51 protein-coding genes and 3 pseudogenes are annotated in these 52,211 nt (G+C 62.2%); 22 read left to right on the top strand and 32 right to left on the bottom strand.

The genetic code is table 11. The annotated features are described in order from the left end of the window. The first annotated feature begins 238 nt into the window (after positions 1–238). Together ABH939_RS30520 and ABH939_RS30515 are read left to right on the top strand one after the other, a co-directional pair. The gene (locus tag ABH939_RS30520) at positions 239–715 is read left to right on the top strand and encodes a hypothetical protein (protein ID WP_151096967.1); all 477 of its coding nucleotides are present in this window, start codon (positions 239–241) and stop codon (positions 713–715) included. A gap of 115 nt (positions 716–830) precedes the next feature. Beyond that, positions 831–1,004: pseudogene (locus tag ABH939_RS30515) on the top strand (c-type cytochrome biogenesis protein CcsB); the annotation flags it as partial. Between the two features lie 734 nt (positions 1,005–1,738). On the opposite strand, the gene ABH939_RS30510 reads toward ABH939_RS30515, so the two are convergent. From ABH939_RS30510 to ABH939_RS30480, 7 genes and pseudogenes are all read right to left on the bottom strand, one after another. Next, positions 1,739–2,422 carry a DUF305 domain-containing protein gene (locus ABH939_RS30510; protein WP_151096965.1) on the bottom strand — a complete coding sequence of 228 codons (684 nt, stop codon included), beginning with the start codon at positions 2,420–2,422 and terminating at the stop codon, positions 1,739–1,741. A 37-nt stretch (positions 2,423–2,459) separates the two neighbouring features. Continuing rightward, the gene (locus ABH939_RS30505; protein WP_151096963.1) at positions 2,460–4,925 is read right to left on the bottom strand and encodes a cation-translocating P-type ATPase; all 2,466 of its coding nucleotides are present in this window, start codon (positions 4,923–4,925) and stop codon (positions 2,460–2,462) included. Positions 4,926–5,284: 359 nt separating this feature from the next. After that, a complete protein-coding gene (locus ABH939_RS30500; protein ID WP_371736603.1) occupies positions 5,285–7,303 on the bottom strand; it encodes a copper-translocating P-type ATPase in 2,019 nt (672 codons plus the stop codon). A 115-nt stretch (positions 7,304–7,418) separates the two neighbouring features. Then, positions 7,419–7,520 (bottom strand): annotated as a pseudogene (locus tag ABH939_RS30495) (cation transporter); the annotation flags it as partial. Between the two features lie 119 nt (positions 7,521–7,639). Then, a complete protein-coding gene (locus ABH939_RS30490) occupies positions 7,640–7,867 on the bottom strand; it encodes a heavy-metal-associated domain-containing protein (RefSeq protein ID WP_030537788.1) in 228 nt (75 codons plus the stop codon). Positions 7,868–8,381: 514 nt separating this feature from the next. Next, positions 8,382–9,965 carry a multicopper oxidase family protein gene (locus ABH939_RS30485; protein WP_151096961.1) on the bottom strand — a complete coding sequence of 528 codons (1,584 nt, stop codon included), beginning with the start codon at positions 9,963–9,965 and terminating at the stop codon, positions 8,382–8,384. 81 nt (positions 9,966–10,046) lie between these two features. Continuing rightward, on the bottom strand, positions 10,047–10,316 hold the full coding sequence (locus tag ABH939_RS30480; RefSeq protein WP_047270634.1) for an SHOCT domain-containing protein: 270 nt from the start codon (positions 10,314–10,316) through the stop codon (positions 10,047–10,049). Between the two features lie 140 nt (positions 10,317–10,456). On the opposite strand from ABH939_RS30480, the gene ABH939_RS30475 reads away from it, so the two are divergent. Both ABH939_RS30475 and ABH939_RS30470 read left to right on the top strand, forming a co-directional pair. Next, positions 10,457–11,215, top strand: a complete 759-nt coding sequence (locus ABH939_RS30475; RefSeq protein WP_151096959.1) for a response regulator transcription factor — start codon at positions 10,457–10,459, stop codon at positions 11,213–11,215. Next, on the top strand, positions 11,212–12,357 hold the full coding sequence (locus ABH939_RS30470; RefSeq protein WP_151096957.1) for a cell wall metabolism sensor histidine kinase WalK: 1,146 nt from the start codon (positions 11,212–11,214) through the stop codon (positions 12,355–12,357). Before ABH939_RS30475 ends, ABH939_RS30470 begins: the two co-directional genes overlap by 4 nt. Positions 12,358–12,501: 144 nt before the next feature. Here the strand turns inward: ABH939_RS30470 and ABH939_RS30465 are convergent, their stop codons facing one another. Then, complete coding sequence (locus ABH939_RS30465) at positions 12,502–13,266, bottom strand: acyl-[acyl-carrier-protein] thioesterase (protein WP_151096955.1); 765 nt, start codon at positions 13,264–13,266, stop codon at positions 12,502–12,504. 589 nt (positions 13,267–13,855) lie between these two features. Here ABH939_RS30465 and ABH939_RS30460 point away from each other — a divergent pair. Then, entirely contained in the window at positions 13,856–15,085 is a 1,230-nt protein-coding gene (locus tag ABH939_RS30460; RefSeq protein WP_051720982.1) for a prolipoprotein diacylglyceryl transferase family protein, read from the top strand. 239 nt (positions 15,086–15,324) lie between these two features. Here ABH939_RS30460 and ABH939_RS30455 read toward each other — a convergent pair whose 3' ends face one another. The 6 genes from ABH939_RS30455 to ABH939_RS30430 form a co-directional block, all read right to left on the bottom strand. Then, a complete protein-coding gene (locus ABH939_RS30455) occupies positions 15,325–16,272 on the bottom strand; it encodes a M56 family metallopeptidase (protein ID WP_019747376.1) in 948 nt (315 codons plus the stop codon). After that, complete coding sequence (locus tag ABH939_RS30450) at positions 16,269–16,628, bottom strand: BlaI/MecI/CopY family transcriptional regulator (protein WP_019747377.1); 360 nt, start codon at positions 16,626–16,628, stop codon at positions 16,269–16,271. The genes ABH939_RS30455 and ABH939_RS30450 overlap by 4 nt, the downstream gene beginning before the upstream one ends. 399 nt (positions 16,629–17,027) lie before the next feature. After that, positions 17,028–18,212: an Ig-like domain-containing protein gene (locus tag ABH939_RS30445; protein WP_019747378.1), complete on the bottom strand. Its 1,185-nt coding sequence runs from the start codon at positions 18,210–18,212 to the stop codon at positions 17,028–17,030. Positions 18,213–18,397: 185 nt separating this feature from the next. Further along, positions 18,398–19,069, bottom strand: coding sequence for a DUF305 domain-containing protein (locus ABH939_RS30440; RefSeq protein ID WP_223304577.1), 672 nt, complete (start codon positions 19,067–19,069; stop codon positions 18,398–18,400). A 519-nt stretch (positions 19,070–19,588) separates the two neighbouring features. Then, a complete protein-coding gene (locus tag ABH939_RS30435) occupies positions 19,589–21,514 on the bottom strand; it encodes a copper resistance protein CopC (RefSeq protein WP_030537779.1) in 1,926 nt (641 codons plus the stop codon). 7 nt (positions 21,515–21,521) lie between these two features. Then, positions 21,522–22,364, bottom strand: a complete 843-nt coding sequence (locus tag ABH939_RS30430; RefSeq protein ID WP_030537778.1) for a F510_1955 family glycosylhydrolase — start codon at positions 22,362–22,364, stop codon at positions 21,522–21,524. 521 nt (positions 22,365–22,885) lie between these two features. On the opposite strand from ABH939_RS30430, the gene ABH939_RS30425 reads away from it, so the two are divergent. Further along, entirely contained in the window at positions 22,886–23,212 is a 327-nt protein-coding gene (locus ABH939_RS30425) for a metal-sensitive transcriptional regulator (protein ID WP_051720984.1), read from the top strand. A gap of 294 nt (positions 23,213–23,506) precedes the next feature. Here the strand turns inward: ABH939_RS30425 and ABH939_RS30420 are convergent, their stop codons facing one another. The 6 genes from ABH939_RS30420 to ABH939_RS30395 all read right to left on the bottom strand — a co-directional run bounded on the left by ABH939_RS30420 (position 23,507) and on the right by ABH939_RS30395 (position 29,250). After that, positions 23,507–23,917 (bottom strand): PASTA domain-containing protein, encoded by a 411-nt coding sequence (locus tag ABH939_RS30420; protein ID WP_058228112.1) that lies wholly within the window; start codon positions 23,915–23,917, stop codon positions 23,507–23,509. 24 nt (positions 23,918–23,941) lie between these two features. Further along, positions 23,942–25,450 carry an apolipoprotein N-acyltransferase gene (gene lnt, locus ABH939_RS30415; RefSeq protein ID WP_231917504.1) on the bottom strand — a complete coding sequence of 503 codons (1,509 nt, stop codon included), beginning with the start codon at positions 25,448–25,450 and terminating at the stop codon, positions 23,942–23,944. 89 nt (positions 25,451–25,539) lie between these two features. Continuing rightward, positions 25,540–27,171: a cytochrome c biogenesis protein ResB gene (locus ABH939_RS30410; protein WP_058228113.1), complete on the bottom strand. Its 1,632-nt coding sequence runs from the start codon at positions 27,169–27,171 to the stop codon at positions 25,540–25,542. Continuing rightward, positions 27,168–27,974 carry a cytochrome c biogenesis CcdA family protein gene (locus tag ABH939_RS30405; RefSeq protein ID WP_003944619.1) on the bottom strand — a complete coding sequence of 269 codons (807 nt, stop codon included), beginning with the start codon at positions 27,972–27,974 and terminating at the stop codon, positions 27,168–27,170. The genes ABH939_RS30410 and ABH939_RS30405 overlap by 4 nt, the downstream gene beginning before the upstream one ends. Beyond that, positions 27,971–28,615 (bottom strand): TlpA disulfide reductase family protein, encoded by a 645-nt coding sequence (locus ABH939_RS30400; protein WP_003944594.1) that lies wholly within the window; start codon positions 28,613–28,615, stop codon positions 27,971–27,973. Before ABH939_RS30400 ends, ABH939_RS30405 begins: the two co-directional genes overlap by 4 nt. Continuing rightward, positions 28,612–29,250, bottom strand: coding sequence for a TlpA disulfide reductase family protein (locus ABH939_RS30395; RefSeq protein ID WP_003944602.1), 639 nt, complete (start codon positions 29,248–29,250; stop codon positions 28,612–28,614). The genes ABH939_RS30400 and ABH939_RS30395 overlap by 4 nt, the downstream gene beginning before the upstream one ends. 128 nt (positions 29,251–29,378) lie before the next feature. On the opposite strand from ABH939_RS30395, the gene ABH939_RS30390 reads away from it, so the two are divergent. Then, positions 29,379–29,744, top strand: coding sequence for a DUF4229 domain-containing protein (locus ABH939_RS30390; RefSeq protein ID WP_019747393.1), 366 nt, complete (start codon positions 29,379–29,381; stop codon positions 29,742–29,744). Between the two features lie 364 nt (positions 29,745–30,108). On the opposite strand, the gene ABH939_RS30385 is transcribed toward ABH939_RS30390, so the two are convergent. The 3 genes and pseudogenes from ABH939_RS30385 to ABH939_RS30375 form a co-directional block, all read right to left on the bottom strand. Next, complete coding sequence (locus ABH939_RS30385; RefSeq protein WP_003944633.1) at positions 30,109–30,447, bottom strand: hypothetical protein; 339 nt, start codon at positions 30,445–30,447, stop codon at positions 30,109–30,111. Further along, on the bottom strand, positions 30,434–30,859 hold the full coding sequence (locus ABH939_RS30380) for a DUF3703 domain-containing protein (RefSeq protein ID WP_087503898.1): 426 nt from the start codon (positions 30,857–30,859) through the stop codon (positions 30,434–30,436). The genes ABH939_RS30385 and ABH939_RS30380 overlap by 14 nt, the downstream gene beginning before the upstream one ends. Positions 30,860–30,915: 56 nt before the next feature. Then, positions 30,916–31,302 (bottom strand): annotated as a pseudogene (locus ABH939_RS30375) (HAD-IC family P-type ATPase); the annotation flags it as partial. 544 nt (positions 31,303–31,846) lie between these two features. On the opposite strand from ABH939_RS30375, the gene ABH939_RS30370 reads away from it, so the two are divergent. The 6 genes from ABH939_RS30370 (at position 31,847) to ABH939_RS30345 (ending at position 37,284) form a co-directional block, all read left to right on the top strand. Beyond that, on the top strand, positions 31,847–34,003 hold the full coding sequence (locus ABH939_RS30370; protein ID WP_030538075.1) for an MMPL family transporter: 2,157 nt from the start codon (positions 31,847–31,849) through the stop codon (positions 34,001–34,003). Between the two features lie 26 nt (positions 34,004–34,029). Then, positions 34,030–34,281: a YgaP-like transmembrane domain gene (locus ABH939_RS30365; protein ID WP_003944652.1), complete on the top strand. Its 252-nt coding sequence runs from the start codon at positions 34,030–34,032 to the stop codon at positions 34,279–34,281. Between the two features lie 44 nt (positions 34,282–34,325). Further along, positions 34,326–34,742 carry a DUF302 domain-containing protein gene (locus ABH939_RS30360; RefSeq protein ID WP_151096953.1) on the top strand — a complete coding sequence of 139 codons (417 nt, stop codon included), beginning with the start codon at positions 34,326–34,328 and terminating at the stop codon, positions 34,740–34,742. Then, positions 34,742–35,515, top strand: coding sequence for a sulfite exporter TauE/SafE family protein (locus ABH939_RS30355; RefSeq protein ID WP_003944622.1), 774 nt, complete (start codon positions 34,742–34,744; stop codon positions 35,513–35,515). The genes ABH939_RS30360 and ABH939_RS30355 overlap by 1 nt, the downstream gene beginning before the upstream one ends. 78 nt (positions 35,516–35,593) lie before the next feature. Beyond that, the gene (locus tag ABH939_RS30350) at positions 35,594–35,863 is read left to right on the top strand and encodes a metal-sensitive transcriptional regulator (RefSeq protein WP_003944639.1); all 270 of its coding nucleotides are present in this window, start codon (positions 35,594–35,596) and stop codon (positions 35,861–35,863) included. A gap of 53 nt (positions 35,864–35,916) precedes the next feature. Then, positions 35,917–37,284, top strand: a complete 1,368-nt coding sequence (locus tag ABH939_RS30345; RefSeq protein WP_151096951.1) for a rhodanese-like domain-containing protein — start codon at positions 35,917–35,919, stop codon at positions 37,282–37,284. A gap of 362 nt (positions 37,285–37,646) precedes the next feature. Here the strand turns inward: ABH939_RS30345 and ABH939_RS30340 are convergent, their stop codons facing one another. Genes ABH939_RS30340 through ABH939_RS30325 form a run of 4 tightly spaced genes read right to left on the bottom strand, consistent with a single transcriptional unit; the run spans position 37,647 to position 41,145 of the window. Beyond that, positions 37,647–38,249, bottom strand: coding sequence for a cadmium resistance transporter (locus tag ABH939_RS30340; RefSeq protein ID WP_003944587.1), 603 nt, complete (start codon positions 38,247–38,249; stop codon positions 37,647–37,649). A gap of 49 nt (positions 38,250–38,298) precedes the next feature. After that, complete coding sequence (lspA, locus tag ABH939_RS30335) at positions 38,299–38,823, bottom strand: signal peptidase II (protein WP_011133466.1); 525 nt, start codon at positions 38,821–38,823, stop codon at positions 38,299–38,301. Further along, entirely contained in the window at positions 38,820–40,772 is a 1,953-nt protein-coding gene (locus ABH939_RS30330; protein ID WP_073513734.1) for a cation-translocating P-type ATPase, read from the bottom strand. The genes lspA and ABH939_RS30330 overlap by 4 nt, the downstream gene beginning before the upstream one ends. After that, positions 40,765–41,145 carry a helix-turn-helix transcriptional regulator gene (locus ABH939_RS30325; RefSeq protein ID WP_011133468.1) on the bottom strand — a complete coding sequence of 127 codons (381 nt, stop codon included), beginning with the start codon at positions 41,143–41,145 and terminating at the stop codon, positions 40,765–40,767. The genes ABH939_RS30330 and ABH939_RS30325 overlap by 8 nt, the downstream gene beginning before the upstream one ends. 305 nt (positions 41,146–41,450) lie before the next feature. Here ABH939_RS30325 and ABH939_RS30320 point away from each other — a divergent pair, with 305 nt between their 5' ends. Next, positions 41,451–41,909: a heavy metal-responsive transcriptional regulator gene (locus tag ABH939_RS30320; protein ID WP_011133469.1), complete on the top strand. Its 459-nt coding sequence runs from the start codon at positions 41,451–41,453 to the stop codon at positions 41,907–41,909. 102 nt (positions 41,910–42,011) lie between these two features. Here the strand turns inward: ABH939_RS30320 and ABH939_RS30315 are convergent, their stop codons facing one another. Both ABH939_RS30315 and ABH939_RS30310 read right to left on the bottom strand, forming a co-directional pair. Next, positions 42,012–42,350, bottom strand: coding sequence for a hypothetical protein (locus tag ABH939_RS30315; RefSeq protein ID WP_019747399.1), 339 nt, complete (start codon positions 42,348–42,350; stop codon positions 42,012–42,014). Next, the gene (locus tag ABH939_RS30310) at positions 42,347–42,751 is read right to left on the bottom strand and encodes a MerR family transcriptional regulator (RefSeq protein WP_011133470.1); all 405 of its coding nucleotides are present in this window, start codon (positions 42,749–42,751) and stop codon (positions 42,347–42,349) included. The genes ABH939_RS30315 and ABH939_RS30310 overlap by 4 nt, the downstream gene beginning before the upstream one ends. 109 nt (positions 42,752–42,860) lie before the next feature. Here ABH939_RS30310 and ABH939_RS30305 point away from each other — a divergent pair, with 109 nt between their 5' ends. From ABH939_RS30305 to arsA, 8 genes are read left to right on the top strand one after another with little or no spacing between them, the layout of a single operon-like run. After that, the gene (locus tag ABH939_RS30305; protein ID WP_020971547.1) at positions 42,861–43,247 is read left to right on the top strand and encodes a helix-turn-helix transcriptional regulator; all 387 of its coding nucleotides are present in this window, start codon (positions 42,861–42,863) and stop codon (positions 43,245–43,247) included. Continuing rightward, a complete protein-coding gene (gene arsB, locus ABH939_RS30300; RefSeq protein ID WP_011133472.1) occupies positions 43,244–44,341 on the top strand; it encodes an ACR3 family arsenite efflux transporter in 1,098 nt (365 codons plus the stop codon). Before ABH939_RS30305 ends, arsB begins: the two co-directional genes overlap by 4 nt. 24 nt (positions 44,342–44,365) lie before the next feature. Beyond that, positions 44,366–45,022: an arsenate reductase ArsC gene (locus ABH939_RS30295; protein WP_370627677.1), complete on the top strand. Its 657-nt coding sequence runs from the start codon at positions 44,366–44,368 to the stop codon at positions 45,020–45,022. Positions 45,023–45,074: 52 nt separating this feature from the next. Next, positions 45,075–45,491 carry an arsenate reductase ArsC gene (locus ABH939_RS30290; protein WP_030538125.1) on the top strand — a complete coding sequence of 139 codons (417 nt, stop codon included), beginning with the start codon at positions 45,075–45,077 and terminating at the stop codon, positions 45,489–45,491. A 41-nt stretch (positions 45,492–45,532) separates the two neighbouring features. Continuing rightward, positions 45,533–46,519, top strand: coding sequence for a thioredoxin-disulfide reductase (trxB, locus tag ABH939_RS30285; protein ID WP_075836384.1), 987 nt, complete (start codon positions 45,533–45,535; stop codon positions 46,517–46,519). A 27-nt stretch (positions 46,520–46,546) separates the two neighbouring features. Continuing rightward, entirely contained in the window at positions 46,547–46,957 is a 411-nt protein-coding gene (locus tag ABH939_RS30280) for a low molecular weight phosphatase family protein (RefSeq protein ID WP_030538083.1), read from the top strand. 60 nt (positions 46,958–47,017) lie between these two features. Continuing rightward, a complete protein-coding gene (gene arsD / locus ABH939_RS30275; RefSeq protein WP_030538084.1) occupies positions 47,018–47,425 on the top strand; it encodes an arsenite efflux transporter metallochaperone ArsD in 408 nt (135 codons plus the stop codon). A gap of 16 nt (positions 47,426–47,441) precedes the next feature. Continuing rightward, positions 47,442–49,199, top strand: coding sequence for an arsenical pump-driving ATPase (gene arsA, locus ABH939_RS30270; RefSeq protein WP_030538085.1), 1,758 nt, complete (start codon positions 47,442–47,444; stop codon positions 49,197–49,199). Positions 49,200–49,388: 189 nt separating this feature from the next. Here the strand turns inward: arsA and ABH939_RS30265 are convergent, their stop codons facing one another. The 3 genes from ABH939_RS30265 to ABH939_RS30255 form a co-directional block, all read right to left on the bottom strand. After that, the gene (locus ABH939_RS30265; RefSeq protein ID WP_019747405.1) at positions 49,389–49,922 is read right to left on the bottom strand and encodes a potassium channel family protein; all 534 of its coding nucleotides are present in this window, start codon (positions 49,920–49,922) and stop codon (positions 49,389–49,391) included. 595 nt (positions 49,923–50,517) lie between these two features. Next, positions 50,518–51,186 carry a hypothetical protein gene (locus ABH939_RS30260; RefSeq protein WP_030538086.1) on the bottom strand — a complete coding sequence of 223 codons (669 nt, stop codon included), beginning with the start codon at positions 51,184–51,186 and terminating at the stop codon, positions 50,518–50,520. 145 nt (positions 51,187–51,331) lie between these two features. Then, positions 51,332–51,556 carry a hypothetical protein gene (locus ABH939_RS30255; RefSeq protein WP_143173176.1) on the bottom strand — a complete coding sequence of 75 codons (225 nt, stop codon included), beginning with the start codon at positions 51,554–51,556 and terminating at the stop codon, positions 51,332–51,334. Between the last annotated feature and the right edge of the window lie 655 nt (positions 51,557–52,211).

Raw genomic sequence — 52,211 nt, 5'->3', positions numbered from 1 at the left:
GATGGCATGACGCCAAACCGCTACTGGGAAAACTGGACTCAAGAAAACCAACTAGCTATCGCATAGGTGCTGGACTGCTAACGGGGGCCCAACCAACTTCGCTTTCACACACGTGCACCTCGGTGATACCCCTGTCGGGTGGGATGCAAGTCGTTGAAGGATTGTCGTTTCCGGTCGTCTCATACAGTGAACTACTATCTCTTTTAGTAGTTCACTGTATGGGGGAGGAACATCGGCGATGACGAATTGGTCGCTCTGGCGTTGGATTACTGCGTCGGCAGGTGCGGTGGCAGCAGCGCTCATCGTCGGCGTCCCCACCGGGATAGTGCCGACTTCGTTCTACCAGCGGATGACTCCGGTGCTGTGGTGGAACTATCCGGTGTGGATCGCGACCGCGATACTGAGTGGCTTGATACTCGCGACGTATGTGCGAACGCAATCCAGTTCTGCCGTACCCTCGCGCGTGGGCATTGGCAGCAACGCGCTGTCTCTGTTGGCCGTCGGCTGTCCGGTGTGCAACAAATTGGTGATCATGACTGTCGGTGTGACGGGTGCGTTGAATCTGTGGGCACCGATACAACCGGTCCTGGGGCTGATTTCACTGGCTTTGATGGCGGGCGCGTTTCGGCAGCGGCTGAAAGGTGAGCGGGCGTGCGGAGTGCGTACTTGTGTGTCGAAGGACTCGATCGGTACTGCGGTCCCCGAACGCTCCTAGTGCGCGATTGGATGTTGTCAAGAAGGATGGGACCCCAAGGAAACGGTCTCCTGTTGACGACGGTTGAAAACTAGTCCAGAAACGACGGGTGGTCTAGTTTTCAACCGTCGTTCACATCTCCTTCATCGCTTGGGTGATCTACGCCGCCTCTCTGCACGCGCGTGCTACTTCTGGTTGGCGCGATACCCGTGCCGCCTGGATAATCACTGCCGGTTTCGTCGCAATGCTGTTCAATCTCATCATCAAGATGGATGTCTCCGGCCTCCATTCGTACGCGGGACTCAACTGAGAGCGAGCGGGTGAGAGTGGCGCGGGGGCATATATGGATCAGGGGGAGCCCCGCGCCTGCATGCCGGGGGAGTGGCGCAGCCATTCTGATGTGAGTGTGTGAACGTGGTGATCGAACTTGTCAATCATGCGCACTTCCTGCCCTTGCAAGGCGGAAGCCGTTGTGGGCGCCGCGTCAGGGAGTTTCTTTGCCCGAGGTCCTGCGCCGACACTCGAGTTCATCGTGTATCAGTGTCAACCTGATGTGGTCGCACCTGCTCAATATCGGCTGGCTTTCGAGTCGGTACGCCTCCGCGATCAACTCGAAGTCGGTCATCCCCCTCCGAACGTCCTGCATCATGACCTCCACGTCGTCTGTTCTCGTTTGCGTACCCGGCCAGTCCCTCGTTAATCGATGGGCTCGGTTTGCGCCTGGACCTGATTGATGCAACAGATCGATTCGGGTCGGTTCAGGCGTCGGGTTTTTGTGCACCCGTTTTCTCTCCTCCCCGGCAGTCGATGAATGTGACCGCGCACGCAGACGTCGCGCGCTGGTCCCAGGATATCGGCGGGTGTGATTACCAAACTCCTCGACAAATGAGGTTGCCGACATTGCGTTCGGCGTCCTCCGGGGATGTTGACCTGTCACATAGAAGGGCTCGGTGCCTCTGCCGAGATCAATTGTCGGGCAGAGACACCGAGCCGCGTGTGCTCACATCCGATTGAAATCCGAGCGACGAACGCCGGAAGTCGTGATCACAGCGTGGCGAGAATGCCTTCCATAGTGGTGATTTCCTCGTTTTGCGTGCTGATGATGGTCTGCGCCATGGAGATAGCTTCGGGATACTGTCCGGAATCAACTTCAGTTTGCGCCATCGCGACTGCTCCGCGGTGATGGTCGATCATCTGAGTGAGGAACAGTTTCGCGGCGTCAGTTCCCTGTGCATTCTGCAGCGCGGTCATGTCGTCGGCGGACATCATCCCCTCCATGCCGGGCATCGTTCCCATGCTTTCGGAGGGCATGGGCATGTTCATGCTGGTGGAGGGTGTCATGCCTTCCATGCTGTGGGAGGTGGTCGGCATGTTCATGCCCGAGGAGGACGAACTTTGTCCCCAGCTGGTCAACCAGGCCTGCAGCTGCTCGATTTCTGGGCCTTGCGCCGCTTTGATCTGTTCTGCCAACGCTGTCACTCGGGGGTCGATACCTTCTTTGGAGAGGAGCATGTCGCTCATCTCGACGGCTTGACTGTGGTGAGGGATCATCTGCTCGGCAAATGTCACATCTGCCTGATTATGAGTGCTCGCGTCCGCCGAGCTACTGGACTCGACACTCATTGACATCGGTGTGGAGGTGGTTCCATCGGAATTGGAACTGTTACATGCGGTGAGGACGAATAGTGCTGCAGTTGCTGCAGCACTGATTGCGAGGATCTTCTTCATATCGGGAATCCCTTTCGTTGGGAGATCTGTTGTCGGGTCATGAGGCGTTCTGTGAGGTGGACTTCGGGGTTGTGCTTGGTGAAGGCCGGTGTTGATCTGGGGGAGAAGGGAGGCGTAGTCGCTTCAGCAGTAGTGCGTTGACTGCGACGATGAAACTGGATCCGGACATCGAGAGCGCTGCGATCTCTGGGCGAAGTACGAGTCCGAGGGAGGGTTCGAAGACTCCAGCGGCGATGGGGAGGGCGATGACGTTGTACCCGACGGCCCATCCGAGGTTCTGTCGCATCTTACGGAGGGTGCCTCGCCCGATTTGTAGTGCGACCGGTACGTCGAGTGGGTCCGACCGCATCAGCACGAGGTCCGCTGTTTCGATTGCGACGTCGGTACCTGCGCCGATGGCGATACCGAGGTCCGCTTGTGCGAGCGCAGGAGCATCGTTGACTCCGTCCCCGACCATCGCAACCTTTTTGCCGGCATTTTGCAGCTCGACGATCTTGGCGGCTTTGTCGCCGGGGAGCACTTCCGCGATGACGGTATCGATACCGAGCTGGCCCGCGATGCGCTGTGCGGTGGCTTCGTTGTCGCCGCTGAGCATGACGACTTCGACGCCCAAGTCGTGCAGCGCCGCCACTGCGGCGGCGGAAGTCTCTCGGACAGCGTCGGCGAGTGCGATCACCCCGACGCCCTGTCCGTTCACGGCAACGAGTACTGCTGTGCGCCCGCTGGCCGCGAGGTCGTCGCGTGTGCCCATCAATGTGCCGAAGTCGACGTTTTCGGCGATCATCAGTTTGCGGTTGCCCACCGCCACTCGACGACCGTCTACCTCCGCAGCCGCACCATGACCTGGCACATTACGGAAATTTGTGAGGGGAACCTCCGGGGCGCCGCGTTCGGTCGCGTAGCGGACGATCGCGCCGGCGAGGGGGTGTTCGGACTCGCGTTCGACCGCCGCGACGAGGGAAAGGAGTTCATCGGTGCCGATACCGTCGACGACGACGTCGGTGACTTCGGGTTCACCCTTGGTGAGGGTGCCGGTCTTGTCCATCACTACCGTCTCGATGCGCGCCGAGGATTCCAGCGCGGTGGCATTTTTGAACAACACTCCTCGTTGAGCTCCGAGTCCGGTGCCGACCATGATGGCGGTGGGCGTGGCCAAACCGAGAGCGTCGGGGCAGGTGATGACAACGACGGTGATCGCGAACAGAAGCGCGGTCTGCACTCCTGCGCCCGCCGCCCACCAGACGAGGAAGGTGCCGGTGCCGCCGATCAAAGCAACAAGGACGAGCCAGAACGCGGCCCGATCAGCGAACCGTTGCCCCGGCGCTTTCGAGTTCTGCGCTTCCTGGACCAACGCCACTATTTGGGACAGGGCGGTGTCGGCACCGACTTTGGTTGCTCGGACGCGAAGTGTGCCCGTCGTGTTGATGGACGCACCGATGACTGTGGATCCCGGTTCTTTGGACACGGGAAGGCTTTCCCCAGTCACCATCGACTCGTCGACTTCGGAAGTCCCGCTCTCGACCGTTCCATCGACCGGGACTTTGCCGCCTGGTCGGATCAGTAACAGGTCTCCGACGACAACGTCGGCGGTGGGAACTTCGACCGGTTCGCCGTCTCTCAACACGATTGCCAATGGCGGGGTCAGTTCGAGCAGTGTGCGAATCGCGTCGTTGGCTCCACCTCTGGCTCGCATCTCGAACCAATGTCCGAGCAGGACGAAGGCCGTCAGCACCGACGCGGCCTCGTAAAAGACCTCGCCGCCGCCGGTGAACGTGACGGCGACGCTGTAGAGCCAACCCGCTCCGACGGCGACGGCAACGAGGACCATCATGTCGAGGGTGCGGGCCTTCAGAGCCCGATAAGCGCCGTCGAAAAAGATCCAGGCCGAATAGAACACCACTGGCAAGCTCAGTATCAGGGTGAATACGTCGTCGCGGAGTCCGAACGGGGCGGGAACTGTGAATCCGAACATGTCGCGCCCCATCGGGGACCACAGCATGATCGGAATGGACAGAACGAGAGCGACGAGAAAGCGATTTCGCATGTCCCGGACCATGTCGTCCATCGACATTCCGGCGTGGGCGCCTCCGTGCCCCATCATGTCCTGTGCAGAGTGTTGAGCATGTGGTTCGTGCGCCGTGTGTTCGCCGTGAGGAGATTCTCCGGGGTGTTCGACCGGTGCGTCGGTTGATGTGTCGACGTGGTCTGAATGAACGTGGTATTCAGAGGGCGTGGCGCGGGTGCTGTCGTTTGGTTCGGAGAGGGGGTCGCAGCTGTGGGCGGGCACCGATCGCCCTGCGCAGTGATAACCGCAGTCCCGGATCCATTGAGACAGTTCGGGTATCGAGGTTGCAGCCGGGTCGTAGGTGACCGTGGCAGTTTGGTTGAGGACGTTGGCCTCGGCAGAGACGACTCCGCGTCGGCGAAGGAGAGTTGATTCGACTGCGGCTTTCGATGTCGCCCACTGCAATCCTTGTACTTCGAGAACGGTGGTTCGATGCATCTCTGCGCCCTCTCGTTGTGACCGCCATTCTTGCGGCAGCGACCATGCGGATACCTCGGTGGCATATTCCCGTGGTGTGGCAGATCGTCGGCACCTCTGGGCGTGATGTTGTGGGGTCCACGTGTGTCTCAATACTTGAGCCTGCCGGTGGCGGATATGCCTTGGTTAGCTGTTTGGTGAAGATTCGATGAAGGACCACGGTGTCCCAAGCAGTCGACGACTGCCCTCGTCCGTGATGGTGGTCGTCGTGGAGTGAAACCTTTGGATTCGTTGCGGGTGTGGTGGGACCTCTCCCGCGCCTCGCGTCCGAAGAGTTCAGGGAGACGGCAATCACCGGGGCAATCGAATTCGGGATCAAGTCAGTGATCGGAGCTTGTGGCATGACTGGTGAATCGTCGTAGGCGCAAACTGTTCGTGACGACGAAGATGGAGCTGAAAGCCATGGCAGCGCCGGCGATCAGCGGGTTCAACAACCCCAGCGCCGCCAGAGGCAACGCCGCCACGTTGTAGGCGAAGGCCCAGAAAAGGTTCCCTTTGATGGTTTTCAACGTCGATCGCGACAGACGGATCGCATCTGCGGCGGAGCGCAGGTCGCCTCGGACAAGGGTGAGATCGGAGGCTTCGATGGCGACATCGCTGCCGGTGCCCATGGCCAGACCTAAGTCTGCTTGTGCCAGAGCAGCGGCGTCGTTGACGCCGTCACCGACCATAGCGACTGTGTACCCACGGATTTGGAGGTCTTTGACGGCGCTGACTTTGTCCGCGGGCAAGACTTCGGCGATGACATCGGCGGCTTCGATCCCCACTTGTTTTGCGACGGCGCCGGCGGCGCGAGCATTGTCGCCGGTCAGCAGGATGGGACGTAGTCCCAAGGTCCGGAATGCAGTGATGGCCTCTTTCGAGGTGTCCTTGACAGTGTCCGAAACAACCACGATTCCGCGGATCGAACCGTCCCACGCAACCCACACCGGGGATTTTCCGTCGGCTTCCGCGGCGTGTGCGGCCACCTCCAGATTCTCGGGTGCGACGAGAGACCAGTCCTGCTCCAACCAGGTTCGCCGACCTATAGCAACGGCTCGGCCGTCTACGACACCGGAGACGCCTCGGCCGTCGTGGTTGGAGAAACCTTCGATTCTCGGCAACGGCCGGCCGTCAGCCCGAGCTGCAAGAGTGATGGCCTGCGCGATCGGGTGTTCGGAGCCGTCCTCCAACGCTCCTGCGACAAAAAGTAATTCGTCGATATTCTCGCCATCTGCGGTCACTGTCGAATCGACACTCATGCGCCCGGTGGTGACGGTCCCGGTCTTGTCGAGCACGATGGTGTCGACCTGACGGGTGGATTCGAGAACCTGGGGGCCTTTGATGAGAATCCCCAACTGGGCGCCGCGCCCCGTTCCGACCATCAGCGCCGTCGGTGTGGCCAACCCCAATGCACAGGGGCACGCGATGATCAGCACGGCAACGGCGGCGGTGAACGCCGTCACCATCGAGTGACCGGTCAAAAGCCACGCACCCAACGTCATCAGTGAGAGAACGATGACGACCGGGACGAAGATTCCGGAGATGCGGTCGGCGAGACGTTGGACCTGAGCCTTGCCGTTCTGTGCATCTTCGACCAGTCGTGCCATCTGAGCGAGCTGAGTGTCGGCGCCGATACGAGTTGCTCGAACGAGGAGTCGCCCTCCAGCGTTGACGGTGGCGCCGACAACGGCGTCGCCAGGGCGCACTTCGACTGGCACGGATTCGCCGGTCAGCATGGAGGCGTCCACCGCAGATGCGCCGTCGGTGACGATGCCGTCGGTCGCGATCTTTTCGCCGGGGCGGACGACGAAGATGTCACCGACCACCAATTGTTCGATGGGAATTCGGATCTCGGTGTGCTCCCTCAACACCGCTACGTCTTTGGCTCCCATGTCCATCAGTGCGCGTAGGGCTGCACCCGACTGCTTCTTGGCGCGGGCTTCGAAACATCGCCCCGCGAGTATGAAGACGGTGACCGCAGCGGCCACTTCCAGATAGATGTGGTCCGCTCCGCCCTCCTGCTGCGGGAACAGGCTGAACTCCATCTTCATGCCGGCCATTCCGGCGTGACCGAAGAACAACGCCCACAACGACCACAGATAGGCCGCCGACACCCCCACCGAGATCAGAGTGTCCATCGTTGCCGCGCCGTGTCGAGCATTCGTCACTGCAGCGCGGTGGAAGGGGAGTGCGCCCCAGACGACGACGGGGGATGCGAGCGTCAAGGCCAGCCACTGCCAGTTCGTGAACTGCAATGGCGGGATCATCGACAATGCGACCACCGGCACAGTCAATGCGAGCGAGACGAGTAGCCGGGTCCGCAGTTGCGAAGTCTCGTCCTGGGTCCGACTGGTCACCCCGTCGGTAGTGCCGACCTCCCCGGACGACTCCTTGGGGGGCCGGCAAGGTGGCGGTGTATCCCGTTGCCTCTACGGTGGAGATCAAGTCTTCAGGTGCTACCGAACCCGTGAAATCGACCTTCGCCTTTTCGGTCGCATAGTTCACTGTCGCGGTAACGCCTTCGATCTTGTTGAGCTTCTTCTCGATTCGCGCAGCGCAGGAGGCGCAGGTCATGCCGCCGATGGCCAATTCGACACTGTGTGCGGAATCGGCGGCCACGGTGGTGTTGTCCAGGGTGCTCATCAGATGTACCTCTCCTGACCTGCCTACGACGGCGGCCAATTGACGCGTGGTCAGATGTTCGCGAGATGATAGTTGCCGGCTTCATCGAGCGCGGCAGTTACTTGTTCCTCGGTCAGGGGCGCTGAAGCTGTGACGGTCACGGTGGAGACTCCTCCGGCGACGAGATCGATCTCGACCTCGCTCACTCCGGGGAGGGCGCGCAGCTCGTCCGTGACGGCGCCGACGCAATGCCCGCAGGTGAGGCCGGTGACTGCGAAGGTGTTGTTGGTTGCAGACATGATGTCCTCCGTAGGGGTGGGCGCGGATGTGGTGGGTGGTTTCTTCGTCGAGTTGCATCCACAGCCGCGTTGCGTCTTGTCGAGTAGATTCGGCTGCGAGTGGGTCTGACCGCTCATGATTCCCTTCCCGTCTGGTACCCCAGGGGGGTACCTGTTTCTACTATACTCGCGTTAGGAGAAGGTGAGTCAAGGCTGCGCCTCGACTACTTCCGTCGGACATTTGGTCGGATTCTCCCTCGTGTATTCGCCCGCGCAGAGAACGTCGAATTTCGAGCGCCCGTGGAGTGTCGCCAGGTGTACACCGGAGCCATGGGCAGTTGCGCCGTTCGCGGGATTTCGATCCCAGTCCAGCGGCAGGGCAGAGGCCGGGGATTCCGGGACGCTGACCCGATGCCGGGGCGGCCACAATCTCACCTCGCCGAACGGGGTAGGAAGAGGCATCGAATGAGATGCCGGCCCAATCAGGTCGCGCCTCCCGTGCTGGTGTGATCGTGTGTTCGGACGTCTCCACGTGTCAGACGATGTAGCCCAAGCGGGTCATCATACCCGACTCCTGGTGATATCCGTTGTGGCAGTGGAGCATCCAGTCGCCCGGGTTGTCGGCGATGAGATCGACAGCGACAGATTCCATCGGACGAACGATGACTGTGTCCTTACGAGGGCCGACACCGCCGTCACCTTTGACCACTTGGAACGTATGCCCGTGCAGATGCATGGGATGCCACATCATCGTCATGTTGGTGAACGTGAGCCGGGCTCGGTCCCCTTCTTTGACGGTCAGAGGTTCGGTTTGGTCGTAGTTCCGACCGTTGATCGTCCATTGGTAGCTCATCATGTCCCCCCCGAGGTCTGCCACGAGATCGACACCGGTGCCATCGCTTCGCGGCAGAACGACACTTTCGGCTGCAGTGAACGACTCGACCGTGCCCACTCGACCTGCCAATTCCCGAGGGAGGAACGACGCGTCGGGCGCAGCGCCCGAGCCTGTACGCAGCAGCGTCCGAGCCTGAGCGTTCTTACCCTCGGCCGCGGCGACGAGCGGGAATACACCGTCCTTGACCGTGACGATCACGTCGTAGCGCTCACCCATGCCGAGGAGAAGCGCATCGACTTCTGTCGGTACGACCGGAAAACCGTCCGTATGGGTCACGGACATCACGTGATCGGCAAGGGCGACTCGAAAAGCGGTATCCGCACCCGCGTTGATGATGCGAATTCGCACACGCTGACCGGGAGCGGCCGAGAAAGTTGTCGGTGCGGAAGCTATCCGCCCGTTGATCAGATAGTACGGATAGCTGACGTCACCCGCGTCCCCGCCAAGCAGAGCGCTGGATGCCGCTGAATTCGGACCACCTGAGCTGGGGGGCGGCGTGGTTTCGTTCGACCCGTGGTTCATTCCACCCATGCCAGGCATGTTGCCCATCCCGGATCCGCCCATCGAACCCATGCCGTTTCCGGACTGAAGGTCGGAGAGGATCTGTTGCGGGCTCGTGCCGACTCCATCCGTCCAGTCGTCGAGAACCACGATCCATTCGGCGTCGTAGTCGACGGGCTCGCGGGGGTCGTCGACGACGATGGGGAGATACAGGCCGTAGTCGGTGTCGAGACCGACATGCGGGTGAGCCCAATACGTTCCCGAATGAGGTACTGAGAACCGGTATGTGAAGTTCTGCCCCGATTCGATGTTCGGGCTTGCCGGCATGGCGCCGTCCATGTCGTTGCGAAGTGCGATACCGTGCCAATGCACCGATGTCTGATGATCGAGTCTGTTGTTGACGGTGATTGCGAGCTCGTCACCGACATTCGCGCGAATCAAGGGACCGGGAATACTGTCGCCGTATGCCAGGGTGCGCACCTTGATGCCGCCGAGATCGATATCGGCGCCCTGCGGATTGAGCGTGTAATCGACGGTGCGACCGGTATGCGGGCGCGTTGCCTCAGCGGTCGTGATGGCATTTTTGTCGAACGGCGGGGGGTTCGGGTTGGACGATCCGCTGGTGGTGCATGCGGTCAACGCCAGGCCTCCCGCCCCCGCCGCCGTGGCGGTGAGAAACGTACGTCGACTGAAAGCCGATCCTGTGGACGGCGCAATAGCCATGATTGTGATTGTCCTTGTCTAGTCGTTGTGGAGAAGCGGAACTGATACGCCACCGAGCCCGGGGCGCGCGTGCGGCAGAGGTCAACGACTCTCGTGTCGATGAGAGGATCGATCCAAAGCTTCTCTGCGGGAGCGATACTCGTCATCGTCGATCTCGCCGCGGGCGTAGCGCTCATCCAACAGGTGCTGCGCATTCGTACCACGGAGTTCGCTGCGGGTACTGCGTCTGGGACGAAACAATGCAAGTAGGGCCGCAATGACCAATCCCCAAAATGCGATCATCGCCAGCGCCATCAGAATCCAGCTGACCCAACCCATTCCATAACCCGAATTCTCGCTCCACCACATCATGTCCGTTCACTCTCCTCACCTTCGATAGTGCTCGCCGAACCCTCTGGGATTGGTGTGCTTTCTATGAAGATTCGCTGAAGAGGTGACCGCATACCGTGTATCGCGTGCGCAGCGGCGGCTGAGGAGTCCACGATGGTGGCATGGACAGTACGTCAACACGGTCAACCGACGGGTACGCAGGTTTTCGGGCACTGGTCGTCGATGACGAACGCCCACTGGCCTCGATCATCTCGAGTTACCTCGAACGAGAGTCATTCGAGGTGAGTGTGGCCTACAACGGTTTCGACGCTCTCGCCCTGGCACGTGAGGTCGATCCTGATGTGGTGGTTCTCGATCTCGGGCTCCCCGGTATCGACGGTATCGAGGTGTGCCGGGAACTTCGTACGTTTTCGGATGCATACGTGGTGATGCTGACTGCTCGCAGTGAGGAAGTGGACACCATCGTCGGGCTTTCTGTCGGTGCCGATGATTACATGAGCAAGCCGTTCAGCCCCCGAGAGTTGGTAGCGAGGATCCGCGCGATGATGCGTAGACCCCGCCGCGGAGCCGCGCACAGTACAACCGCGGGAGCGGTAACCCGAGGGGAAGAGAGTCCGCCGATGACGTTCGGGGTGCTCAGGATCGACGTTGCCGGGCGAGAGGTGTGGGTCGACGAGAAACCGGTTCTGCTGACTCGGACGGAGTTCGACGTGTTGGCGGCACTAGCTGCTCGGCCGGGGATGGCGTTCAGCCGTCGGCAACTGATCGAAGCGGTATGGGGCCCTGAGTGGACAGGGAATGATCATCTTGTCGATGTTCATATCGGTCATCTGCGCCGCAAACTCGGCGATGATCCCGCCGCGCCTTTGTATGTCAATACCGTGCGCGGCATCGGGTACCGAATGGGTTCCGGAAAATGACTACCCTGGAAGAACTTTCGTCTCATCAGGGGCGTACCCGCCGAGGACTCGGTGTCGGCGTGCGTTTGTTGATGGCCCAAACGCTGGTCTTGGTGGCAGGAGCGGCCACCTCATGGGTCGTTGCAGTCACTGTCGGTCCGAGTTTGTTCCGCGAGCATCTGCGTCGCGCGGGCGTGCCTCCCATGTCTGAGGAGCAAATGCACGCCGAACAGGCATATCGCTCGGCAACCGCGATCTCGTTATCCATGGCGATCGGCGCAGCTGCGTTGTGTGCGCTGGCTGTGACCTGGTATCTCAGTCGTCGGCTGCAGCGATCGGTGACTGCGGTGGCAACTGCCGCCACGGCAGTCTCGGCGGGAAACTACGCGGCCAGGGTCCCGCCGCCTCACCTCGGTGACGACTTCGACGCACTTGCGACTGCCTTCAACGAAATGGCGGTCCGTCTCGAGTCTGCCGAGTCGATGCGTAGACGGTTGCTGGCAGATCTCGCGCACGAGATCCGGACGCCGGTAGCTGTTCTCGAAGCATTCATGGAAGCTCTCGAAGACGGAGTGGAAGCTCTCGATGATCACACCATTGCGATGCTCCGAGATCAGACCCGACGTCTGGCACGGTTTTCCGGCGATGTCTCGGCACTGTCCGATGCCGAGACGAATCGAGCTGCAATCGAACCGACCTGGACCAGACCTGAGGTGCTGATGAGGTCAGCGGTAGCAGCGCACGAAGAACGATACGACACGAAAGCAGTGATTCTCAGCGTGGACGTCCCCGGAAATCTTCCACCCGTGTGGCTGGACCCAGAGCGTATAGGGCAGGTGTTGAGCAATTTACTCGACAACGCACTGCGCCACAGTCGATCACAGAGCACAGTGAAGGTGCGGGGACGGGTGAAAGGGGATCGGTTCATCCTCACACTCACCGACGAAGGCGATGGAGTCGCCGCCGAGCACCTCCCCTATCTGTTCGAGCGTTTCTATCGCGCCGACGCAGCACGCGATCGTGCTCACGGAGGGGCAGGGATCGGACTGTCCATCGCGAAAGCACTCGTCGAAGCACACGGTGGACAGATCACCGCCGCGAGTGACGGAGCCGGGCAAGGCACCACCTTCGTTATCGCGTTGCCAGTGCATTGTCCGAAATAGCGCCACATCGCCTACCGGGAAACTGTCGACGAGTGACATGGCGAGAGATTGGAGGTAAATCGATTCGCTCCGGGAACGCCCGCTGACCCCACCGTTACCGGCATACCTGGTCAAGGACTCCGTGAGGCGAACCGGCGCGGGGACTTACATTTGGATCGCTGTAACGTAGGCGCTCGCGCACACCGAATCGGAGACCAGGAACCAACTGCTCAAGCTCTCATCTGAACTGTGGTACCGCACGGTCACATCGTTTCCCGCGGTGATGGGCGTGCGGTATTCGAGAATCGCCCGGTAGGGGAACGGATTTCGAGATCCGGCCCAATCTTGTATCAGGTCTTCGACAGGCTGCCAATAGGTGGCGTTGTTGACGTGGTGGAACGGATCGATATCGCTCGATCGTAAGGCGAACATTGTTTCCTTCCCATCGTCCGGATGAACGGTGAGCCATGGTTTCCACTTCAATCGGTGATCGTTGGTGGTGGAACCGAGTCCGGCCATGAAGCTCTCTTCGATCCTGGAAGGCATCCCGTTGACCGGATTGAGATTTATCCAGAATCCTTCGGTCTCGATCAGGCCGCCGCAGTCAGATTCGATGCGAACACGCATCGTGCACCACCTGCTCGACAACCCCGAACACCATCTGCGCATGCGCACACGAGCCTGCCAGCTGACCGGACGGATGACATCGATGACAGTGCGGCGCACGACCCACGCCGGGTGGGCGGCCGCTGCTCCGCTCGCATCGAGATCGTCGAAACCGATGTCTTGCAGATAACGTGCCACGCCATCGAGTCGCAGCGTGCCTGAGACGTCGATATCTCCCGTCCGCACTGGCCTGGAGGTTTCGAACACCGTGCCTTTGGTCGGCAAATCCACCAGGCGGTGATTGCGCATCGTGTCAGCTTCCATTTTGCAGATCCCTTAGATGTGATTGTTCGATTCGATACTTTGCACACCCTTGCTGCAACGTATTTGCGATCCCTACGCCCAGTCCTGCATCGGCCGCCGAGTCTGCCGAAGCCGAACCAGATGAACAGCGACGGGCTTCGGAAACGTGGTGGACAAGGCGCGTACCCAGTCTCGCAAACTACTACACCGTCCGCGTGATTGCCGGTTGACGGTCGGTGTCATTTCCGGGAGTCTTCTCGACTGTGCGCAAGATTGTAGCGACACAGTGGATTTCAGTATCCGTTGACTCGACCCGACGCGTTTCGTCTGGCGGCGCAGTGCTCACCGGCACGTTCGCGCTCGGCCTCGACCTACTATCCAGGTTCGTAGTTCAGCTACTATCGACCTTAGTAGTTCGGTGGGCATCCGCGCCAACCGAGAGATTGGGGCGACGGTGAGCAAAAAATCAACCAAAACCCGCGCGAAACAGCGGTCTACGACGCAGAGTCGAGCCCGACGCGCCACGTCACCGAAGCGGAACCCCACTTCACGACCGCACGACGAAGTCGGCACAACACCCCGTGCTAGGCCCAGTCCGGCCGGTAGTGCCGTGGAAGAACTGGCCGCAGCGGCCGCAGCGGCGTATCTGAGTAAAGCAGCGCCGACGCCAGCCTCGGCCTTGGCTCAAGCACCGCCGGCGCCGGCCATCGCCGAAAAGGCGATGCCCACCAAGCCATCGGGCACTGAACGCGTTGCCCGGCCATTGGGTGACGACGAGTCGACCGCTGCAACGGAACTCGCTGCGCCCGGCGGTGGGTGCGCTGAAGCGTTCACGCAGATAGAACCACAGGGGCTCGCAGCAACGTACTGGGGAGAATCGCCCGAGGTTACTTCCGATCTGTCGATTCTGTTCCGAGGAGCCCGCAACAGCCCGGGCAGCGAACCGGAACGTTTCGAGAGGGTCACCCACGTCAACGGTGTTCCAGCGGGGGAACGCTTCGCGGTGACTGCGAGAATCCGCGGAATCGCCACTGGTAGTTGGACTGTCAGTGCCGAGCGCATCGAAACTCCGGACGACACCACCGGGCAGTTCGACATCGCAGCTCCGCAGACCGCCACGGCCTGGACTACCGCAGCGCCATTGGTGCACGGGCCCGGCGTGCGACTCTGGACGTGGCCGCTGTTGGTCGGTTTGGGTGCAGTGTTCGCCATCGTCATGCAGGCACTGCTCTTGACCCGTATGAGCGAGAACGCCACTGCGGCAGTTCTCATTTCGATCCTCGGCTGCCTTCTCGGCTACGTGGGTGCGAAGCTCTGGTACTTGGCACTTCACCGCCAGAGCCTTCGAAAATTCGTCTCTGCCGGCGCATGCATACAAGGATTTTTGGTGGTGTCGCTCGCGGTATTGGTGCTCGGCGGAGCAGCCTTCGGTCTGGGCGTCGGTGTGTTACTGGACATGACAACGCCCGGGTTGTTTCTCGGGATTGCGATCGGGCGCCCGGGATGCTTTTTGACAGGATGCTGTTCGGGTCGACCTACCAGGTCGAGATGGGGAATGTGGGCTTCGGACCGGACTCTCGCGGTGCGCCGAATCCCCGTGCAACTGATCGAAGCGTTCGCAGGCTTGATCATCGGCCTCGCGACACTGATTTTCGTCCTCTACGGCACCGAAACGCCCTATGACGGAGCAGTATTCGTTGTCGCCGCGGCTATCTACACGTGGGTCCGTCAAGGGTTGTTCCCCTATCGTGCGGACCCTCATACACGGCGCGGGCGGCTTCTGACCAGCGCGGCATGCGGAATTGTCATCGTCGCGACGATTCTGCTGGGCGTGGTGTGATCGTGACCCAGAGTAGTAGCCTTTTGCGCTTTTCTGCCGATGCCACGTGCGCAGAAGGTGAGTCTCACGAAAATTGGGATGGCCACGAATCAAGTTTCGCGCGGGATCTGGCCAATTCGATTGGCGCCGCGTTCGGTGCATGAGGCCGGTTCAGTTCGAGGAGGGGGTGAACCGGCCTTGAGCACTGGCCCCCTGCGGGCCGGACTCCTTGTTCGTCCACGACCCGGTTTCGCACTGTTTCAAGCACCTGCTGCGCATGAAGCCATCGCCATCGCACCCAGTAGCGCCAGAAGAGGCGCCGCAGGTAGGACGATCGCCGTTCCGCAGGCAGCAAGGGTGCGGAGGTAGCGAATGGGCGCCGGGTGGTGGGTGCGGTGGGAGGACAGACGATCAAGTCGCAACGCCAGGCAATCCTGCGCTATTCCCAGAGCCGCCACGGGCACCTCGTGAGGTGTCATACTGCAGAGTGCGCGGTGCACGGATTCGCGCCCATGCTGACGAACGGCTCGGGAGTCGGCTTCGATTTCCACCAACGCACGGACCAATGGGGGCGAAGATCGCATGATCGGAAGCCACGGAAACGCGTAGGCGAGCGTTTGAGCTGCGCTGACGAGCAGATGGTGCCGCCCCGTGATGTGTGCTCGTTCATGTGCGAGTACTGCAGCAAGAGCCTCGGTGTCGAGTTGATCTCTCAATCCGTCGCTCGCAACTACAAGCGCGGGGCGCCCAGCGATACTGTAGGCGAAGGGCACAGAAACCGGGAGCCAGAGCAGTGACGAGGACCGTGCACCCCCCAGAATGCGCAGCAACCCGAGGTGCTGCTGGTGTAGCTCGCGGCGAGTGCGGGAGAAGCTGAACAGATGGACGGTGCCTCGCACCGCCCCGATGACCAGGGCTGACCCACCGAGTACACCCACCGCCGTCTCGAGCCTGGCCGGCGCGTCGTCGTGAAGGGCGAGCCAACAGCTGTGGGCGAATTCGATCAGCGACGAGACACCACCGTGACTGGGTAAAAGGCTCAAGATCACCGGGACACTGATACTCACTACAGTTCCGAGTGCCAGAGCGCCCCACAAGACGAGGACGACATGCGGATCAACGCCGCGACGCATCATCGATCCGAGGAACAGCGGGGAGAGTGCGGCAACGAGAAGGCCACCGACCGCCCACGCGAGGACGGCTGTCACTTCTTGCCTCGTTCACGCAATCCACGCGCCAGGATCTTCGATTCGACGTCGGATGTCCCGCGAACAAAATGCAACAGGACCCCGGTCGGGTCTCCGGTGGATTCGAGAAGTGCGCGCAACCCGTCAGCTGCCGCTTCCTCGCGGCTTCGCGTGGCTTCGTACCAGTACGCGCGCCCGTTTCGCTGACGATGCACCCAACCTTTGCGATGAAGATTGTCCATGACGGTCATCACCGTCGTGTACGCCGGTTCACGGTCGTCATCGAGGCCGTCGATGACGTCGCGCACACGGACCGGTTCGGTGGAGCGCCACAGCACATCCATCACCAGCGCCTCGAGCTCTCCCAGACCTTGCATTTTTCCTCCTCGTAGAGCTGCATTCGTCACCGCACCGTGCGAGTGCCCAACCTGCAACCTCCGTCGCTTTCGTACGGGGCCCAACCAGCGCTGTCGGTGATTCGTCGGTCACAGTGATGTGGGACCGCTCGATGAGGGTGTCGTGTCGACTCTGCACGCTGGAGGTTGCCGAGACGGCGAACCGAAGCCCTGTAGAAATACTATCTGTTCTGCTTCCCGTCGCCGCCCCGATACGGCGGCGGTGTCTGGCGACCTCCTCCCGTGACGATCTGCCGAACCCCTGTCAGCTCTGACAGTGTCAAAAGGTTTATCCAGCACTTTCGCGTCGACTACGGGAGAACGTCTCGCGCGGAGCTTCTGTTTGCGATTCAGCATCGTTTGCCGGCAGGGCGACAGGTCTTACAGCGCGCTGCCTTCCGACCATCGGTCCCACGGCACACTCCAGTCGCCGTTCTGCCACAATTCGAGAGGGGCGCCGCCGGTATTGCGTATCTCCACGACATCTCCGGGAAGCGAAAAATCATAGAACCATTGAGCATTGGCGCGACTGAGGTTCAAGCAGCCGTGTGAAACATTGGTATTGCCTTGCGCCCAGACTGTGTCTTCGAGTTCGTGAAGGTAAATTCCGTCGGTGCTTATTCGGGTGGCGTAGTTGATTTTTTCCTTGTACCCCAGCCGGGAATTGACGGGAAGTCCGTAGGTCGACGAGTCCATGATCACGGGGTTGGCCTGATCGAGGACGGTGTAAATGCCTGGTTGGGTCCAGAAGGAGATCGTTTGGCCGTTGACGAGCTCGGTTCCTCCCATGCCCATCGATGTCGGCATAGTGCGCACAGTTTTGCCGTTGCTCGTGACCGTCACTTGCTTGGTCGTATCGTCGGCGACGGCGATATGCGAGTCGCCGATGGTGAATGCAGTCGTGGCGTCTTCCTGTCCGAACAGTCCGCCACCGAGCGGGACGCCGAAGACCGCAGCCCGGACCGTGACCTCGGTGCCGGGGGGATAGTACGCACGAGGTCGCCAGTGAACATTCTGGTCATCCACCCAGTACCACGAGCCTTCGAGCGGCACCGACGTTTGCACAGTCAGGCTTTTCTCCGCCGCTGCACGATCGAGGATCGGCTCGTCGAAATGCGTGACAATAACGATCCCTACCCCGAAAGTGCCACCATCTGTGAGGAGGTTACCCCCGGCCGTCACGAAGGATGGTTTGGTCAGGTTCCGCGGCTTGACTGTGGAGAAGGTGCTGGACTGATCGAGACGTGAGCCATCGTTTTGGGTGGCTGACGCTGTCATCGTGTAGGTCTTCCCGTAGTCCAAGGACGCGCCGGGTTTCCACACCTGCCGGTCAGGGGTGAAGATGCCATCGACCACAGCCCCGCCCACTTCGGTGAGCACTACCGAGTCGAGCCTCCCGCCAACAGATTCCACCGTGACCGGATCAAGGGGGTTGACGGTATCTGTCCCCCCGGAAGGAGTCATCACCAGCGCGGAGACAGGAGAGTCGTTCTCGGCGGGCGCACCCGTGTCACTCGGTGCGGACTGCGGTGCTGTGGAGGTGCATCCTGTCAGCGTTGCGACCATAAGGACAAGGACGACTAACCCTGTATGCCGTGTTGAGGCCATAATTGTTCCTTCACGTCAGTGGGTGGGGAGCGCCGACGAAGACAGTGATTCGCAAGGGACGCAAGTAATCAGATGGAAGATCAGAGCGGACAACGAGAAGAGAGGCTTCGACGGACAGGCCTAGCCACTCGCCAGTTTCCGGATCAGTTCTGTTGCAAAAGTGCTTGCATCGCGGTGATCTCGGACTGCTGTGCGGCGATGATATCGGTAGCCAATTGCTTGGCGTCGGCGTTGTCGCCATCGGATAGTTCCGATTGGGCCGTCGCGATCGCGCCGGAGTGATGTTCGATCATCATCTTCAGCCACGCGGTGTCGAAGTCCCCATCGCGCAGCCCCTCCAATTGAGCGATCTGCTGCTGGGACATCATTCCTGAATCAACCCCGCCGTGGTCCATTCCATCCATGGAGTCCACAGGGGAGGTGGCGTCGGACGTAGGTTGACCCCATTGTTCGATGAGCGCTGCAATCTGATCCATTTCGGGCCCGCGAGCGGTTTGGATCGAAGCGGCGAGTTCGAGTATTCGAGGATTGGTGGTGCGACTGTCAACCATCTTTGCAATCTCGACGGCCTGTGCGTGATGTGGATACATCATCGCGACGAACTGCATATCCGCGCTGTTGGCGCCGTTGGGCTGCGAGGCCGCGGAGGAGTTGGACATGTTTCCGCTGTCGTTGCTCGACATTTGGCTCATGTCATGGCCGCCGCAGCCGGCGATCAGCATCAGACCGGCGGCAGACCCCGCTGAGACTGCGATACGTGTGGAAACAGCACGTGTAAGCATCATATTTTTCTCCTGGAATGTGTTGTTGTGCAAAAAATTCTTCTGGGGAGGGGCCGTCGACTCGGATGGTCAGTAGTTCCGCTATGAGCGTCTGTCGTATCCGCAGCGCCGACAGTTGGTTGTGTAGGGGCAAGGTGTCGTGCACGATGCACGTCTGCGGCAACAGGGGAACGTGCAACCCTCCACTCACGCGTGCCGGTATGATCCTTGTCTTCGCGCTCGATGACGACTGTCGCGGTGATCAGCGTGGTGTCGTGCGCGCCGGGCAGGACCAGCGAGGTGACGGTGGAACCTGCAATCAGAAGGTTGCGGTGATCAAGACAAGCGACAGCAGGGGATGAGTGGTTGAACAGACTGCAGGCCAGAGCCACCGCTACCGGTTCGTCACCCTGCGTATGCCGTAGGAATTTCGAAGGCCTGGGCGCGGCCAGTGCGCGGGTGCGACAGAACTGGCAGGGGTGAATGAACGAGTAAGGGGAGATCATCGCAGCTTCCGTTCCTATTGCACGGTGACAGTTCACTGGACGTGAATATCTCGTCAGTTCTCCCCCATCAGTTCACTTCGGGGTAGACGAAGGTGCGGGTGATGAGATGTTTTGCATCGCTTAGTGTTTCGGAAACTATTCGTCCAGTTTGGTCGAGGTCGAGCAGTACGTTCATACCCGCAGCCGGATAGCCCAATGCCAGACGGAGTTGCCGTCCGGCGCTGGGTAAGCGCACCGCGATGGGCGCAGTCCCGTCCGCATACGGCTCCTGGGCGAGGAAGAACTCGCTGGACAGACTTAGTTGCTGAGGTTCGGGTCCGACGTTTGCGGCATCACTGGTCACCGATTCGTAAAAGGTCAGATTCTTCTGAGTGCGGGTGATATCTACGGCTCGAGCGAGATCGGTGTCCCCGGACTGAACAGGCCATGGAATTAACATGCTGACCGTCCCGCCCAGCCACCCTGTCGCCGCGGCCTCGAGCGTGAGCATGCTTTCACCCAGTGGCCAATCGGCTTGCGCCACGAAGCATCCGGATCCGCACCCGCGCAAGGGAAGGGAAGTGTTCTGCCCGCTCGCCCGCAGTGCGCCGATCAAGGTGTATTCCTGGTCCGGTTCCTGAGCGTAGTAGTCGACGCGGCGCGGAGTCGACAGTCGAACCACCAGCTGCCCTTCGCTGGCGGCGACGCTCACCCCAATCTGTCCAGCCAATGTTCCCAGCGGCAGAACCGGACCGATGGCTGCAGGTGGTCCCGGCTGGGCGGGTGAATTGGCAGGCGCCGTCGAGACTAATGCAGCACTGATGGCGAGCACGGAGATCAGGAGGATGCTCTCGATACGAATCTGATTGCGCAGTTTGCCCACTTGTTCAGTTCTGCGCATCGTCCGCCGTGCAGATATCGCCACACCCGAGGCGGCGATGACGAAGAGTAGTTTGACCGTCAGAAGTTGCCCGTACGGGGTGGAAAACATTGCGGCAACGGGGATCAGCAACAATGCCGAGATCGTACCGGTGGTCACGACGACGATGAAGGTCCACAGCGCAAGTCGTGTGTAACCGGCCACGACCCACCGAACCGGGGCATGCTGACCCCGCCACGCGAATGCAGTGCGAACCGTGTGGAGCAAAGCGCCGACCCAGATTGCCGCTGCCGCGAGATGAACGGCGGTGAGAAACGCGCCCCATCCGGGAGCGACGACGTTTGCGTGCGAGCGCAGCCCTTCGGCGGCAATGACCAGCAGAAGGGCTGCGCTCGCAAGTCTGGGGCTCCCCGCGGCTTTCAGCGCCAAGGCCAACATGAGCCCACACGTCTCTACGAGCAAGATGATGCCCGCACGTTCTTGCCATAGCGCAGCAACGCTGGACGAAGCGGCGAGCGAAACCATAAGGCCTGCAACACCTACCAAAGCAATACAAGCGCCGGCCGGAAACCAGGTGCGCAACTTCTTCAACGAAGGGTTCTCGGCGTGCGGTACAGACGACAATCTCTCCGCGACAAGTGTCCCGAGCGCGAGGGCGAACCCGACGAACAGCAGCCACCGGAGCACGGTTTCCGTCCACGAGGTCGAGGCGCTGTCGTCGCCACCGCCACCGCCGCTGTCGGTCAAAGCGAGGCCGACGGCAAACCGAAAGTCTTCCTCGACGAGGTCACCATCTGCGCCGATCACTTGCCACCGGACGGTGTAGGTGCCCGGCGACGGAGCATCCGAGAGCCGGGAAGTGATTGCACGGCCACCTTTGGACGACTCTGCTGCCTCCATCGGGCTCTCACGGCCTGCGCCGTCCAGGACTTTGATCGCATCGGTCCCGGCGGTGACTTGTTCGTTGAAGATCAGGGTGATGGCTTGCGGAGGCTCGGAAACGGCAGTCTCCGAGCCAGGTTCGGTAAAGAGCAGCGTGGGGTGAGCGTTGGCGATGCCGGCGCCCAGAACCACAAGGACTCCCGCAACGAGCACAAGTGTGATGCTCTGGAACATTCGAACGAACAACGACATGTTCAGGTCAGTTCAAGGCATACAGAGACTGAGAAGTCGCCGCGTACGCGCTGTCGTAACTCGCCGCAGTCAACGCTTCGACTGCTCCGACATTAGCGCGCTTCTCCCAGCCTTTTCCCTCCCTGCTCCGCCAGGCGAATCCATCTTGATCGACCCCCCACAGTGCATCCGAGGAGCCCGCGATCAGCACCATGGACGGCGCTCCAGCGAACTTTGTGAAGGTGCGCCCGTCGTCGCTGCTGTACTGCAGCCCTGACGAGGTGACAGCCCATGTCCCACTCTCGGTGAGAGCGAGGGACGCCACACCCAGGGCACCGCCGGATTCCCACGACTTTCCCTGATCCTTCGACACCGTGACACCTCTGGCCCCGTCGAAGCCGACGAGTGTCGTGCCATCTGTAACCAGAGAATGAAAGTCGACCTGTCCCGCGAGCGAGCTATCCGTCCAGGTTCGGCCGCCGTCGTTGCTGGTGCGTAGGCCAAGTGGGTTGGCTGCGGTACTGGACGGTCCCGGGTGCCCTGAGGAAAAGAGCGTGTCACTGCCCGCCACGCCCGCCAACCCCATCAAATCGTCGTCGGAATCACCCACTCGCACTGTGTCGCCCGAATCTCCGATCGCGAACAGTCCGCGATGCGTACCCGCCAAGATGGTGCCATCGGCGTTGATATGCAACCCGTGCAGATGGTCAAGTTCGGGTGTGAGCTCCACCCCTGGTATGGGCGGGACGATGGACTGGCCGGCCTTGTCGTCGTTTCCCTGCGTCGAACAAGCCGCAAGAGAAACGGCGATGAGAGCGGCGCCGACGAGCCCCACGATTGGGGACGTTCGCGCACGACGACTATTGGGCATCTGGGTGTCTCGTCCTGTATTCGAAGGGATGGCAACATTTCCGGGCGACTGGTACCTTATCTACTAAGATGCATAGTAGATGAGGGTGTTGGCTGGCTGCGAATTCACCCCCTGCAATGGTCTAGTGCAAGGGAAATGCTCGCCGTCGAAGCCCCTGATCTGATACGGCAGGGAGGTGCAATTGGTCTGGTCCCACGCACGGGTCGACGGGATGACGGCGCATCGCGTCATTGGTGGCGCAACCGGCGGTGGGCAGGAAGTTTGAACACAGGGCGGGTGCAGCGGTACTGCCTAGCCCTGGTGGCAGGAATGATTGAGAGTTCTTCTCGTGTGGTCACTTACCCGGAGATCTTGCAGTTGGCGAAGCGCCCATACAGACGGGATGCTGCTCAACGTGCCTTCGTGTGTGCCACTGCTGCACTACACCGTAGCCAGGGCAGGTCCAATCGATTGTCGCCCACCATGGAGACGACGTGATTTCGCGTCTGGCCCACTACGGGCGACGAGACCAGGGGAATCTCGTGGGCACAACTAATCCGGTTGGTCCAGGCCGTCGTGACTATGCGACCCACGGATACATCAGCGCAAAGGACTTGTACCTCAAACGCCTCAAGCGTATTGAGGGTCAGTCGCGAGGGCTGCAGCGAATGGTTGAAGAAGAAAGGTGCTGCATTGACATCCTTACCCAAATATCGGCGATGAAAAAAGCGCTGCATGCAGTAGCTATGGAATTGCTCGAAGACCATCTCAGTCATTGTGTCGTCGATGCCGCCGCAAGAGGGGGCGCCGAATCCGACGCCAAGATCAGGGAGGCCGCCGAGGCGATCAGACGGCTCGTGAATTCGTGAGGACCCTCCCATCTGATGTCCGAAACGATCTACTAGTCGGTGGGGCGGAATTTCGATGCCGTTTTATCGAAAGTCATTTACTTAGAATGTAGTTACGATCGAATCATGTTTTTTGAATGCGGGAGCGGGCGGCACATAGGGAAGCACTCCGCATGTTCCGTATTCCGGAGCGATTTCTGCTCGCCACAACCGGGATCCGAGGTCCTCGACGGGAATCGAGTTCATGATGAGCGCGTGCGGTGGCAGTCCCCACCGGGTGGGGATCGCCGAAGCATCATGGTGGCGCACCCGGGCTTATCGTGGGCCTGGGGTATCTGACGGTGATGGGCTCGTCGTGGTGGTGCTCGGTGTCGAGGATCCGTCACTTATGTACAGGGTGATGGTGGAGCCCGGAAGTGCCGCTCCCGACGGAGCTGTCGCGGTTGCTGTCCCTCTCGCGCTCGGACTTGACGTGAGGGAGACCGTCACTTTGAACCCGGCGTTCTGCAACAGAGATGTTGCGGCGGACTCGGTCATCCCGACCACGTCGGGTACCTGATCCCCGGCCGAACCGCGAACATATTTCTGGTCCAGCGGGGGTAGCGTGATGGGTCCGAAGTTGCTCGCGATCGGTCCCATCGCGTTGTACCACGTTCGGGCAGGTTCATTGCCGCCGTACAAATCGTCATTGGTGAACTCGTTTCGCTTGTGCACTGGCACCGACACTGAATTACTATCATGCATAGTAATTCATGTTCTCGTTCTTTCACCCCGCCGAACCCGGTACATGCCTCTGAAGAGTGCCGAAGCGGCGAGAGAAAGCACGATCGCAGACAACGCGAGTTCCGGAATCGAACCCACACGTGTTGCCAACGTGAGATCGGAGCGAACGGCGATCTCGTCGGTCAATGCTTGTGCTGTGAAGATCTCGCTCTGTTGACGCACCACACCCGCTGGCGTGATGATTGCGCTGACACCGCTGGTTGCTGCGATCAGCACACTGCGGCCGTGTTCGACCGCCCGCACCCGCGACATGGCCAGCTGCTGAAAGGTCATCTCGGTCCGGCCGAAGGTCGCGTTGTTGGTGGGAACCGCGATGACGGTGGCTCCTGCCTTGACGGACTCGGTCACCAGATCGTCGAAGGCCACCTCGTAACACGTGGCAACAGCTACCTGAATTCCGTTGAGGTCGACGACGCCGTTCCCGTTCCCGGCAACGAAATTGCCCGCAGAATCGGCATATGACGACACCGCACTAACGATCGATCGGAGCGGCAGGTACTCCCCGAAGGGCACAAGCTGCCGCTTGATGTGTTGCTGCCCAGGGCCGTCCGTCGGATCCCAGACCATGGCACTGTTGATCGATGTTCCTGGCTCGCCCTGCAGGACCGTACCGACCAGGATCGGGGCGCCGATAGAACGGGCTGCTCGGTCCAGTCGATCCGCCGCATCCCGATTCGTCAAAGGATCTATATCCGAAGCGTTTTCGGGCCAGATGACAAGTCGTGGCCGGGCTGCTCGGCCCGCTGTGACCTCAGCTGCGAGTTGTTCGGTGCGGGCAACATGATTGTCGAGCACAGCTCGGCGTTGGGCGTTGAAATCGAGGCCGAGTCGCGGCACGTTGCCCTGAACGACGGTCGCAGTGACGACCTCGTCAGGGGCGGCACCGGGAGAACCGGTCACCAATGCACTCACAAAGATGAGGACGATGCAAGCGCCACCTTTCGCCAATGCTTGCCATCGAACATTCAAGGGCCCAGCCAGTGACCAGGCGATGAGTGTTCCGATCAGTGCAGTCACGAAGGAAAGACCTGGCGCCCCCGCGATCGAAGCCAACGGCAGCAGCGGGCCGTCTGCCTGCCCGAAGGCCAAACGCCCCCACGGGAAACCGCCGAACGGAACTCGGCTACGAAGTGCTTCTGCGGTGACCCATGCACCCGCAATCCACACCGGGGAAAGCGGAGCGTGGCCGACGGCCACCGCCAGTACGCCGAACACTCCGAACGCGAGCGCTTCAATCGCCGCCAACGCCAACCAAGGCGTTGCACCCACGTACGCTCCGACCCATGGCAGCAAGGGAACGAAGAATCCCAGTCCCGCGGCATAGCCGAATCCGAAACCCGCACGGAGACTGCGCCCCTGGAGAACGACGGTCAGCAGGGCGATGGCTACAGGGGCGAGAAACCACAGCGTGCGCGGCGGAAAGCTGAGAAACAGCAGCCACCCAGCGCCCACCGAAAGAGCGAGACGCAAAGCGATCCCACCGTGGTGCCGTTTGGGGCGACCACTCTTCAGGCATGCATCTAATTCACTGTCGGCAGTGATCGCACGGTCGACCGAAAGGACCCTCACAGGCCCGCTCTCGTAGAAGGAGAACTGCGCTGGTCAGTCAACAATTTCTCACAGAGATCGTCGAATTCGCCGCCCCAGCCGGCATGATCGGTCCGCGCGAGTCCACCGAGTTCGAGATCAGCCTGCTCCGGTCCCGTCCCCGGGCGTAGGCGGATCCACACTCGCCGCCTCCTGATCACGAGCGAGATCAGAAGTCCGAGCATCATCGTGATCGCAAAGACGAGAACCCACTGTTGCGCAGGGTCGTACGACACCTGCAGATTGGCGAATTCCTTGGCGCCGTCGAACCGAACCTGTGTTCCATCGGTGAGAGTCCGCGTCTCTCCAGGGCGGAGGTTCACACGATCTTGTTTGACCAGCCTTCCTTGGTTGATCATTTCCTTGTTCAACGAGAAGATCGATTGCGGGATGCCGGTGTCCAGACCCGTATCGCCCTTGTAGATGTCGATCGCGACCGCAGGGTCACGCGCATCGGGAAACGACGAAGTCAGAAGCGTCCCGCTGAAGGAAGCGGTCGGCGCGAAGAGTCCCTCGATGGCGATCTGATTCTTCCGGCGCTCGTCCGGATTCGGAAACGATCCACCTGGCGGATCGAACCGCAACGCCCCACTGCTCAGGAACGTGACCGCATCGTCCGGTTGAAACTGCATCGTCTCGGTACGGGACTGTCCGTCGGGAAAAGTGACGGTGAACTGCGGCGCGTACCCATGGCCGGTCAGATAAACACGGGCACCGTCGGTACGCAGCGGTTCGTTGACCCGAAGACGATAGTCTTTCCAGGTATTGGTCGCGATATCCTGCCCGCTCTGATACGAAATGTTGGAGGTGAACATTTCGGCCTGACCAGTATCGAGATAATCTGCGGAAAAGTCGTTGACCTTGATGCAAAAGGGCGCGAGACCCGTGCCGTCAGTAGCACTTCCCGCGCGGAACGAGTCGTACACGGCAGGTGACGTATTACAGAAACCGGGGCCGCCGTCGGCAATGACGATCACTGAACCCTCGTACCCCACCAACTTGCCGATCGCGACGGTGACGAGCAACCCGATCAGCGAGAAGTGGAACACCAGATTCCCGGCCTCACGCAGATACCCCTTTTCCGCGGAAACCGATACCTCGGAATCCTTTTCGGACCTGACGGCTACCCGCCAGCCCTTGAGCGACTGCCGCACTCTGGTGAGGGCCTCGTCATGCGAGATGTCAACTACGCCGTGGAAATGGTGCGGCAACCTGGACAGATTCCGAGGTGCTCGTACAGGTTGGCTCCGAAGCGCGCCGAGATGCGCCTGCAGGCGTGGAACAAGACAGCCGATGAGAGAGAGAAACAGCAGGACGTAGATCGCAGTGAACCAGAAGCTGGAAAAGACGTCGAACAACTCCAGCTTGTCGAATAGCGGGCCGAGGGTTGGCTGCGCCGCGATGTACTGGGAAACTTTCTGTACGTTGAGATTTCGCTGAGGCAACATAGCACCGGGAAGTGCTGCGAGTGCCAAGAGGAACAGGAGCACGAGCGCGGTGCTCATCGACGTCAACCGGCGCCAATTGTGGCGCAGTAGTCGAACGCTTTCTCGGATAATCAGTCTCGGTAGGCGGCGGATGCGACCTCCCGCGGTGGCGTTATCTGTCATATCGGCAGCACGACCGAACTGACGAATTCGTTGCGTAACCAGCCGACGAACATGCCCCACACGCCGGTGACCAGTGCGAGCCCGACAGCGACGAGCATTATTCCGCCGACGATCTGAATCGTCCGTGAATGGCGTTTGAGCCACCCGACGCCGCGGAGAGCTTTCGCCGACCCGAACGCAAGCACGATGAACGGCAGTCCCAATCCCAGACAGTAGGCGACAATCAGTATCACGCCCCGCGCTGCTGTCGTGCCTTCAGTTCCGGCCGCCACCGAAATAACTCCGGCGAGGGTGGGGCCGAGACATGGTGTCCAACCCAACGCGAACACGCCCCCCAACAAGGGCGCGCCGGCAAGGGAGGAGATACGCCGCGGGGCGAACCGTGTGTCTTTCTGCAAGGCAGGAATCAAGCCGATGAAGGTCAACCCCATCACGATGGTGATCACACCACCCACCCGTTGGAGCAGGTCTTCGTTGATGCGCAGGGTTCCGATCACCCCGAACACCGACGCGGTGGCGAGAACGAACACCACGGTGAATCCGGCAACGAACATCGTTGCCGCGCCGGTAACCCGCCATCTGCCTGCAGGTTCCGAGGTCTCGTCGCCACGGGTCACCGCTGGAGAATCAGCTCCGGAAATGCCGGCCAGATACGACAGATATCCGGGAACGAGCGGCACCACACACGGCGATGCGAACGACACCAGACCGGCCAGAATGCACGCTGCTACGGCGAGCAGTAACGGGCCGCTCGCGGCGGCGGTCTGGAAGCTGGAGCCGACACCTTGGGCGAGTTCGTTCACCGCTCGGCCGCCACGCGCTCGATGACCGGTTGCAGATCCTCGGTGAGAAGTGCGCGAAGAAACACAGCGGCGACGCGCTGTCTGCGATCCAACACCAAGGTGGAGGGAATCACGCTTGTCGGATAGTTTCCGCCGAGCGCTGTCAAAGTTCTCATCGACGGGTCGTAGATCGAGGGGTAGCTGACGTTGTTGTCGACGACGAAGTCCTGGGCCTTGTCTCGTTGAGGATCTCGAACGTTGATCCCGAGAAACTGAACACCGAGACTTTCGGTTGCTTCGTACGCGCGCTCGAGATCGTCGGCCTCGGACCGGCACGGGGCGCACCATTGCCCCCACAGATTGATCACGACGACCTGACCGGCGTAATCAGTGAGTGAAATATCGCTACCGTCGGCCATGAGGTCAGGTCCGGCCAATACACCGATCATGTTTCGCGATTCGGGCGGGTCGTACAAAATATCGGTTTGTCCTCCCGGTGACACGAAATCGAAATTCGCACCCGAAGCGACTGCATCGGTGCCGGTTGCACATCCACTCGCGGCGACGACGATCGCAGTGAGAATAGCGACCAGTGGGAGGATGCGGGTCGGTTTTCCGAGTACGCGTTGTCTCGATTTGCGAGGGAGTGCGGGGGCATTCATTTCATCAACTCACTTACAGCGGAGCGTATTTGGTCAGTGTTTTCGAAAACCATGGGGGTTGTAATCTGTTCGACGGACCCGTCTTGTTGGACGAGAAAGCTCAGCGGCAGAACTGGCGGCGCCGATAGCGCAATTCCGATGTCGTCGACCGCAGCGAACGAGGGATAGTGCACGCCTGCAGCGGTGAGAAGCGCTAGTGCTGTGGACATGTCGTCCTGGACGTTGATCCCGACTACTCGGATGGAGCCCGGAGTACCTGCATAGTCATTCAGGACCGGGATTTCCGATCGGCACGGCCCGCACCACGAGGCCCAGAGGTTGATCAGGGTCGGCTCCCCGGACAGCGCTGCACCGAGGTCGACCACAGTATTCTCGCCAAGACACGTCGCTTTGATTCCCAGGAGTTCTCCTCCAGCGGGCGGTACTGCCGGGGCCACAGGACAGGGAACCGCTGCTGCCGCGGACTTCGAGGAAAACCCCGAGTCGACGCGATCTTCATCTGCCTGGGCGGCCGGAGGCACTTGAGGCCGGGTCGAGGAATGGGTCTCGGTTGACGTTGATCGAGGCCAGATCGCCACGACGAGAAGACCGATCACAACCAGGAAGAGCAGGAACCACCGAGACTGTGCCTGCATGCACTTCCTCCAAGCGTGGTGCGGTGAACCGGGACAACACTGAACTACTATTGTGCATAGTAGACATATGGTTCGTTCTGTCGCCCCCGCCAACCAGAGGCGGGATCCGAACCCGAGAATCGAGCATCGTGAAACGCCAGTCCGCTCCGAAGGGCCGTATCAATCCACCAGTCAGCCCAGAAATTGCGGCACTGGGTGCCCATCAAGCACCGCAGACGCGCGTGGCGCGGATCAACCGTGTAGCACGGTCAAAGCTCGTGCGTCTGGTGATGTACTACACCGCGGTTCGACTCGCCCTGATCGCCGGCCTCGCAGTGATCATCATGGGAATCAACGCCATACTCGAACTCGAAATCCCCGGTGTGTTAGCACTGTTCGGGGCGGTGCTGCTCGGATTCGCCATCTCTGCGATCGCGTTCCGGTCATTGCGCCGCCGGATCAATGAAGAAGTGATGGTCGTAGATGAAAAACGGCGTGCAATGCGCACCCGGTGAAGGGTTCCCTCCGGTTAGGTGCGCGTGAAAGCTCCAGTAACGAAAATGCCCAGCATCGGTGCCACAACCTGTCTTTTTTGGACGTATGACCGCTCAAAGCTGCCTTCCTGGGTGATGCCGAGGGCGCGCGATCATGCATTGATTGGCATTGGGATGAAGATGTCAGGTGACGGGATCAGGTGCGGAGTCGGCGGTATCCGTGGTGGTCTCGAGTTTCGGAATCGGTACAAGCTGCGGGATCAGGCGGACGAGACTCGAGCAGGCGCAGTACGGAGGACCGTTGAGTCAGCTCGCCCTTGTGAGGAACCCCGGGGCTGCTGCTGGAGACGACCCTGTTGGGACCACCGGTGGGTGGCCGATACTTTCACTCATCGCCCTCTACATCAGCTGTGGGCGCAGCCATACCGAACGCACCCCTCAGTGCAGCAACGGTAGGAGCGCCACCGACCTCGCCCGTGGAATCTCGATAGAGCCTGCATGACACGTTGGGGACCTGGTCCGGTTCGGCAAACGGATCGCGGCCGTCGACGAGCAACGTCGGCGATCCGGTCATGCCCGCAAGCCTTGCGGATCGAGGATCGTCGACGATTACGTGGCGCAGTTCCCAATCGATGGACTCCTCCGCGAGAACGTGCTCGATCCGTTGTTCGAGGAGCTGCACGTTCGGGCAGTCCGGGACTTGCAAAATTTCAAGGTGCATCATGGTGTTCCTCCGTCGGCGTGTGGTTTCGAGTATGCGGCAGTGCAGGACAGCTCGCGGTAAACGAAACCCAGGACTGGTAGGTCTGCATTTTCTCGGCAAGATCGTCAGGTATCGGCATCGGTGTCATAAGACCGGCACGAGTTCGTTCGGTGTTGCCCTCCGGATAGCGGCCCAGTGCGGATCCCGGGGCGGCGACGACGATGATGCGAAGAACCTGCCCGACGGCTTCGCGGCAGTCACGCTGATGTAAGGCCAGGGGAGCATGGCGAGGTGGTTTGTGTGGCCATGGACAGGGCTGGGAGAGGACATGTGTGCGTTCGAGGTGATGCCAACGCTGGGTGTCATCGCTGGTGCGGCCGGCTGCGGTCCTCTTTGCGGGCCGAAACGCGACGGCGCTGTGTCGGTCGTGCAAGCGATGCGCTTCGTGTAGACACTGCGCAATTGTGCGAGCATTCGGTTCATCGGATGCAGAGCCGGCGGCAGGTGCTGCAGGTCTTCGCCCATCAGAGCAACATCGGCGGTCTCGATGGCCACGTCGGAACCCATCGCGCCCATGGCAATGCCCAAGTCGGCGGTGGCCAGGGCGGGGGCGTCGTTGACACCGTCCCCGACCATTGCCGTCGGGCGGTTCGCACGCAAGGTTTCCACGATCCGTGCCTTGTCCTCCGGGCGCAGGTCGGCGTGCACGTCGTCGATCCCGACGTCGGCGGCCAGCGCCTGGGCGGTGCGTTCGTTGTCGCCGGTGAGCATCGCGACGGTGTACCCGCCGCGTCGTAGCCCGGCGATCACCTCATGTGCTTCCGGTCGGAGCTCGTCTCGTACGGCGACTGCCCCGATGACGGTTCCGGCGCGCTCGATCCACGCCACGAGTTCCCGAGACCTCTCACCGATGGCGTGGCCGCCGCACCCGGACTGAGTCGTCTCGACGGATGCGCCGACGTGTGCGTCGGCTACCCAGAAAGCGGTACCTCGCCTGGGCACTCGACGACCCGGACGGCCCACCCCCTCGGGTGGGCGCCCGAGAGGAGCGAACGGCCTACCCGAGCGTATACCCCCAGGGGTACTTGCATACCCCCCTGGGTATATGCAACAGTGGGTAGACGCTCGTCAGAAAGGACTGTCTATGTGTTACCCCGTCCCGTGCCCGATATGCGACAAGATCGCGTGGGCAGGTTGCGATCGACATGTCGACGACGTCACGAAGGATGTTTCACGGCCTCGGCAGTGCACCTGCTCTGCTGAGACCGTTGGTCCTATCGATCGGCGCCAGCGCCTCGCGATCGCTGTTTCGCCGCCAATCCCGGTCGCGAGTGCAAGGGCCTAACCTTCCAATTGGGTCAGGTTTACCGAGGTCTAGCTCGCTCATTTGAATACCCCAGCCCGTATTTTAGGAGAAGTTATGTCTGTGCCCGACACCGTGACGGCCACCGGTCGTGACGATCGTGATCGCGTATCTACACCCGGCATACTCGGACGCCTGGGAAGCGCGATGGTCGCACGCCGCCGATGGGTGTTCGGTGTCTGGCTGATCGCGCTTGTCGCGCTCGGATCTGCAGCGCCGTCGGTTTTTTCGTCACTGGCGGGTGCTGGGTGGCAAGCCAACGGATCCGAATCGGTCCAGGTCCGTGAACTCGCGCAACAGCATTTCGGCGGGAACTCCTCGGCCGCGGTTCAGGTGGTGGTCCATTCGGACACCGCGTCGATCGACGATCCCACCGTGCAGCAGAGACTCATCGACGTCACAGCTGTGTTCGACGGTGACACCCGGTTCGGTGCCGTCATCGCCCCACAGCCTGGTATGACCATCAGCCCCGACGGCCACACCGGCATCCTCATCGCCGGCGCCAACGCAAACGCGGACGACATGGTCAAAGCCGTCGACGATGTCAAAGACGAGCTGACCGCACTCTCCGGCGACGGTATCGAGGTCTATCCCACCGGATCCTCCGCGTTGTGGTCCGACTTCAACAAAGCCAACCACGATGCGATGATTCAGGCTGAACTATTCTCTTGGCCAGTCACTTTGGCGATCATGGTGCTCGCATTCGGCTCCCTCGTCGCTGCCGGGCTGCCGCTGTTGCTCACAGTGGCCGGACTCGTCGCCTCCGCCGGCGGTTTGGTGCTGCTCAACGAGGTCACACCGATCTCGGTATGGGCGATGAATTTCGCGATGATGTTCGCCCTCGCTCTCGGCATCGACTACGCCTTGTTCATCGTCGCCCGCTTCCGCGACGCCCTCCGTACGGCCGATCCACGAGCAGCCGTTGCCGAAACCATGGACACCGCAGGCAAAGCGGTGCTCCTGTCCGGACTTACCGTCCTGGTCAGCCTCTCGGCAGTGCTGCTCGTTCCCGCACCGGCCGTGCGCACCATGGCCGTAGGCATCATGCTGGCCGTCACGTTCGTTCTGATCGCCACCATGACACTTCTTCCGGCCACGCTGGGCGCACTCGGCCCCAAGGTCAACGCAGCATCCCTGCCTTACGCGAAACGCCAACAGCACCGATCCCCGAAGTTCGCTGCGTGGGGCGAATTGCTTCACAAGTACCCATGGCCGTTCGCGCTGGTCTCCGTCGGCATCCTCGTCGCCCTGGCCTTACCTGTCCTGGGACTGAAGGTGGCAATGCCGTCCATCGCTGTCGTTCCCGACGATGCGCCCGTTCGGCAAGGTTACGAGTTGGTTCAGGCCCAGTTCGGTGACGGGGCACCCGGCGCGCTGCAGATAGTTGTCCCGTCTTCCGATGCGGCTGCTACCGCCGCGGCAGCGAGCAGCGTCGACGGGATCTCGATGGTCACCCCGCCCACACCATCAACAGACGATTCGAACTACACACTGCTGCAAGCGTTTCCTGCCGTGGACCCTTCCGCAGAGGCCATGGGCACGATCCTCGGTGACCTACGCGCACAACTACCGGAGTCCGCGCTCGTCGGCGGCGCGCCAGCGGAGAACCTCGACCTGCAGCAAGCCCTGAACGACTACCTACCGTTGGTTATCGGGATCATCCTCGCCCTCGGCTTCATCCTGCTGCTCGTCGCTCTGCAGGCACCACTGATCGCGATCCTCGGCACCGCCGTCAGTTTGCTGTCGACCGCCGCAGCGTTCGGGGTTGCGAAGCTGATCTTCCAAGACGGACACGGATCGTCGCTGCTCGGCTTCACCCCTCAAGGTTTCCTCGACGGCTGGGGGCCGGTGTTCTTCTTCGCGATGATCTTTGCCATCGCCATGGACTACACCGTGTTCCTGCTCGCCACCGCGAAAGAACACTACGAGAAGACCGGGGACCCGAAGGCTGCTCAGGTCGACGGCCTCGCGCACTCCGGACGCGTCATCTTCGCCGCTGCGGCGGTCATGGTCGCCGTGTTCTTCACCTTCGCGCTCTCCGATCCGCTCCCACCCAAGGAAATGGGCATCATCCTCGGCGTCGCGGTGTTGCTCGACGCCTTCCTGATCAGGCTGATCCTGCTCCCGGTCCTGCTCCGGCTGAGCGGTCACGCTGCATGGTGGGCACCGGGCTGGCTGCGCAGAATGTTGCCGTCGATCCGCTTCTCGCACTGACCATTACAACACCTCACGGAGGAATCATGACCGATCCGAACATCACGCATTCGAGCACGTCTGCCGGGTGGCCGATCGAACGTATCGTCCCCGCACTGGCCGCCGGCGTCACCGCGACGGGCCTGACCCTCGGCGAACTCCACGCACCACGGTGGAGGCTGCTCAGCGCCTTCGCCGCCGCGAACCTCGCCCTCTACGCCGCGGTCGGCTGGTGCCCGGCAAGTGCGCTTCTCACCAGAGCGGGCGTACCAAGTCTTCGCCACCCCCGAAGCGGATAGGCACACAATTGCCGCAGTTCGACGAACGGAAGGAATTCTCCACCATGACCATCGCACTCTCGACCACCTTGACCGACACCGACTTCGAGACGGCGGTCACCGCCACCAAAGCAGCACTGTCCGAGCAAGGCTTCGGTGTGCTGACCGAAATTGACATGCAGGCCACCCTGAAAGCCAAACTTGGCACAGACATGGAGAAGTATCTGATCCTAGGCGCGTGCAATCCCACGCTTGCACACCGCGCCGTAGGAATCGTGCGTGAGATCGGCCTGCTACTGCCCTGCAACGTCGTCGTCCGTGCCGACACCACCGCCGGATCGGTCATCGTCGAGGCGATGAACCCGGACCTCATGGTCCAAGTGACGGGCGAACCAGCACTGTCAGATGTCGCGGCCGAGGCCACCACCAAACTCCAAGCCGCCCTGGACATGCTCGGCAGTCGGGATGCAGTGCGCAGTTGATGACGTTGACCCTGGCGCTGGCGCTCGGCCTCACCGTCGGAATCCTGCTCGGTCTCCTCGGAGGCGGTGGATCGATCCTCGCTGTCCCGATCCTCGTGTACGCTCTCGGGTTCCCCCTGCCGGAGGCGATACCGACTTCGCTGTTGGTGATCGGTGTCGCCTCCGCGGTCGGGGTCATCTCCAAGGTGCGGGCGCGGCTCATCGAATGGCGACTCGCGGCAATCTTCGCCGCCACCGGAGTCCTCGGCACCCTGGCCGGCACTGCCCTTGGCAAGCATCTACCTGAAACTGCCGTGATGATCGGCTTTGCGATCGTCATGATCCTCGCGGGGGCACGCATGCTGCGCAGCCCCGACAATCCCGGAACCGCCTGCAGGACGAGCAATTCCGGGATCAACTGGCGCCGATGCGCACCTCGGTCCATACCGACCGGATTCGGCGTCGGTGTCCTTACCGGACTGTTCGGCGTCGGCGGGGGCTTCTTGATCATCCCCGCATTGGTTCTGCTGCTGGGAATCGAGATGAGTGTCGCCGTCGGAACCTCTTTGGTGGTCATCGTCGCCAACTCCGCCGCCGGACTCATCGCTCAGGCCGACGGCCTAGGTGGAAACTGGCCCTTGACGGCAGCGTTCGCAGGTTCAGCCATTGCGGGTTCGTTGGTGGCCGGACGATTCGGTACACGCATCGCCACGGACTCACTTCGGCAGTGGTTCGCCTACCTGGTGTTTGTCGTGGCAGGTTACGTCCTCATCGACACTCTCGTTCTCGGATGATCTACCGTGCACCCCGTTGGATGCCCCCGGGGGTAATCTGGCAATTTCTGGCATCATCATGCATCTGAAGGAGACCCCATGATCGGCGACGAAGACAGCATCGCATTGGTCCTCAACCGCCTCCGCCGCGCACACGGCCAACTCTCGGGAGTGATCGGCATGATCGAGAACGGACGCGATTGCAAAGACGTTGTCACCCAGCTCGCCGCTGTTTCCAGGGCCCTCGACAAAGCTGGCTTCAAGATCGTCGCTACCGGTCTCCGAGAGTGCATGACAGGCGAAGCGGCAGACAACAAAGAACCCATGACCGAAGCAGAACTGGAAAAGCTCTTCCTGGCGCTGGCCTGAACGCCCGCTTCACATCAGGAACGAGGCCGACCGACAACATGTAGGAGCTCCCCATGAGCACGACCGACCCGGACATCGCCATCATTGAAACTTCCAGCCTCGGCGACCGCAGCTATCTGATCAGCCACGACGGTATCGCCGTGGTGATCGATCCACAACGCGACATCGACCGCGTCCGGGCGCTGGCAGCAGAAAAGAACGCTGTCATCACCCACGTGCTGGAAACTCACATCCACAACGACTACGTCACTGGCGGCCTGGAACTTGCGCGCGCCACGGGTGCCGAATACGTCGTCCCGGACGGCGATCCGGTCGAATACGAGCGCCGAGCAGTCGTCGACGGCGATGTCGTCGACGCGGGATCGACGACGTTCGAGGTCATGCACACCCCAGGGCATACTCATCACCACGTCAGTTACGTTCTGCACCGGCGCGGCGAGCCGATCGCAATCTTCACCGGCGGCTCCATGCTCTACGGGTCCACCGGGCGCACTGACCTGCTCGGCTCCGAGCACACCGATGAACTGACCCACGCGCAGTACCATTCGGTCCGCCGTATCGCGGCCGAACTGGCCGCTGAGGTGGAGGTCTACCCCACACATGGGTTCGGTAGCTTCTGTGCCGCAACTCCGACCAGCGGGGACTCATCCACCATCGGTGAACAGCAGCAGTCCAACCCCGCACTGACTCAGGACGAACACACCTATGTCGACGAGCTCATCGCAGGCCTGTCTGCATATCCCGCGTACTACGCCCATATGGGCGTCATCAACACCCAAGGGCCGGCCCCGATCGACCTGTCCATGCCCGAGCCCGTCGATCCAGACGAACTACGTCGCCGCATCGACGCCGGGCAATGGGTCGTTGACCTACGAGCACGCACCGCTTTCGCCGCCGGCCACGTCGATGGCTCTCTCGGGTTCGAACTGTCGACCAGCTTCGTCACCTATCTCGGATGGCTTTATCAGTGGGGCGTGCCGTTGACGCTGATCGGTGAAACAACCGACCAGATCGCCGAGGCGACCCGCGAGCTGGCTCGGATCGGCATCGACAGTCCCTCCGGATCCGCCGTCGGTGAGATTCACTCGCTGGTCGGCGACGGAAAAGTCCGCTCCTACGATGTATCCGACTTCGCCGGACTCGCGGCGGCCACCGGCGAACGTGAGATAAGCGTCCTTGATGCGCGTCAACAGTCCGAGTACGCGGACAGCCACCTTCCTGGTGCCGTGAACATCCCCCTCCACGAGCTACCCCACCGACTCGAGGAAGTTTCCGCGGCCGAAGTGTGGGTGCACTGCGCATCCGGTTACCGCGCATCGATCGCCGCTTCACTTCTCGACCGCGAACACCGCACAGTGGTCCTCATCGACGATGACTACGAGCATGCCGTGCAGCTCGGCCTCCACACATCGCCCGCCTGACGAATGCGCCGCCGCTGCGCAAGCCGCACGATGCGAGTGGTTCACGGGGCTGATCTCCCCGATTTCAGCAAACGGCCATCGGATAATTCCGACAGAGGGCAGGAAGCCCAACCCCTGCCCGTGCCGACGTCCGAGAAGGCGGCCACCGCTGGTCCAACGATCATTCGGGCGCCGTCCGAGTTTGTCGTTCTGCCAATTCGCACTGGATCTTCCGCTCGCCTTTGCTTCGGTGGCCGGACCGTTGTGACGCGCCATGCACGGTTCCGGCCGGGATGCGGTGCGCGGAGTCGCAGACATCCGCGTGCCCCGGCGACCGCGAGGAGCCGGGACGGATCAAGGTGCCACCGTGCCAGCAGTGTCGGTCATGCCGCGGCGGCGATCAGGCGGCCGATCACACCGGATTCGAGCAGGATGATGACGCCCAGCCCGATGAAGACTGTGGGCACGAGCCAGTGCTCGACGCGCTCGAGGGTGTCGATGACCTTCTTGTGGGTGCCGAGCATTCTGCCGGCGGCGCACCAGAGTCCGACACAGATCAGGAACACGGCGATGGTAACGATGGTCTGGGGCGCACCGAGAGTGCGGAAGACCGGGGTGTAGACGGCGATGTTGTCGGCGCCGTTGGCGATGGTGATGGCGGCGACGCTGATCGTCCCGGCCGCGACCACTACGGGTTCACCGTCTCCGTCGCTGCGTAAGCCCTGGATCAGTCCCCAGATTCCTAGCGACAGGGGAAGTAATCCGAGTAGTCCAACCCAGTCCTCGGGCACGATCACCAACCCGAGGGCGGCGACCACACTGATCGCGACGAGGGTGATCAGGCCGAGGTACTGGCCGGCAACGATCTGCCATGCCCGCGGCCGTCCTTGACTGGCGGAGGCGACGAACAGGACGGTCAGTACGACGATGTCGTCGATGTTGGTGCCGGCGAACATCGCTACCGCCGCGGCGATGGTGCCGATCATCCTCGCATCCGGCGGCTGCCGCGGCGCGGCCTGATCTCGGGTATTGCTGTCATTTCGAACTCTCCTGTGCGGGCGGGGGATCGGCCGGGTCGTGGGTGGACTCAAAGATCAGTGATGCGACGAGCAGCACGACGCCGCAGGTGATGTAGGTGTCGGCGAGGTTGAAGGTGGGCCACCAGCCGGTGTGGAAATAGTCGGTGACCTTTCCGTCGACGGCACGATCGATCACGTTGGCGGCAGCTCCGGCGAGGATCGCCGACCAACCCACCGTCCCCACCAGTGAAGCGGTGGGGACGGTGCGCCAGGCGTAAATTCCGACGCCGAGAGTGATGGCGGCGGTGACCGCGAGGATGATCCAGGCCGGAAGCTGTTGGCCGATGCTGAACGCGACACCGCTGTTGTACGCCAACTTCAGTTGCAGCAATCCCATATCGACGGTGCGTGCACCGGAAAGGGTACGGCGCGCAACGGGTTCGGCCGACAGTGCGATCGCGATGAGAGCGAGACCGACGACCACGAGAATCACCCGCCGCGTGCTACCTGTGCGGATTGATCGAGCCGCTAATTCGCTCACGTGCGGGCCTCGACCTTCCCCGCCGGTGCGGGTACCGATCCGGTGGGGAAGGCTTGCGCGCGGCCGGCCCGGACACCGTTGGCGATGACCACGATCTCAGCGACCTCGTGCACCAGGACCACGGCGGCCAGGCCGAGAACCCCGAACAAGGCCAACGGCATCAGAACGGTGATGATCGCCAGCGACAGTCCGACGTTCTGCAACATGATGGTCCGGGAGCGGCGCGCGTGCGCCAACGCCTGCGGCAGGTGCCGCAGGTCCTCACCCATCAGAGCAACATCGGCGGTCTCGATGGCCACGTCGGAACCCATCGCGCCCATGGCAATGCCCAAGTCGGCGGTGGCCAGGGCGGGGGCGTCGTTGACACCGTCCCCGACCATTGCCGTCGGGCGGCTCGCACGCAAGGTTTCCACGATCCGTGCCTTGTCCTCCGGGCGCAGGTCGGCGTGCACGTCGTCGATCCCGACGTCGGCGGCCAGCGCCTGGGCGGTGCGTTCGTTGTCGCCGGTGAGCATCGCGACGGTGTACCCGCCGCGTCGTAGCCCGGCAACCACCTCACGTGCTTCCGGTCGGAGCTCGTCACGGACGGCGACCGCCCCGATGACCGTTCCGGCGCGCTCGATCAGCACCGCAGTGGCGCCGGCATGCTGCATCCGCTCGATATCCCCTGCCAGCGGACCCGGGTCGATCCAGCCCGGTCGACCGAGGCGCACAGGTATGCCGTCGATGGCCCCGGTCAGGCCCGCCCCTGTGACCGCGTCCACGTCGTCGGCGGGTGCGTAGTCGTCGACGGCGGCGAGAATCGCGCGAGCGAGAGGGTGCTCGCTGCGCGCCTCCAACGCTGCGGCCACCGCGAGAACGTCCTCGCGGCTGGCGCCGTCCGCCGTGGCCACATCGATCACGGCAGGCTGGTTGCGGGTGAGGGTGCCGGTCTTGTCCAACGCAACGGTGCGGATCCGGCCGAGGGCCTCGAGTGCACCGCCGCCCTTGACCAGGACACCGAGCTTGGACGCCGCACCGATCGCGGCGACAACGGTGACAGGGATCGCGATGGCCAGCGCACACGGGGAGGCGGCGACCAGCACCACCAGGGCGCGTTCGATCCACACCAGCGGATCGCCGAGCACACTGCCGACCGCGGCGATAACTGCGGCGACGATCATCACACCTGGAACCAGCGGTTTGGCGATCTTGTCGGCGAGGCGTTGCGCCTCGCCCTTGCGGGACTGCTCGGCCTCGACGATCCGCACGATTTTGGCCAGCGAATTGTCCTGCGCATCTGCGGTGACCTCGACTTCGAGGACGCCGGTGCCGTTGATCGATCCTGCGAACACCTCGTTGCCGGGACCGGCTTCGACGGGCACCGATTCACCGGTAATCGCGGAGGTGTCCAGAGCGGTGCGTCCGGTGCGGATGACCCCGTCGGTGGCGATCCGTTCCCCAGGCTTGACGACCATGAGCTCGCCGAGCTGGAGTTCGGAGGGCGGAACGGTTTCCTCGCGGCCGCCGCGGAGAACTGTCGCGGTGGCCGGCACCAGAGACAGCAAGGCCCGCAGGCCCCGGCGAGTGCGGGTGACCGCATACTCTTCGAGTCCCTCGCTGATCGCGAACAAGAACGCGAGCATGGCCGCTTCGCCCACCTCACCGAGCAGTACCGCGCCGACAGCCGCGATCGTCATCAGGGTGCCGACCCCGATCTTGCCCTTGACCAGGCGTGCGAGAGTGGACGGGACGAACGTGTAACCGGCAATGAGCAGGGCGCCCACCTCGAGACCGAGCCCGAGAGCATCCGGCCCACCGGTCAGGCCCACTATCAGCGCCGCGATCAGCAGCACGCCCGCAGCTGCAGCCGCCCGGATCTCGGTAACCTGCCACCACTTTTCGGGCCCGTGTTCTTCCTCGCCTTCGACGCGGGGTTCGTCGTGACCGCAACCGCATGCGTCACTCACGGCTATCTCCGATGGCGGTGCCGTAATTCGGGCACAAGGCAACCGCGTTCCCCGTCGCGGCAAGCAGCGTCTCCGCCGAGGCGAGTAGGTCCATCAATTCCGGCCGGGCCAGCGAGTAGAACACCTGCCGACCTTCCGGTCTGCCGTCGACCAAACCGCAATCACGTAGGCATGCAACATGTGCGGACACCGTCGACTGGGCGAGGCCGAGTTCACCGATCAAATCCGCAACCCGCGCCTCTCCTTCGGCGAGACGGCGCACGATCGACAACCGGGTGCCGTCCGAGAGACTGTGGAACAGTGCCACTGCCGCATCCAGGCTCGACCCGCTGCCGGTTGCGGCGAGGCATCCAGGCTCGTTATTCATCGTCATACGACGATGATAGCAATATTGGACGATTCCAGGAAGGGTGGACGCACTGGACTTGAAGTAGATGCGGTACGTCAGCCGAACGGTGGCCGGCCGACGTACCTCACCAGGAATGGCGAAGTGACATCTGTAGTTTGCGAGTTGCTCGCCACGGCATCACATGGGGGGACAGCAAGGACCCATCGCTCGACACAGCCAGTCGCACAACATCTCCAGTGGATTCATTTCATTCACCTCCTTCTGAGTGTTCATCGCCAGCGCGGCGACGAACGGTCCGAGTCACCTGCGGTTCCCGAACGTCATCCATAATGGACATTCCAGTGCGATGGAAGGTCAAGGATCTCGTGAAAATTGGTGAACTGGCCGCTCGAAGTGGCGTTGCCCCGAAAACGCTGCGTTTCTACGAGGACAGTGGGGTGATTCCCGTCCCGGTCCGAAAGTCCAACGGCTACCGGGACTACGGTCCGGAATCTCTTGCGCGTTTGCGGTTCGTCCGCAGCGCCCAGTCTGCAGGTTTCACCTTGCGAGAGATCCGCGAGATCCTCACCACCCATGACCGCGGGGCGGCTCCTTGTGAACAGGTCGTGGAGATGCTCTCGGAGCATCTTTCCCAGGTTCGTGGCAAGATCCGCGAACTTGCCACGCTCGAAACAAACCTTGTTGCTTTGCTGAGTCGAGCGGAAGGTGAGATTCCGTCGGAAGCCGACGATGTCGGTGTGTGCTGGATCCTGGAATCCGAGTCTCAGGAAGGTGTTGCCGAATCGTGAAATTGATTGCGGCCATGCATCCCTTCCTATTTCAGCAGGTTCGGCGCTCTGCAACGTGATGAGGTGCGCGAAGCGGTTGTAGTGGTGTTGTCGGTGTATTGATCAGTCAGGTACGGAAGTAGCGGCAGTGGGTGAATCCCGTTCGAATGCATTCCTCAGGGCAGTCACAGTGGGAGCGCCACCGACCGCGCCCACGGCGTCGCGGTAGAGCCTGCAGGACACGCTTGGCACCTGATCCGGTTCGGCAAAGGGGTCGTGGCCGTCAACGAGCAACGTCGGAGATCCCGCCATGCCCGCAAGTTCCGCTGATCGAGGATCTTCGATGATCACGTGGCGCAGTTCCCATTCGATCGGCACGCCTGAAAGAGCGTGCTCGATTCGTTGTTCGAGGAGCGGCACGTTAGGGTAGTCCGGGACCTGCAGAATTTCGAGATGCATCATGGTCGTCCTTTGTCGGTGTGCAGTGTCTGGAGCATGGGGCAGTGCCGGTCCGCTCGCGGTCGCGCGCAGGTGGACGCGAACTCGGTCAGCGAGGCCCGCATGCGTTGCAGATCTCGGATCTTTTCGCCGAACTCGGTGATCTTCGTCTGCGCCAGTCGCCGAGCGGTGTCGCAATCGTCCGGTCCGCCGCCGGCGAGATGGAGAAGTTCGTTGATTTCGTCGAGGCTGAAGCCGTGTTCTTGGGCGCGTTTGACGAACCGGACAATTTCGACAGTTTCGTCCGGATATGAGCGGTATCCCGAGGTGGATCGCGGCGGGTGCTGCAGGAGTCCGCGCCGTTCGTAGTACCGCAACGTCTGTACGTTCACCCCGGCGAGGGTGGCCAGTTCACTGCTACGCATGTCGCCATTGTGAACCCGGTACCCGGCTACGGAGTCAAGTCGTCTCTCGTCGGCGGAAATTCATCTGAGGTTGGTTGCGCGTTATTTCGATATCTGTCAATATCGAAGCATGTCGAATCAAGATGGGGCGGAGGCCGGCGCTTGCTGCTCGCCGCTCGTCCGTGAACCGTTGACCGAGGATTGGGCCGGCGACCTGGCGCGGATGTTCAAAGCCCTCGGCGATCCCGTCCGCTTGCGCCTGCTGAGCTTGGTGGCAAGTCACGAGGGTGGTGAAGCCTGCGTCTGCGACATCTCGGATACGTTCGACCTGTCTCAGCCGACTATCTCGCATCACCTCAAGGTGCTGCGACAGGCCGGGCTGCTCGACTGTGAACGCCGCGGGACCTGGGTGTACTACTGGGTTATTCCGGCTGCGCTGCAACAGCTTTCCGCCGTGCTCCTGGTCGAAGGTACGAGCGTGAGTGTCGCGGACGCATGCGCAGAGGTCACCGCATGAGCAACACCGCTGCCACCACCGAACACCCCGAAGTCGTCGGAAAACTCTCCACCCTCGACCGCTATCTTGCGGTCTGGATCGGCGTGGCCATGGTCGTCGGCCTGTTGGTTGGACGCTGGATCCCCGGTGTGAACACTGCCCTGGAGAAGGTGCAGATCGACGGCATCTCCCTGCCGATCGCCCTCGGCCTGCTGATCATGATGTACCCGGTGTTGGCGAAGGTCCGCTACGACCGCCTCGACACAGTCACCGGGGACAAGAAACTCCTCGCCGGCTCCCTGTTCCTGAACTGGGTTCTCGGCCCGGCGCTGATGTTCGCCCTCGCCTGGCTGTTTCTGCCCGACCTGCCGGAATACCGAACCGGTTTGATCATCGTCGGTATCGCTCGCTGCATCGCGATGGTGATCATCTGGAACGACCTGGCGTGCGGAGACCGCGAAGCCGCCGCGGTGCTGGTCGCCATCAACTCGGTGTTCCAGGTGATCATGTTCGCCGTGCTCGGTTGGTTCTACCTCTCGGTCCTGCCCGGGTGGCTCGGCCTCGAACAGACCACCATCGACACCTCGCCCTGGCAGATTGCGAAATCGGTCCTGATCTTTCTCGGTATCCCGCTGCTGGCAGGTTTTCTGTCCCGCTTCTTCGGTGAACGCGCCAAAGGCCGCGACTGGTATGACACCAAGTTCATCCCCAAGATCAGCCCCTGGGCGCTCTACGGTCTGCTGTTCACCATCGTCGTGCTCTTCTCGATGCAGGGCGAACAGATCACCTCCCAGCCCTGGGATGTCGTCCGGATCGCGTTGCCGCTGCTGGCGTACTTCGCGCTCATGTGGGGAGGCGGCTACATCCTCGGCGCCGCAATCGGATTGGGCTATGAACGCACGACGACCCTGGCGTTCACCGCCGCGGGCAACAACTTCGAACTCGCGATCGCCGTAGCCATCGCCACCTACGGCGCCACCTCGGGGCAAGCTCTTGCCGGTGTTGTCGGCCCGCTGATCGAGGTACCGGTGCTCGTCGGGCTGGTCTATGTCTCCCTTGCTCTACGCAAACGCTTTGCCGTCAAAGAGGTTTCACCCGCACCCACCGCTACGTAAGTCACCTACAACTCTTCGGGAGTCATGATGAACGAGCACCGCGCCCAGCCCGATCTCCTCTCACCGCAGGCCGTTCTCTCGCGCACCGCGCAAGACCTGGCAGCGAAGTACGTCGGGGTCTTTTCCGCGCAAACCGTCGAACGCTACGTCTTCGAGTCCTACACGGCGCTGCGCCGCACCGCGAAGATCCACACCCATCTCACCTCGCTCGCGGCGCGGTTCGCCGCCGACCGCCTCACCGCTTTGGCCCAGTCCAGCGGAGCACTCGCCAAGGACGTGCCCGAAGTTCTGTTCGTGTGCGTCCACAACGCCGGCCGGTCGCAGATGGCGGCGGCACTACTCGATCACCACGCCCGCGGCCGGGTTCATGTGCGCTCGGCAGGATCCGCGCCGGTCCACGAGATCAACCCCGCCGTCATCACGGCGATGGCCGAGATCGGGATCGATCTTGCCGACGAGTTCCCGAAACCACTCACCGATGACGTGGTCGCCGCAGCGGACTGCGTCGTCTCGATGGGCTGCGGCGACGCGTGCGTCGTCTACCCAGGGAAGCGGTACCTCGACTGGGCTCTCGACGACCCGTACGGCCAACCCCTCGAGGTGGTGCGGGCAATCCGCAACGACCTCGATGCACGGGTGATCGCACTGCTCACCGAACTGACCACACCCGTCGCCGTCTGAGCGACCTCTTCCTCAGCTCTAACTTCCATCTTCGAAGGGAACCTTCTTTCTCATGTCCGACAAGCCCAGCGTCCTGTTCGTGTGTGTCCACAACGCCGGCCGATCGCAGATGGCCGCCGGTTTCCTGAGCCACCTCGCCGGTGACGCCATCGAGGTCCGCTCCGCCGGATCTGCCCCCGCGGACACCATCAACTCCGCCGCGGTCGAAGCGATGGCCGAGCTCGGAATCGACATCTCCGCCCAGACCCCGAAGATCCTCACCACCGACGCCGTGCAGGATTCGGATGTCGTGATCACGATGGGCTGCGGCGACACCTGCCCGATTTTCCCCGGCAAGAGCTACCGCGACTGGGTCCTCGAGGATCCCGCCGGCCAAGGCATCGATGCGGTTCGCCCGATCCGTGACGAGATCAAGACTCGCGTACAGGCTCTGATCAGCGAACTCACCGCCCCGTCGGTATCGCGCTAACCGCCTACGCTTCCCGTATTCGATCCCGTGAAAGAGACACTATGACCATCCCGTCCACGGTCCACGACGTCATCATTGTCGGTTCCGGACCGGCCGGCTACACCGCTGGTGTCTACACCGCGCGCGCTGAGCTCGCGCCCCTGCTCTTCGAGGGAACCCAGTTCGGTGGCGCCCTCATGACCACCACCGAGGTCGAGAACTTCCCCGGATTCCGCGAAGGAATCATGGGCCCCGATCTGATGGAACAGATGCGCGAGCAGGCACTGCGCTTCGATACCGACATCCGCACCGAGGACGTCGAGGAGATCGATCTCAGCGGCCCGATCAAGACGGTCGTCGCGAACGGCGAAACCTACGCCGCGCACGCGATCATCCTCGCCATGGGCGCGGCAGCCCGCTACCTGGGCATTCCCGGTGAAGAACGCCTCCTCGGCCGCGGCGTCAGCGCCTGCGCCACCTGCGACGGCTTCTTCTTCCGTGACCAGGACATCGTCGTGGTCGGCGGCGGCGACTCCGCGATGGAAGAAGCAACCTTCCTCACCCGCTTCGCTCGCTCGGTCACCCTGGTGCACCGCCGCGAGGAGTTCCGCGCCTCACGGATCATGCTCGAGCGCGCCAAGGCCAACGAGAAGATCCGCTTCCTGACCAACGCAGAGCCCGTCGAGGTGCTCGGTGAGAACAGCGTCACCGGCCTCGTCGTGCGCGACACCGTCACCGGCGAGACCTCCACACTCGAGATCACCGGCATGTTCGTCGCCATCGGCCACGACCCGCGCAGTGAACTCGTCAAGGGCCAGGTCGATCTCGACGACGCCGGATACGTGCGCGTCGCTCCCGGTTCCACCGCGACCTCCGTCGACGGCGTCTTCGCTGCCGGTGACCTGGTCGATCACACGTACCGTCAGGCGATCACCGCTGCCGGCACCGGATGCTCCGCAGCAATCGACGCCGAACGCTGGCTGGCCGACCGCGGCGACATCACCGCCAACACGCTCGACGCAGCCGGCCACACCGTCGACGCCGTCTGACTCCCACACCCAGTGAAAGGAACTTCGATGAGCAAGCCTTCAGTGCTGTTCGTGTGCGTCAAGAACGGCGGCAAATCCCAGATGGCCGCCGGCCTCATGCGCAAAGCCGCCGGCGACCAGGTGGACGTGTACTCGGCCGGCACCAAACCCGGCGACGCGGTCAACGCCCTGTCCGCCGAAACGCTCCTCGAAGTCGGGGTGGACATCTCCGGGCAGACCCCGACGTTGATCGATCCGCAACTGGTGCGCGATGTCGACCTCGTCGTCACCCTGGGCAACGAAGCGAAGGTCGATCCCGTAGCCGGCACCGACTTCGAGAACTGGGACACCGACGAGCCGTCCGAACGCGGCATCGACGGAATCGAACGAATGCGCCTGGTCCGCGACGACATCGCCGCCCGCGTCGACGCCCTTGCTGCCCGTCTAGCGGTCCGCTGATATCGGAACCGCTAGCCGCGCAATCGAAAGACCCGAGAAGTAAGAAAAGAGGACATCACCATGAGCACCATCGAAGTATTCGAACCCGCCCTGTGCTGCAACACCGGCGTCTGCGGCGACGACGTCGACCAAGCGCTGATCACCTTCACCGCCGACCTCGACTGGGTCGCAAGCAACGGCGGCACCATCACCCGCCACAACCTCGCCAACGACCCACTGGCCTTCGCCGGAAACGACACCGTCGCAGCATTCCTCAAAATCTCAGGTTCCGAAGGACTCCCGCTGGCGCTCGTCGACGGAGTCACCGCCCTGACCGGTACATATCCCACCCGCAACCAGCTCGCGAAATGGGCAGGCATCACCGAACCTGGAACGGCTGAGGCGCCGGCCGGGATCGCCATGCTCGGACTCTCCGACACTTCGGCATGCTGCTCCACCGACGACGCCGACTCCACCACCTGCTGCTGAAAGCGTCGACACCGCAATGAGGTTCCTGAACAACGCGCCCCGATTCCTGTTCTTCACCGGCAAAGGTGGTGTCGGTAAAACCTCCATCGCCTGCGCGAGCGCGATGACCCTCGCTCGCGCCGGCAAGAAAGTGCTGCTCGTGAGCACCGATCCAGCCTCCAACGTCGGGCAGGTCTTCGGTGTGAGCATCGGCAACACCATCACCCCGATCTCCGCCGCTCCCGGATTGTCTGCGCTCGAGATCGACCCGGAACAAGCCGCCGCCACCTATCGCGAGCGGATCATCGGTCCCGTCCGCGGGCTACTCCCCGAGAAGGACATCGCGGCGATCTCCGAACAACTTTCCGGGTCCTGCACCACAGAAATAGCCTCGTTCAACGAGTTCACCGGACTGCTCTCCGGGCGCGACGACATCACCGCGGGCTTCGACCATGTCCTCTTCGACACCGCCCCGACCGGGCACACCATCCGGCTGCTCCAACTCCCCGGATCGTGGACCGAGTTCCTCGATGACGGCAAGGGCGACGCATCGTGTCTCGGTCCGTTGTCCGGGCTCGAGAAGCAGCGCGCCATCTACGCTGACGCCGTTGCCGCGCTCGCCGATCCGCAGCGGACCCGCCTCGTACTGGTCTCGCGCGCCCAGCGTTCGACGCTCGCCGAAATCACCCGCACCCACCGCGAACTCGCCGACATCGGACTGACCCATCAGCATGTCGTGATCAACGGTGTCCTCCCGGACCCGGGCGACGACACCGATCCGCTCGCGACCGCGATCTACCGGCGTGAACAAGCCGCGATAGCCGCCCTGCCCGATGGATTGGCGCAATTGCCGACCGATCAGGTCCCGCTCAAAGCGACCAATATCGTCGGCATCGACGCACTCGAAAGCCTCTTCACCCCCGACCTTGGCCCGGTGTCCGCCGCCTCAGCGGACCCGTCCCTGCAGCTACCCAGTTCTCCGCTCGCATCCCTGATCGACGAACTCGACACCGACGATCACGGCCTGATCATGTGCATGGGCAAAGGCGGAGTCGGCAAGACCACCATCGCCGCCGTCATCGCTGTCGCCCTCGCCGAACGCGGCCACCAGGTGCACCTGACAACCACGGACCCGGCTGCACACCTGACAGAAACCTTGAACGGGGAACTCGACAACCTCCAGGTCTCCCGAATCGACCCCGCCGAAGCCACCGAGCAGTACCGCACCAGAGTCCTGACCACCAAAGGCAAGAACCTCGACGAACGCGGACGCGCGAACCTCGCCGAAGACCTCCGATCACCCTGCACCGAGGAAGTGGCAGTCTTCCAAGCGTTTTCGCGGGTCATCCACGAATCGAGTCGCAAATTCGTCGTCGTCGACACCGCCCCGACCGGGCATACCTTGTTGCTCCTCGATGCCACCGGCTCGTATCACCGGGAAATCGCCCGCCAGATGGGGGAGAACACGAACTTCACCACCCCACTCATGCGACTCCAGGACCCAAACGCAACGAAGGTACTGCTCGTGACCCTCGCTGAAACCACACCCGTCCTCGAGGCCGCCGGTCTGCAAGCCGACCTACAACGAGCCGGAATCGAGCCTTGGGCGTGGGTGGTCAACAACTCTCTCGCCGCTGCCGAACCAACCTCGCCGCTCCTGCAGCAGCGCGCAGCCGGAGAGATCACCGAAATCGGCACCATCACAAGCCAATACAGCCAACGAACCGCCATCGTCCCGATGCTCGCCGAAGAACCCATCGGCGAAGCCGCCCTGGCAGCACTGAGTAAGGCATAGCGATCGCGTCACATCATCTCGCCCTGCAGACGGGGTTGCTGTGAACCAGTGGACTCAACTCATGCTGACACGCAGGGCTTCCGGCGATCGAGTTCGTCACGGAGGCACCCAGGCGATGGGAATGTCATCGGACGGGTCTACTGGAACTAGCGCACAACGTCGAACTGTTGCTGACGTCGGCTCCGTTAGTCACTTCCGTCCACGGGCCCAGACGACGGCCGCCGCCACCACGCGGATGCCGACGCCGATGAGAATCAGATTCCCGATGATCTGGACACTGACGACAGCGCGCGACGGATCGGTCGTCGCTGTGATATCCCCGAAGCCTACGGTCGAAAACACCGTCAACGAGAAGTACAGGGCATCCATCCGACTGAGCGGTTCAGAGAAGTATGTGGGGGAGCTCTGGGACATCAGGCTGTATCCCACGGCGTAGCCGAGCAGATAGACGGGAAGAATCAGTGCCAGCGTTTCTATGGCCTGCACGGTGGGCACGTCCGACCTCAGAATCTGCCGGATCTGCCACACGGCAACCGCCAGCACGACGAGCAGTCCCCCCACGAGGAGCATGACCGTGGAAATGCCGTCGACGGAGGTCCACGGGAGCACAAAGTAGCCCACGCCGCAGAGCGCAACCGTCGCGACCGGGCGCACGAGCCCGCGGCGCAGCAGGCGCCGACGATCGCGCGGGTCGAGGTTGCGAAACTCGCTGGCCTGTCCCATGAAATTCCTCCGGGCAACTGCGCGGGTGGGACCGGTAACGAGCGTCATCCTCGGCCATGATGGGTTCCTGCCCGCGGTTCCCCTGCCATTCCAGCCAAGCACGCCCGGGCCGGTGATAACCAGGGTCGACACCACACCAGATCGGTAAACATTGGACCGGTCACGGGCTGTCGGTGGCGTCCTCCGGATCGCCTCCGACGCCACCGATCCCCGCCCCTGCGCGGGCTCGAGCTTCAGCACTGGGCAGCAGGCCGGTTCGGTCAGTCGGGAGGGGTGCGCAACATGGTGTGCTTCCGGGTATTTCGCGGCGATCCGGCGAACTGTCGTGACGGTGAATCGCAACGGTCCGGGTACCGGTCACTGATTTCGGCCGGACGTGTCCCGGTGTGCCGCCCCGTTTTTCTGAACGGTGATGGGTGTTTCGTTCACTGGTCGGGCACACAGACGACAACCTGAGCAGCAAGGCGGTGCTCATGACGCGGACGCCGCGCTCGTCGGCCCGCTGTTCCAGTACGGCAACGAGGCGTCGGCGCCGGGAACGGCTGGGGCGTGCTGCGCAACGCTAGTCGGTGATCGCGCGGAGGGTCTGCGGCGGTTACGGGTGCTGGTGTTCGGTGGTTGTAGCGGCGGGGGCCAGCACCCAGAGGAGCATGCGACCGGTCAGGGGTGTGGTGGCGATGAGCATCAGGTATACCTCCGCGACGGAGCCGTCGTGACGCGTGAGGTCGAAGGTGTCGAGCCAGGACGAAAGGAGCAAGAACACGGCGTCGACGATGGCCCAGGATGCGATGTTGGCAACGATCCATCCGGCCCAGCGGCGGGTATGGGCTCGCAGGACCAACGCCTGGGACAGCCCGAGCAACGGTCCCAGTGCCAGGGTTTGGCTGGCGGCAAGTAGGTAGGCGCCGGTGACGCTGGTGCCCGAGTCTTGCGCGGTGGTGATGGCAGGGATGATCACCAGCAGCCAGCCCAGGAGCGCCGGGCCGACATTTGCGACGATCCATTTCCGCCGGGGGACCGGCACGCGTTGGCGGACGATCTGCCATTGCAGCGCCCCGAGCACCCAACCGAACAGCACGGCCCCAGTCGTTGCCACGAGCAGCGCGGCGACCGGGCTCCGGTTTGCCCAGGACAGCTGCAGTATGTCGGCGCCGATCCACGACAGGACCGCCACCGTGGTCAGCACGACTACGAAGGCGATGGTGTTGTACAGAATCCACTGCCAGTACAGGCGTGCGGACCAGCCGTTGGATGGCGTGGTCATCGGCTGGCACGGTGATCGTGGACGACGGCCGGCCGTGTCGTGTTCTGCGGTCGCTTTCCGGGCCTTGTTCGAGGTAGGTATCGACATCGCTGGTCAGGAGTTCCGGATCTTTGGATCAGGGGATGTCTAAGCGCGTGCATCGGCATCACGATGGGCCGCGGCGACGGTCCGAGTCACCGCGAATCCCGATAAGGGCGAAGACGTCGGCGGCGCCGGCGATCCAGAAGGATTGTGGCAGGGGATCTGCCGCGGTCACTGTTCCCGGCGCCGCGTCTGGCGAGGGCACCTGCGCCTGGGCGGGCGCGGTCGAGACGATCGCACAGGCGAGCGCGATCGCCATCACTGCGTGGCGGAGTCGTCGTCGGATCATTGCACCGCTCCCGGGGTCGTGCGTGTGTGCGCCGACTCCCATTCTGCGCGAGGCGAAGGTGCCGGCATACCGGTTCGATCATTTTCGGGTGTGTGGGGCGCCGGCGGGTTTGGGTGCCGGCGGGGGCCGGCGGGGTGTTCGGGTCGGGTGGTGTGGGGGAGTGGTGCCGGGTCGTGCGGGGGTGTTGCGAGGGCTCGTTTTGGGTGTTTTTGAATGTTGTTGTGTGTCAGTAGGTTTCGGTATTCAGTTGGTGTTGTGCTAGTTTCGTGTGTTGTGCACGGTGGTGTTTTCGTGAACGTCGAATGTTGTTGTGGTGGTGAGGGTTTCGGTGTTTCATGTTTTCGGGGTGTTTTGCGGTTTGGTGGGTGGGGGTGTATGATTGGGAGCATGATGATGACGAGGCAGTGGACGCGAGACGGGGCGCTTTTCGTGACCCTTCCCCTCCTCCCCAGCCTCGTTCGGGTGTCGGGTACCGATTCAGGCGTTGCGATGAATTCGTTTGGTAAGAACCAAGATTCGGAATTCAGAGGAGCGAAGCGACTCGATCGACGGCAACGGCACTCGACCCACTGCGAGCCGCGCAGCGGCTCCCTGGCGGGGAGCGCAGCGACTCGCTTCCGTCTCCCGACGCGAAGCGTCGGGAGGAGCGCCGCGG

This window comes from Rhodococcus sp. 27YEA6, from assembly GCF_044908235.1.
In the GTDB taxonomy this organism is placed as follows: Bacteria; Actinomycetota; Actinomycetes; order Mycobacteriales; family Mycobacteriaceae; genus Rhodococcus_F; species Rhodococcus_F qingshengii.
The sequence above is the reverse complement of the archived record's forward strand: the minus strand, read 5'-3'. Positions and strand labels throughout refer to the sequence as shown.

What these genes read in the sequence shown, in the direction of transcription:
- ABH939_RS30520 (WP_151096967.1), top strand. Translation starts at nt 239, where the DNA reads ATGACGAATTGGTCGCTCTGGCGTTGGATTACTGCGTCGGCAGGTGCG.
- ABH939_RS30510 (WP_151096965.1), bottom strand. Translation starts at nt 2,422, where the DNA reads ATGAAGAAGATCCTCGCAATCAGTGCTGCAGCAACTGCAGCACTATTC.
- ABH939_RS30505 (WP_151096963.1), bottom strand. Translation starts at nt 4,925, where the DNA reads ATGCATCGAACCACCGTTCTCGAAGTACAAGGATTGCAGTGGGCGACA.
- ABH939_RS30490 (WP_030537788.1), bottom strand. Translation starts at nt 7,867, where the DNA reads ATGTCTGCAACCAACAACACCTTCGCAGTCACCGGCCTCACCTGCGGG.
- ABH939_RS30485 (WP_151096961.1), bottom strand. Translation starts at nt 9,965, where the DNA reads ATGGCTATTGCGCCGTCCACAGGATCGGCTTTCAGTCGACGTACGTTT.
- ABH939_RS30480 (WP_047270634.1), bottom strand. Translation starts at nt 10,316, where the DNA reads ATGATGTGGTGGAGCGAGAATTCGGGTTATGGAATGGGTTGGGTCAGC.
- ABH939_RS30475 (WP_151096959.1), top strand. Translation starts at nt 10,457, where the DNA reads ATGGACAGTACGTCAACACGGTCAACCGACGGGTACGCAGGTTTTCGG.
- ABH939_RS30470 (WP_151096957.1), top strand. Translation starts at nt 11,212, where the DNA reads ATGACTACCCTGGAAGAACTTTCGTCTCATCAGGGGCGTACCCGCCGA.
- ABH939_RS30465 (WP_151096955.1), bottom strand. Translation starts at nt 13,266, where the DNA reads ATGGAAGCTGACACGATGCGCAATCACCGCCTGGTGGATTTGCCGACC.
- ABH939_RS30450 (WP_019747377.1), bottom strand. Translation starts at nt 16,628, where the DNA reads ATGCAAGGTCTGGGAGAGCTCGAGGCGCTGGTGATGGATGTGCTGTGG.
- ABH939_RS30445 (WP_019747378.1), bottom strand. Translation starts at nt 18,212, where the DNA reads ATGGTCGCAACGCTGACAGGATGCACCTCCACAGCACCGCAGTCCGCA.
- ABH939_RS30435 (WP_030537779.1), bottom strand. Translation starts at nt 21,514, where the DNA reads ATGTCGTTGTTCGTTCGAATGTTCCAGAGCATCACACTTGTGCTCGTT.
- ABH939_RS30430 (WP_030537778.1), bottom strand. Translation starts at nt 22,364, where the DNA reads ATGCCCAATAGTCGTCGTGCGCGAACGTCCCCAATCGTGGGGCTCGTC.
- ABH939_RS30410 (WP_058228113.1), bottom strand. Translation starts at nt 27,171, where the DNA reads ATGACAGATAACGCCACCGCGGGAGGTCGCATCCGCCGCCTACCGAGA.
- ABH939_RS30400 (WP_003944594.1), bottom strand. Translation starts at nt 28,615, where the DNA reads ATGAATGCCCCCGCACTCCCTCGCAAATCGAGACAACGCGTACTCGGA.
- ABH939_RS30395 (WP_003944602.1), bottom strand. Translation starts at nt 29,250, where the DNA reads ATGCAGGCACAGTCTCGGTGGTTCCTGCTCTTCCTGGTTGTGATCGGT.
- ABH939_RS30385 (WP_003944633.1), bottom strand. Translation starts at nt 30,447, where the DNA reads ATGATGCACCTTGAAATTTTGCAAGTCCCGGACTGCCCGAACGTGCAG.
- ABH939_RS30370 (WP_030538075.1), top strand. Translation starts at nt 31,847, where the DNA reads ATGTCTGTGCCCGACACCGTGACGGCCACCGGTCGTGACGATCGTGAT.
- ABH939_RS30365 (WP_003944652.1), top strand. Translation starts at nt 34,030, where the DNA reads ATGACCGATCCGAACATCACGCATTCGAGCACGTCTGCCGGGTGGCCG.
- ABH939_RS30360 (WP_151096953.1), top strand. Translation starts at nt 34,326, where the DNA reads ATGACCATCGCACTCTCGACCACCTTGACCGACACCGACTTCGAGACG.
- ABH939_RS30355 (WP_003944622.1), top strand. Translation starts at nt 34,742, where the DNA reads ATGACGTTGACCCTGGCGCTGGCGCTCGGCCTCACCGTCGGAATCCTG.
- ABH939_RS30350 (WP_003944639.1), top strand. Translation starts at nt 35,594, where the DNA reads ATGATCGGCGACGAAGACAGCATCGCATTGGTCCTCAACCGCCTCCGC.
- ABH939_RS30345 (WP_151096951.1), top strand. Translation starts at nt 35,917, where the DNA reads ATGAGCACGACCGACCCGGACATCGCCATCATTGAAACTTCCAGCCTC.
- ABH939_RS30340 (WP_003944587.1), bottom strand. Translation starts at nt 38,249, where the DNA reads ATGATCGGCACCATCGCCGCGGCGGTAGCGATGTTCGCCGGCACCAAC.
- ABH939_RS30325 (WP_011133468.1), bottom strand. Translation starts at nt 41,145, where the DNA reads ATGACGATGAATAACGAGCCTGGATGCCTCGCCGCAACCGGCAGCGGG.
- ABH939_RS30320 (WP_011133469.1), top strand. Translation starts at nt 41,451, where the DNA reads ATGGACATTCCAGTGCGATGGAAGGTCAAGGATCTCGTGAAAATTGGT.
- ABH939_RS30315 (WP_019747399.1), bottom strand. Translation starts at nt 42,350, where the DNA reads ATGATGCATCTCGAAATTCTGCAGGTCCCGGACTACCCTAACGTGCCG.
- ABH939_RS30310 (WP_011133470.1), bottom strand. Translation starts at nt 42,751, where the DNA reads ATGCGTAGCAGTGAACTGGCCACCCTCGCCGGGGTGAACGTACAGACG.
- ABH939_RS30305 (WP_020971547.1), top strand. Translation starts at nt 42,861, where the DNA reads ATGTCGAATCAAGATGGGGCGGAGGCCGGCGCTTGCTGCTCGCCGCTC.
- arsB (WP_011133472.1), top strand. Translation starts at nt 43,244, where the DNA reads ATGAGCAACACCGCTGCCACCACCGAACACCCCGAAGTCGTCGGAAAA.
- ABH939_RS30295 (WP_370627677.1), top strand. Translation starts at nt 44,366, where the DNA reads ATGATGAACGAGCACCGCGCCCAGCCCGATCTCCTCTCACCGCAGGCC.
- ABH939_RS30290 (WP_030538125.1), top strand. Translation starts at nt 45,075, where the DNA reads ATGTCCGACAAGCCCAGCGTCCTGTTCGTGTGTGTCCACAACGCCGGC.
- trxB (WP_075836384.1), top strand. Translation starts at nt 45,533, where the DNA reads ATGACCATCCCGTCCACGGTCCACGACGTCATCATTGTCGGTTCCGGA.
- ABH939_RS30280 (WP_030538083.1), top strand. Translation starts at nt 46,547, where the DNA reads ATGAGCAAGCCTTCAGTGCTGTTCGTGTGCGTCAAGAACGGCGGCAAA.
- arsD (WP_030538084.1), top strand. Translation starts at nt 47,018, where the DNA reads ATGAGCACCATCGAAGTATTCGAACCCGCCCTGTGCTGCAACACCGGC.
- arsA (WP_030538085.1), top strand. Translation starts at nt 47,442, where the DNA reads ATGAGGTTCCTGAACAACGCGCCCCGATTCCTGTTCTTCACCGGCAAA.
- ABH939_RS30265 (WP_019747405.1), bottom strand. Translation starts at nt 49,922, where the DNA reads ATGGGACAGGCCAGCGAGTTTCGCAACCTCGACCCGCGCGATCGTCGG.
- ABH939_RS30260 (WP_030538086.1), bottom strand. Translation starts at nt 51,186, where the DNA reads ATGACCACGCCATCCAACGGCTGGTCCGCACGCCTGTACTGGCAGTGG.
- ABH939_RS30255 (WP_143173176.1), bottom strand. Translation starts at nt 51,556, where the DNA reads ATGATCCGACGACGACTCCGCCACGCAGTGATGGCGATCGCGCTCGCC.